This is a genomic window from Gordonia sp. CNJ-863, assembly GCF_001942325.1.
GTDB classification, from domain to species: domain Bacteria; phylum Actinomycetota; class Actinomycetes; order Mycobacteriales; family Mycobacteriaceae; genus Gordonia; species Gordonia alkanivorans.
The window spans coordinates 1-57,671 of sequence record NZ_MKKG01000009.1; the positions used below are offsets into that span (position 1 = coordinate 1).

Below are 57,671 nucleotides of genomic sequence, written 5' to 3' on the forward strand. Positions count from 1 at the left end.
GACTGCAGCCTGCACGGCGTCGTCACAGAACATGTGCCGTGGGCACGGCCGGCAGCAAAGATGACGCGCCGATTCGACGACACGGTCGCCTGGCTCGCCGCGCACAGTCCATCATCCGCGGTGTGTGAGTACATGAGGGTGTCGTGGCGAACAGTGCAACGCATCATCGCTCGAGTCGTTGCCGATCACACCGGACAGGCCGACCGAATGGATGGGTTGCGCAGGATTGGTATCGATGAAATCGCCTACCGAAAAGGTCGGCGATATCTGACGGTGATCGTCGACCACGACACCGGCAGGTTGGTGTGGGCGCGTGAGGGTGCAACCAAGAAGACGCTCCGCCAGTTCTTCGACGAGCTCGGCGCCACGCGCAGTGCACAGCTGACCCATGTGAGCGCCGACGCGGGTCAGTACATCGAAACGGTTGTTGCAGAACGTGCTCCGGATGCCATTCGATGCATGGATCCGTTTCATGTCGTCCAGTGGGCCACCCGTGCCGTGGACCGTTGTCGTAGCCGGGTCCTCAACCGGATCCACGGTCTCTCCAACGACGATCGTAGGAATCTGAGGTGGGCACTGTTGAAGAACCCCGAGAACCTCACCCCCGGTCAACAGCGGACCCGTGAGCTGATCGTCAAACGCGCCAATAGTGAACTCGCTCGCGCGTATCAACTGAAAGAGGAACTCCGCCACATCGTTACCGGGGAACATTCCGGCACGTGGCGACGGCTCGAGCACTGGTTACATCGAGCTGATCGTAGTCGAATCATCGAACTCGTCGGTCTCTCCAGATCGGTACGACAGCAACAGATCCAGATCTACAACTCCGTTGTCGTGGGCCTATCGACGCCCGGGTGGAGGCCACCAACACGCATCTGAGGGCACTGACCAAGCGGGCCTACGGATTCCACTCACCAGAAGCACTCATCGCGATGTCGACACTCACGCGAGGAGGGGCGTGTCCTGTTCTGCCACACCAGTAGTGACCCACGAAACCGTCAGGAGGACCATTTATGTTCGACTGTACTCGCAATCCCATTGCCGCGCAACGCGTATCGAACATCGATCGATCGCGGGGATTGTCGGTGGCGTCTGGTAATGGGCGGCGTGGTGCTGCCGTCCCTTCGATACGCTCGCAAGCTCGCTACTCACGGAACAGAACGACGCTCGCAAGCTCGCTACTCACGGAGCAGAACCGGTCAGCGCCCCATGATCAGCAACGCGACCGACGATGTGATCCCGGCGAGGAAGCCGATGAGCAGGCCCCACACGATCCAGCGCCACACCTGGCGGTAGCGGAACTCCCAGAGGGTCCAGCCGAGGCCGCCGGCGACGATCAGCACCGCCGCGATGCCGAGGAACTCGAGGATGCCGCCGATGAGTTCGTAGATCCCGACGAGCACGAAGGCACCGAAGAGCGCACACACCGCGGACACGATGATCCCGAGCGCCCAGGGCGTGGGCTCCGCGGCCCGATCGAACGGTTCGGGGGTGTTCACTCCCCCATCGTGCCCGACCGGACGCGTTCGTAGAACGCAACGGCCGCGGCTGTCGCGACGTTGAGCGAATCGGTTCCGCGACTCATCGGGATGCGGGCCTTCACGTCCGTCGCCGCCATCGCCGACGCGGTGAGCCCTGGCCCCTCGGCGCCCACGAGGAAACCGACCTTCTCGGCATCGACCGCCTCGGCGAGCGTGACGGCGTCGGGATCGGGGGTCATCGAGACGAGACGGAAGTCGCGCGAACGCAGTTCGTCGAGTCCGCGCGGCCACTCGTCGAACTTCGCGAAGGGCACCAGCAGCGCGTGACCCATCGAGACGCGCACGCAGCGCCGGTACAGCGGGTCGGCGCAGCCCTGACCGAACAGGACGGCATCCACACCGAGGCCGGCGGCGTTGCGGAAGATCGAGCCGATGTTCTCGTGGTCGTTGACGCCTTCGAGGATCGCGACGGTGCGCGCGGTCTCCAGGATGTCGGACACCGACAACACCTCGGGGCGTCGCGCGACGGCGAGCACGCCGCGGTTGAGGTGGAAACCGACGATCTCGGCCATCACCTCGGCCGACGCCCGGAAGAACGGGACTCCCGACAGCGACGGGTCGCGCAGATCGTCGTCGAGTTCCTCGAGGCGTTTGTCGACGCCGAGGAAGGCGTGGGCGGAGAACCGCGAGGCGATCATGCGCTGCGCGACGAGCACGCCCTCCGCGATCACCAGGCCGCGTCCCGGCCGGCCGCCGGGCAGAACCGGAAGGTCGGGTCGGCGGTCCACCGAGTTGAGGTCCCGAAAGTCCTCGACCCGGGGATCCTGCGGGTCGTCGATGTCGATCACTTCCACTGCGAGCCCGGGCACCGCAACAGTGTGCCACCCGCCACCGCCGTGACCTGCGACACCCGGTACAGAACCCAATGAGTGCCCGAGTCGCAGTGATGTGAAAACGTTGAAGTCGTGACCAACAGCGGCTCGACACCTCAGTCACGTCTGTCCCTCAAGCGCGCCACCGACGCCGACTGGGACGACATCATCACCACGGATGCCCGCGCATTCGCGATGCGCAATCCGCTGCCCGACGACGAACGCGCCGACCTTCGCGGCAAGGTCGCCGACGACGACATCGTCCTGGTACGCGACACCGGCCTGCCGTCGAAGCCCCTTGTCGGGGTGTCGATGTTCTACCGGATGTCGATGTCGCTGCCGGGCGCGGGTGTCGCCGACACCGTCGGCCTGTCGTGGGTCTCCGTGGCATCGACGCATCGCCGTCGTGGAATTCTGCGCACGATGCTGACCGAACTCTTCGAGCAATGGGAGGCCGAGAACTACACGTTCGCGACCCTGACCGCGAGCGAGGGCACCATCTACGAGCGCTTCGGGTTCGGTCCGGCCTGCTTCTCCAACACCGTGTCGATCACGCCCGGACAGGCTCCGCTCCGCGGCGACCAGCCGAAGGACGCGACCGTGCGGTTCGCGGACGCCGCCGAGGTCGCCGCGGCCGTCCCCGATCTCCACGCACGCTGGACGCTCACCACTCCCGGTGCGCTCACCCGCACCCCCGCCTGGTGGGCGCCGATCCTCGCCGACCGTCCGTCGGAGCGTCCGCTGCCCGCGAGCGGACTGCACTACCTGCTCCACGACGACGGCTACGCCAGCTACCGCATCTACAAGAACGAGAACGGCGGCGTTCGCGGCGAGGTCAACGAGGTCTTCGCCGTCACCGACGAGGCCCACACCGACCTGTGGCGGGTGCTCACCAGCCTCGACCTGATCCCGTCGCTCACCGCGACCATCCCGGTCGACGATCCGTTGCGGCACAAACTCATCGACGCCCGCGCGGTGTCGATCACCGGTCTGCGTGACGAGATGTGGCTGCGTATCCTCGACATCCCGGCCGCGCTGGGGTCGCGGAAGTACGCCGCCGACCTCGATGTGGTCATCGAGGTCACCGACGAGTTCCGTGGTCGCGGAGGGGTATTCACGGTGTCCGCGCGCGGGGGCGACGCGATCGTCGCCCCCGCACCCGACACCGCAACGCCCACGGTGAGGATGGACACCTCGGTGCTGTCGAGCATCTACCTCGGCGGCATCCGCCCGTCGGCGTTTGCGGCGGCCGGCCGGCTCCGCGTTGACTCCCCGACAACGCTTCGAGCTCTGGACCAGGCCTTCACCACCGATCGAGCACCGTTCTCCGGCACCTTCTTCTAGTGTTAGATCGCCCGGGAGCGAGGTATCTCGGTGTCGGGCTGGTTGAGGATCTTGTTGAAGATCTGCACGCCCTCCCGGAGGGTGTCCCGTTCGCTGGGCGTGAGTTCGCGTAGACGGTCACTCAGCCAGGCCTCGCGTGCCGCCAACTCCTCCTTGATGACCTCGACCCCCGAGGCCGAGAGCGTCACGATCGCCTGGCGGCCATCCGTCGGGTGCGGTTCACGCTTGATCATCCCGAGGTCCGACAGCGACGCGATCACTCTCGTCATGGAGGGCGGGCGAACCCGCTCGGCCGCGGCGAGGGCGCCGGGTGTCATCGGGCCTTCGTGATGCAACGTGTAGAGGGCCGAGAGCTGCGTCAGCGAGACCAACTTGTTCTCGCGCCGCCCTCTCAGACGGCGCGCGAGTCGTACGACGGCGAGGGACAAGTCGCCAGAGAGACTTCCGTCACCATACGGTGAATGCATTGCCCCAGCGTAGGGCATGTAAATCACCGTCGAACCCTAAGCATTGCAAATTGACCCGGCTGGATGACAAAACCGGTCGCAAATTTTGACTACACGCGTTAGCCGATGAGGTCGGAGATCGGTCCCCGCGCGAAATAGGCGACGAAGACCGCGGCCACCAGCCACAGCAGCGGATGGACCGTGCGCGCCTTGCCCGCGGCGGTGGCCATCACCACCCAGCTGATGAAGCCGATGCCGATGCCGTTGGCGATCGAGTAGGTGAACGGCATCGTCACGACGGTCAGGAAGGCAGGTATCGCGAAGTCGAGGCGACGGAAGTCGACGGCCGTCAACTGCCCGATCATCATCGCACCCACCACCACGAGAGCCGGCGCGATCGCCTCGAGCGGGATCACCTCGTAGATCGGGGTGAGGAACATGGCGACCAGGAACAACACGCCGGTGACGACGTTCGCCAGACCGGTTCGTGCACCTTCGGCGATACCCGAGGCCGATTCGACGAACACAGTGTTCGACGACGCCGACGCGGCACCGCCGGCGATGGCACCGGTCCCCTCGACCACCAGCGCACGCCCGATACCGGGGAGGTTGCCCTTGTCATCGGCCAGACCGGCCTCCTTGCCGAGGCCCGTCATCGTGCCCATCGCGTCGAAGAAGTTCGACAGGACGAGCGCGAACACGAAGACCGACGCCGCCAGCACACCGATCCGGGTGAAGGCGCCGAACAAGTCGACATCTCCGACGAGGCTCAGATCGGGTAGTCCACCCAGCGCGGTGGGGATGTCGGGCACGGTGAGGCCCCAGCCCGAGGGGTTGTCCATGCTGGAGCCGTAGTCGAAGATGCGCTCCAGCACGAGCGACAGGACGGTGGTGATCGCGATACCGATCAGCAGACCGCCGGGAACCTTCCGCACCACCAGGACACCCATGATGAGAACACCGAGAGCGAAGATGAGCGTCGGAACGGTGGCGATCGAGTTGTCACTGCCCAGCTGGACCGGGACCGTGGTTCCGGCGGCGTCCGGGATGCGTTTGACGAAGCCGGCGTCGACGAAGCCGATGAAGGCGATGAACGCGCCGATACCGGCGGCGATGGCCGCCTTGAGTTCGCTCGGGACCGCGTTGAACACCGCCGTGCGGAAGCCTGTCACCGCCAGCAGCACGATGATGATGCCGTCGACCACGACGAGGCCCATCGCCTCCGGCCATGTCACCTCGGGTGCGATCGACACCGCGAGAAGACTGTTGATGCCGAGACCCGCGGCGATCGCGAACGGGTAGTTGGCGACGAGGCCGAACAGGATCGACATCACGCCCGCGACGAGTGCGGTGACCGCGGCGACCTGCGCCAGCGGCAGCACGTTGCCGAGCACGTCGGCGTTCTTCTCGCCGCCGGGGATGCCGCCGATGATGATCGGGTTGAGCACCACGATGTAGGCCATCGTGAAGAACGTGACCAGGCCTCCGCGGAACTCGCGGTTGAGCGTCGAGCCGCGCTCGGAGATCTTGAAGAAACGATCGATCGCGCCGTTCGGCGTCGCCGTCCTCGCTCCCCTGGTGGTCGAGGGGCCGGTGTCCTCGGGTGGCGCTTCGGCAGCACCCGTGTCGGCCGCGTCGGTCGTCGTCTCGGACGAGATGTCGGCGGGGTCGTCGGCGGGGGTCAGATCGCGGGACTCACTCGGGACGTCTTTTGGCACCTGTCGAAAGCTACTCTTTGTCTCATGCCGGATACAGTCGACGTCCCCGAACTGCCCCGCGCGCTGCGTGCGCCCGAGCCGGTGATCGTGGTCGGGATGGTCGCCTGGCTGGTCGCGACGGTGGTCGTCGCGGTCGCCGACCTCGGCGGCGGCAACGCGCTGACGATCTGCCTGGTCGGGCTGGGCGTGGGACTTCTCGGCACCACGATCGTGCTGGTCCAGCGGGCGGGAGTCCGACGCGGGGCCCGCGGCGCACAGGAGGGTCTGGACTAGAACGGGCCGTCGAACGCGTCAGTCCGCCGAGAAGAGAATCCACCCGACGTGTTCGCGTCCCCACGCGCCCACCTCGTCGCGGTTCGCGAACGGACGTGTCTCGAGCGTGGTCAGCAGGAGCGAATGTGTGATGCGGACCATGACCTCGGCGACCCGCCGCGCCTCGTCGTCGCCGATCGGGGCGTCCCCGGTCATCAGACCCGCCACCCGGGCGGCCAGATAGTCCACGGCACGGTCGAAGACCGGCGCCGACGACACCGTGAGCACCCGCAGTGTCGTCGCCGGGTCCGCCGCGTACTCGCGGGCCAGTAGTGGGTGGTCGTAGAACGACCAGAAGATCGCCGCGAACCCCTCGATGAGCCGCTCCCGCGGATCCCCTGTTCCCGCCAGTTCCCGGTCGACGCGGGCGAACAACTCGTCGGCCTCACGCGAGAGCAGGTCGGAGAAGAGATCCTCCTTGTGCGGCCAGCGACGGTAGACGGTCATGTGGGACACGCCGGCCAGCGCGGCGATCGCCTCGATCGACGTCCGTTTGAGCCCCTTCGCGAGCAACGATGACATCGCCGCATCGAGGATCTTCTGCCCCGTCCGCTCGGCCCGGGACGCGCTCGGCGTCTTCACACCGCCATCATTGCAATGTTAGTGTTCGGCCGAACTACTAACATTGGAGTTTCATGACCGCCACCGAGAACCCGGACGCGTCCGTCGCCGACACTTCGGCGCCGCCCGCAGTCGACCTCGCCGACCTGCCACCGGCCGTCGAGCAGTTCCGGTGGCATCTGGGCAGTGTCCTGTTCGGATTCTTCGGCGCCTCCTTCTTCGACCAGGTGGCGCTCGTCCCGGTGGCCGCGGCCGTCGACCGTACCGGCCGCTTCGCCGAGAACTTCGTCGATCGCGGACTCCGCAGCTTCAGTGCCGAACAACTCGTGCTGTGGGGCGACGAGAGGACGCGCCACGCGTTCGCCGACCGGTTGAGGTTCCTGCATCGTGAGGTCCGGGGCACCGGACGCGACGACTTCGACGAGATCCGGTACAGCGCACTCGATCCCACGCTGTGGAACTGGATCGCGATGAGCGCGATCATGGGCTACCTCAACACGTTCACGGCGTGCACGGGCATCGAACTGTCGCCGGAGGAGGAAGAACTCGCCTACGCGGTCGCACTCGAACGCCTGGGCATCCTCTCGCTGCCGGGGAAGTCTGCCCAGCTCCCACCAACGCTCGCCGATGCGCGCCGCTGGTACGACGGCGTCGTCGACGAACACCTGCAAGCCAATCCGTTCCTCGACGCCGTCACCGACCAGCTGACCCGCCTCCCCCTTCCGACGATCGGCATGCCGCCAGTCCTGCGCATCGCGCTCACGCCGCCGTGGTTCGTCATCCGCCCATTGGCCGGCCACGTCGTCAAGGTCTGCTCGTTCAGCGTCATGCACCCCGGCGTCCGAGAGCTGACGTCGGTTCGCCTCGACCGCCGCGAACAGTGGGAGTTCCGGATCTACAAGCGACTGCTGCAAACCGCGTGGCGCCGGCTCCCTCGTCGGATCGTGCTCACGCCCATGGCGTATCACGAGTACCGCCGCGACCAGCTGGCACGTACGTACCATTCGATCCAGCTTGAATCGTTCGCACCGACGTGCCCGGTCTAGTTCTCAGCCGGCGACGATCTCGTTCAGCCGCTTACCGATGATCCCCACCGCGAAACCCAGCCGTTCGAAGTCCTTGTTGGTGGTCTGCCCGTGGTAGAAGCGGTAGTAGATCTGCTGGGCGATGACCACGGCCCGGAAGAGGCCGAAGGCCTCGTACCACCGCCACCTCTCGGGTGACATCTCGAAACCCATACGCTCGCAGTACCGTTCGACGAACTCGGCGCGGGTGATCATCCCCGGCATGTTCGTCGGGACGCGGCGCATGAGTTGCAGCTCGTCGGTGTCGTCGGCCTGAATCCAGTAGGCCATCGAGCCGGCGAGGTCCATCAGCGGATCGCCGAGGGTCGCCATCTCCCAGTCGAGGATGCCGATGACCCTGGTCGGGTCGTCCTTGTCCAGCACCACGTTGTCGAGCTTGAAGTCGTTGTGGATGATGCAATTCGCCACGTCCTCGGGCTGGTTCTCGGCCAGCCAGGACATCGCCTCCTCGAAGTCGGGGACGTCGTCGGTGTGTGCGTTGCGGAATCGGGTGGTCCAGCCGTCGACCTGCCGTCGGACGTAACCGAGCCCCTTACCGAGGTCGCCGAGCCCGGTCTTCGACGGGTCGACCGAATGTACTTCGACGAGCGTGTCGATGAAGTTGAAGCAGAGCTGCCGCGCCTGATCGGCGTCCAGCGGAACGTCGGCCGGCCACTCCTTGCGCGGGATGACACCGTCGATGCGACCCATGACGTAGAAGTCGGCGCCGAGGACCGAGTCGTCGTCGCAGAAGGCGATCATCGGTGCGATGTAGCGGATCACCCCGGCGAGCTCGGATTGGATGCGGTACTCGCGGCGCATGTCGTGCGCCCCGCGGGCCTTGGTGCCGCGCGGTGCCCGACGCAGGATCAGGTCCCGCGTCGGATACCGCAGCAGGAAGGTGAGATTGGAAGCGCCACCGGCGAATTGCCGTACCTCGGGCACCGCGTCGAGTCCCTCGACGTCCGGGGCCGCGGTGCGCAACCACGCGGCCACCGCCTCGACGTCGAACGCGTCCTCTTCCCGGACCTCGCGCGCCTCGGTCACCTGGTCAGCCATTGTGGGAGTTCACCCTTCTCGTTCGTGGATGTGTGGATACCACCGCGGTCAGCGGTACTTACCGAGTTCGAGACGCGCAACGACGTTGCGGTGGACCTCATCCGGGCCGTCGGCCAGGCGGAGCGAGCGTGCTCCGACCCAGGCCTGGGCGAGCGGGAAGTCGTCGGTCATACCGGCACCGCCGTGCAGCTGGATGGCCATGTCGATGACCGACAGGGCCATGTTGGGCACCTCGACCTTGATCTCGCTGACCGCCGACAACGCCTCGGCCGACATGCCCTGGTCGAGCAGCCAGGCGGCGTGGTGGACGAGCAGTCGTGAGCGGTTGATCGCGATGCGGGCGTCGGCGATGCGTTCGCTGTTGCCGCCGAGCCGGGCCAGCTGCTTGCCGAAGGCCTCACGTGAGAGTGCCCGCTTCACACCGAGTTCCAGCGCCCGCTCCGCCAGGCCGATGGCCCGCATGCAGTGGTGGACGCGTCCCGGCCCGAGGCGGCCCTGGGCGATCTCGAAGGCGCGGCCGGGTCCGAGGAGGATGTTCGACGCCGGAACACGCACGTCGGTGAAGGACACCTCGCCGTGGCCGAACGGTTCGTCGAAATAGCCCATGGTGGTGAGCATCCGGTCGACCTTGACGCCGGGGGTGTCGATCGGGATGAGCACCATGGTGTGCTGCGACTTGCGGTCGGCTTCGGCGTCGGTGACGCCCATGAAGATCAGGACCTTGCAGTCGGGATGCCCGACGCCGGTGGAGAACCACTTGGTGCCGTTGATGACGACGTCGTCGCCGTCGAGGACAGCGGTCGCGGCCATGTTGGTGGCGTCCGACGACGCGACGGCCGGTTCGGTCATGCAGAAGGCGCTGCGGATGTCGGCGCGCAGCAACGGTTCCAGCCAGCGCTCGCGCTGCTCCTCGGAGCCGTAGCGCAGCAGGACCTCCATGTTGCCGGTGTCCGGAGCGTTGCAGTTGAAGATGACCGGCGACAGCGCCGACGATCCCATCGCCTCGGCGATCGGGGCGTAGTCGACGTTGGACAGGCCCTCTCCCCCGTCGGTGCCGAAATCCGCGGCGTAGCGACCGGCGTGCGCGGCCGGCAGGAAGAGGTTCCACAGACCCTCGGACCGGGCTTTCGCCTGCAGTTCGGCGATGATCGGCGACGGCGTCCAGGGATTTCCGTCCCCGTCGCGTCGTTCCTTGATGTCCCGGTGGATCTCGGGTTCGGCGGGTTCGATCTCGTTGGTGACGAACGCCCGCACGCGCTCGGTGAGTTCGGCGGACCGCGGTGACGGAGAGAAATCCATTCCCCGACCGTATCGCGGAGCCCTCTGTCCGGGGGCTAGTTCCGGTACAGCGTCGAGCCCTCCGGGCCGGCCGTGGTGCTCACCAGTTTGGCGAAGCAGTGGTCAGGGTCGAATCCCTGCGTTCGGCACCAGCTGTTCGCCTCGACCGGGCCCGGGAATGTCGCCGCCGCGACCGTCACCCACCAGCCCCTATACGAGAACACCGGCCACTCGTCACTCCACAGCAGGCGAACATCGTTGAACCGCAGACGAAGTGCCAGGAACTCGTCGAGGATGGCCTGGTCGGTCCACGTACGACCGTCGGCGACGAGACCGGCGTGCTTGGAACTGAGCTGCGCGACCCACCGGTTGTTCAGGTTCGCCAGGATGAACGCGCGGTCGGCGTCGGCCTGCAGGCGCAGGGCGTTGACACTGGTGGCGGTGACGTCGGCGCCGGCCGGGAACACCGTGTCGGTGGCCTCCGACGACGCCGACGACCTGCCCGACGCCGGTGCGGTCACGGCCGGGGCCCGCTCCGGCGTCGAACCCCGGTCGCACTCGACGAGGTATTGTCCGCCAGCCGAATTCGCGTCGTTCAAGGTGTCGGGCAGGCGGAAGAAGCTACCCGGCGGGTAGGTCAGTTCCAGGTTGAGGGCCGCTCCGCCGTCGGGTGCCGGGACGGCGAGCGGGGATCGTCGGAAGTCGAAGCTGCCCGAGGCGACGAGACCACCGCCGTCGGAGATGGTGATACGGGTCTGCGGACCGAACAGGACGTCCCCGTCGGGGCACTTCGCGGTGACGTTCATCGTGACGACGAGGCCACCGGCAGCGGTGCGGAACGACTGGGGTGTGAACACGGGCGGCGAACCGCACGGTGTCACGTACTGCGTTCCCCCGCCGCCGGATCCGCTGTTGCCCGCCCGGGTGGTGCCCGGCACGATCGCCCGCGGACCCGTCGGGGCGAACCCGGTGATGGTGGTCGAGGTCAGGGTCACCAGACGGTCGCCGAGGGCGAAGGTCAGCGCCGGACCGGGTTCGTCGCCGACGCGGACATTGCCGATCACATTCGGCGGCAGCGACCAGGCCGGTGATCCGCTGTACAGGTCGAGTGCGGCGATCCCGCCGTCGGGTGTCGGGGTGATCAGCCGTTCGCCGTCGGTGACGGCATGGCCGCTGACCGCGGCGTTCCGGCCCGCGGACGCACGCCACAGCAGGCGCCCGGTCTCGGTGTCGAGGGCGAGGTACTCGCTGCCGGATCGGTCGAAGACGATCACCTCGCGGTCGTCGGCGAGCACCACCCGCGACCCGAAGACGTCGACCTCCGGTATCGCCGCGGTCCACGGCGAGGTCCCGTTCCGGACGTCGGTGTACCGGCCGTCGACGAGCATCCGACTTCGCTGGCCGGTCGTCGCCGACGCCGGGACGATCGCGTTGTCCCCGGAGAGCTCCGCTGTCGTACCGTCGGGCCGCAGCACCACGAGCCTGCGGTTCGCGACCGCCATCCCGTCGGAGTCGCCCGTCTCGAGGACCAGGGTCCCGTCGTCGAACCGGCCGATCTCGCTGGTGCCCGCCTTCGCGACCAGGCGATCGCCGTCGTCGGCCGAGACGCCGACGACCCGCAGAGCGGAGGTGACGACAGTGGTGTCGGTCGCAGTGAACGCCGAGGCGTCACCGCTGCCGGGTGCCGCCGTGGGCAGGTTGTCGACCGGCCGCGACCAGAGAGGACCGTCCCGGGTGATCTTGTGGAACACGACCGAATCGGTCGCCGGCACGTACTCGACGACGAAGGCCGCGTCCCCGTTGTAGGCGACGCCGCCGGTGTTGGGCGGCGCCGGCACGGTCGCGAGTGCGGCGCCGGACCGGACGTCGATGAAGTGCAGTGTGTCGGCGTCGCGGCAGACGAGGGAGTCGTCGACGATCGTGTCCGCGCAGGTGGACACGGGTTCGCCGAAGCGCCAGCGTTCGCCGGTGCGCGCGTTGACGCCCACGGCCCAGTGCGAACCGCCAACACTCGTGTACGGATCGCCGACGATCGTCACGAGCGTCTCACCGTCGGCGATCGCGCCCACCGTGCCGTAGCGCCCCTCGGACGGGATGACCGAGTTGAACTTCTGCCCGCCCATCGACGCCGCGGTGATCGACCATTCCGCGCCGGGCGCCACCGGATACGACGCCGCCAGCTGACCGTCGACGAGGTCGGGGTCGTCGGCCTGCGACAACCTCCACCAGACGACGCCGCCGACGACCAGTGCGACCACGCACAGCAGTGCGACGCCGATGATGAGATAGGCCGTGGTGTTCGACCGTCGCGGCGGCGGACCGGCCATCGGATACCCCGGTGGACCCACTCCTGGAGGGCCCATTCCCGGCGGTCCGGTCGGTGGGGTCGGGTACATGCCCGGGTACGGGTACTGCCACGACGGCGGGGAGGATCCGGGGAATGCCCCGGGCACCACCGTCGGATGCGCGGGTTGGCTCGTCCTCGGCGGCTCGTCGGGCCGGGGCGCGCCGGAACCACCTTCGAACGGCGGCGCCGGATGCGACATCACCCCAGTCAAGCTCAGTTCACGATCGCGGGACTATCCTTCGCGCAGACGAATCCCGTGAGTCAGCCCGCGTGTGCGGCGGGAACGTCTGCACGCCTCCGCGTTTCGTACCGCACCAGCACCCACGTGCAGAGCGCGACCCACAGCACACCGACGATCCAGCCGGACACCACATCCGTCGTCCAGTGCACCGCGAGCTGAATGCGGGTGAGCCCCACCAGGATCGACATCAGTGGCGCGAGCAGCAGAATCCACCGGTGGTCGCGCACCCACGCGAAGCAGCGGTAGGCGACGACCGCGAAGAGGCCGAACACGACCATCGTCATCATCGCGTGGCCCGACGGGTAAGAGAACGAGTCGATGTTCAGCAGCCGGTCCTCGATGGGCGGGCGGTTGCGCGCGAACCCGAACTTGAGGCTCTGCATCAGCACGTAGCCCAGGATCGTGCCGAGGGCGACGTACACGGCGTCGACGCGGCGTCCGGCGTACGCCAGTGCGACCACGGCCAGAACGGTGAGGGCGGTGACCACCAGGGTGTTGCCGAGGGTGGTGATCACCTGGGCGATCGTGATCCAGGGCTCGGAGCGGTTCTGGACGACCCAGTCCCACGCGTTCTCGTCGATCGTCGTCGGCGAAATGAACATCCGCTGCCGGCCTTTCTCCACCGCGGTCGCGCTGTCCGTCGCAACCGATCCCACACGTCAGCCACTTTATCCGGGGCTTCGCAACCGTTCGTCGCCACCGCCACCGGACCGGCTGTGACCTGCCGGAATCCGATGCTCAAGCCGTCCTCAAGTGCACTGCAAGAGGCCAGACCGACAGTGGTCTCCGTCAGCCCGAACCCCGACCCCTGAGATGAGGACCCACCCGATGACGACCCATCCCGCTGCCACCGCGTTCCCGATCCAGCTCCGCCTCCCCGGTCAGGCCGCCGCGCCCGAGGGTCCGATCGACCCGTTCATGATGTACGTCCTCCACCACGCGTTCCGCCGCGATCTCGCCGACTTCGCCGCGGCCGTCCCGCGCACCAAGCTCGACGACCCCGGCACCTGGCGAGCCCTCGCCGACCGGTGGACGATGTTCGCCACGGCGCTGCATCACCACCACAACGGTGAGGACCTGGAGCTGTGGCCGCTGCTCGAGGAACGCTGCGACGAGACCGAGAAGCGGGTCCTCGAGGCGATGGACGCCGAACACGATCAGATCGACCCGATCCTCGAGGAGTGCGCTGCCGGTTTCACCATGATGGCCGCGCACCCGAACGAACAGACCCGTGCCGAGCTGGTCGACGCACTCGTCCGCGCCCAGCCGATTCTCGGCGATCACCTCGCGCACGAGGAGGCCGACGCCCTCGCCATCGTGCAGCGTCGGATGACCATGCACGACTGGGAGGAGTTCGAGGCCAAGATGAGCAAGCAGTCGGGCCTCGGCGAGATGCTGAAGATGAGCCCGATGATGGTCAAGGGGCTGTCCGACGCCGACCGCGAGGTGGTGTTCGCCCGCCTCCCCGGCATCCTCAAGCTGCTCGTCAGGCTCGGCGGCCCGCGGTTCCGTCGCCTCGACAGCCGCGCGTTCTACTACCTGAACCGATGAGCGCGTGCTGGTCGGGCGGTCCCGGCCGCCCGCGGGATCGCTACCTCACCCCGGAGGCGCAGGCTGCGAACAGCGCTTCCGAGCGGAGGGCGCGATCCTGCAGCGGGTCCGGGCCACGCCGAGACGTCACTTCGCGAGCGCGCGCCCGATCACGAGACGCTGGATCTGGTTGGTCCCCTCGAAGATCTGCGTGATCTTGGCCTCGCGCATGTAGCGCTCGACCGGGAAGTCGCGGGTGTAACCGTAGCCGCCGAAGACCTGCACCGCATCGGTGGTGACCTTCATGGCGGCGTCGGTCGCGACGAGCTTCGCAGTCGCCGCGGCCCGCGAGTACTCCATGCCCGCATCACGACGACGCGCCGCGTCGAGGTAGGTGGCACGTGCGGAGTCGACGGCGGCGGCCATGTCGGCCAGCACGAACGACAGACCCTGGTGATCGATGATCTTGCGGCCGAACGCGGCTCGCTCCTGCGCGTACTCGACCGCCGCGTCGAGCGCTGCCTGCGCCAGACCGGTCGCCACCGCGGCGATGCCGAGTCGCCCGGAATCCAAGGCGGAGAACGCGATCTGCAGGCCTTGTCCTTCGGCGCCGAGACGGCGGCCCTCGTCGATGAAGGCGTTGTCGTACGACGCGCCGGTGGTGGGGACCGCGTGTAGGCCCATCTTGTCCTCGGGCTTGCCGAAGGTCAGGCCCTCGGTGTCCCGGGCGACGAAAAGACAGGAGATGCCCTTCGAGCCCTCGCCGGTACGCGCGAAGACGTTGTAGACGTCGGCGATGCCGCCATGGGTGATCCACGCCTTGGAGCCGGTCATCGTGTAACCGCCCTCGGTCGGCGTCGCGCGGCACGCCAATGCCGCCGCGTCGGAACCGGCCTGCGGTTCACTCAGGCTGTAGGCACCGATCAGCTTGCCGTTCAACAGGTCCGGGAGCCAGCGCTGCTTCTGCTCCTCGGTTCCGAAGTTGAACAACGGGTGACACGCGAGTCCGTGGACGCTGACCGCGACCGCGACCGACGCCCAGCGTGCGCCGAGCTCTTCGAGCACCTGCAGGTACACCTCGTACGGCTGTCCGCCGCCGTCCCACTCGGTCGGGTACGGCAGGCCGAGGAGACCGGCCTCACCGAGCTCGGCGAACAGGCCTTCCGGGTACTTCCGCTCCTTCTCGTACTCACTCGCGATCGGCGCCATCCGCTTGTCGGCGATGTCGCGGACCAGCGCGATCAGGTCGCGAGCGTCGTCGTTGGGGAGCAGACGGTCGACCGGCATCGGTACCTCCAGGTGAAAGAGCTCAGGTAACTGAACTAGTACTCAAGTCCTCTGCACAGTACTATTTTGGCAGCGGTCAGTACAGCTGACGACATCGGTGAGGAGTCCCATGCCACGCGAGGGGTTCGCGACGCGGCGTCGCGCCGCCCTGTTCGACGCCCTGCTCGAACTCATCCTGCGCGACGGCTTCGCCCAGCTGTCGATCGCCGACATCGCCGCCGAACTGAGATGCTCCAAGTCGACGCTCTACACCCTCGCGGCCAGTAAGGAACAACTGGTCACGGCCACCGTGACCCACTTCTTCCGCACCGCGACCGAACAGGTCGAAGCAAGGGTCGAGTCGTCGAAGACTCCCCGGGAGCGGGTCATCGCCTACCTGGTGGCCGTCGGCGAAGCGCTGTCACCGGCGTCGGAGGCGTTCATGCGGGACCTCGACGCCTTCCCGCCGACCCGCTCGCTCTACGAACTCAACACCGCCGCGGCCGCGACCCGCGTTCAGAAGCTGATCGCCGACGGTGTCGCCGCGGGCGACTTCCGAAACGTCGACGCCGCCTTCGCCGCCGACCTCGCCGCCTCGATGATGAGCCGCATCCAGCGCCGCGAGGTCTGGGCCGCCACCGGCCTCGACGACGCCGCCGCGTACCGACAGCTCGCGAGCATTCTCACGGCCGGGATCGACGCGGGATAGTCGCCACTACCGGCTCAAATCCGGGACGCGCACGTGCCGCGTCGCTGGGGCCGGCAATCACGCCCATCAACAGTAGGTATCCCCCGGCGATACCTACTGCCGAACCACGCCATCACCCCCGAGGCCCTCGACGCACCGGTTGACAATTCGCTTAATAAATCACAGTATCTACGTGATTCTGGTCACGCGTCGCATCCCGGGCGACGCGCAATACAACGGAGGTCCTGTGAAGCGCAGATTCGTCAATACGGTGGCCGCGGTCGCCGCGGTCTCTCTGTTCGCGGCCGGTTGCGCCGACAACGGCAGCGGCGGAGGGGATTCGGTCGGCGAGGGGGACACCATCAAGGTCGGCCTCATGTACGACGTGACCGGTCCCGCGGCCGCCGGCAGCGTCGGCACCGACACCGGAGCCAAGGCCCGCATCGACACGATCAACGCCGCCGGCGGAATCAACGGCCGCAAGCTCGAGCTGGTCATCGGCGACTCCGCCTCGACCCCTGCCGGCGCCCAGTCGGCCGCCAAGACGCTCGTCGAGCAGCACGGCGTGTTCGCCGTCATGACCTGGACCTACACCGCGAACGCTGCGGCCCCCTACCTGGAGCAGCAGAAGGTGCCGGTGATCGGCGGTAGCTGGGATTCGGCGCCGCAGTGGGCCCACGGCGAGAACTTCTTCGGTACGCAACCGGCGAACACCGAGGCATCGGTGGTCACCACCTATGGAAACTGGTTCAAGCAGGCCGGCGTCACCAAGGCCGCGTCGATCGGATTGAACACGGCCTCGGGCAAGACGGCCGCGGAGAAGGTCGCCGAGTCGATCAGATCGGCCGGGATCGACGTCCCGCTGGTCAATACGTCCATCGACCAGACCACCGCCGACTTCGGACCCACTGCCATCGCGGTCAAGAACTCCGGTGTGGACGGGCTCTACGTCGCACTCGCGCCGAACGGAATCTACGCTCTTGCAGCCGCATTGAAACAGCAGAACGTCAACGTGAAACTGGCCATGGCCGGCACCGGCTACGGTCAGGACCTGCTGGACAACCCGTCGGCACGGCAGGGCGCCGACGGCATGCAGTTCGTCATGCACTACCAGCCGAAGGAGCTGAACACCGACGCCACAAAGGCGATGGTGACGGCACTCGAAGGCCAGGGTTTCACCGGCTCGCCCGGGTTCGCCGTCGCCGGTGGTTACACCGACGTCGATCTGTTCGCCCACGGCCTGCGGCTCGCCGGTGACGACGTCACCCGCGAGAACTTCATCAGCAAACTGCGGGACGACACCAGCTGGAACGGCGAGGGATTGATGGCGGGCACCGCGTCGTTCCCCGAGTTCGTTCCCGCCGGTCCCGGCCTGAACTACGGCAACTGCATGTACGTGTCCGAACTCCGCGGCGAGAGCTTCGTCCCGGTCGTGGACACCCCCTACTGCGGCGACAACATCGGCTGATCAAAACCGACGAACGACGGATTGGGTTGACCCATGCTTGAATTCACGGTGGCCGGACTCGCTCTGGGCTCGATCTACGCGATCGTCGCCTCAGGGCTGGTCATCACCTATGTATCTGCCGGCGTACTGAACTTCGCATTCGGTCCGATGGCGTTCTTCCTGGCACGCTTCTACTATTTCCTGCACAGCGAACAGGGCATGGGCATCCTCCCGTCGTTCGTCATAGCGGTGGTCATCGGCGGTCCGGCGCTGGGCGTCGTGCTCTATTACGCCTTGTTCCAACACATCCGACGGTCGTCGACGCTCATCAAGATCGTCGCGACGATCGGGCTCTCGGTAGCCCTCCCCGCTGCCAGCCGGCTCATCTTCGGCGACCTCGCGGTGACCGTTGTCCCTGGCCTCGCTCCCGAGCCGGTCGCGGTGTACCGGATCGGCGGCGTCGCCATCAACCTCAACCAGGTGCTGATGATGGGCGCCCTGGTGCTGCTGGTGGTCGCCGGCGGACTGGTGCTGAAGTTCACCCAGGTCGGCCTGGTGGTGCGGGCGATGGTCGACACCGAGGCGATGTCGCAGCTCGTCGGGGTCAACACGCGGCTGGTGTCGGTGGGGGTCTGGGCATTCAGCTCATTCCTCGCCGGTGTCGCCGGGGTCCTCGTGGCGCCGACCGTCGGATTGTCGTCGGATCAGTTCGTCCTCCTGGTGAGCGCTGCATTCGCGGCGGTGGTCATCGCACGATTCGTCAAGATCGGCATCGCCATCGCGGCCGGTCTGCTCATCGGATGGCTGACGACCGTCATCCAGAGCCAGCTGCCCTCCGACAGCAGCTGGACCACCGCCGTAGTTGCCAGCACGCCGTTCGCGCTGATGCTCGCGGTGCTGCTCTACTATCGCGTCACCGGCAAGGGCGCCGACGAGGACACCGGTGTCGGCGGCGCACTGGACCGTGCGATCGCGGTGGTGGACACCGGAACCGCGAAGGTCGCCGAGGGAGCTTCGCGGCGCCTCTCGCACGGTTCCCGTGGACCCCTCTTCGCCCCCGGCGTGCTGATCGCGATCGTGTGCGTGGCCCTGCTGCCCCAGGTCCTTCCGAACTACTGGGTAGGCCTTGTCGCCCAGGGCATCTGCATGGCCGTCGTCTTCCTCTCCTTCACCCTGCTGACCGGCCAGGGCGGCATGGTGTGGCTGTGTCAGGCGGCGCTCGCCGGGATCGGCGCGGTCACCACGGCACAACTGGTGACCGAGTTCGAGTGGCCCGTCATCGGGGCACTGCTCGCGGCGGGTGTGGTCACCTCCCTGTTCGGCCTCGTGATCGGTCTCGTCACGATCCGCCTGGGCAATCTGTACATCGCGCTGGTGACGCTGAGTTTCGCCCTGTTGATCCAGACGATGATGTTCACCCGAGAGTGGATCGAGAACAGTGGTGCAGGAATTGCCCTGCTGCGACCGGACTGGCTCGACGGCGACGCGGACTTCCTGTACTTCGGGTTGATCATCTTCTCTCTCGCCTCCCTCGTGGTCCTCAACTTCCGTCGGTCCACGGCCGGCCTGGCCCTGGCCGCGGTCCGATCCAGCGAAGCCGGCGCGCGGTCGATCGCGATCAACGTGGTGCAGGCCAAGCTGATGGTCGCGGTACTCGCCTCGGCAACAGCAGGTGTCGGCGGCGGGATGATGGCGCTGTACGCAGGGGCGGCCACCCCGCTGACCTACTCGGCCATCCTCGGCATGGTCTGGCTCGCGGTCCTCGTCACCATGGGTGTGCGTTCGAACGTCGCGGCACTCTTCGCCGGCATGGCACTCACGGTGTTCCCCGGGATCTTCACAACCTACTTCCCGCACGAGATCGGCGACCTGCCGACCGTCCTGTTCGGTGTCGGCGCGATCCTCGTCGCGCGTGACCCCGACGGGGTCGTCGCGACCCAGGCACGTCAGATCGCCGGTCTCGCAAGTCGGTTGCGGGCACGGGTCGGCGGACCACCCTCCGCCACGCCTCCGCCCGGTGACGACATGATCACGCCCGCACCACAACCCGCCCGGGAAGGGGTAGCACGGTGAAACACACCGAGAGCCGAACGACCGGTGACCTCGTGTTGTCCACCGCCGACATCACGAAGAAGTTCGGTGGCCTGGTGGCCCTCGCCGACGTCAGCGTGCGCGTGGCGCCCGCCTCGATCGTCGGCCTGGTCGGGCCCAACGGCGCCGGCAAGAGCACCCTGTTCAACGTCATGTCCGGGTACCTCCGGCCGACGTCGGGCTCGGTCTTCATCGACGGCGTCGAGCAGACACGCCGCAGCGGACCCCAACATCGCGCGACAATGGGCGTCGCCCGCACCTTCCAGCATCCAGAGTTGTTCTCGGACCTGACGATCCGCGAACACCTGGTGCTGGCCAAGCGGGTCCGGTCGGCCCCGCGACGGCTTTGGACCGACCTGCTCAAAGTGTCGGGTCTGCGGATGTCGACGGCCACCCGGGACGACACGGTCGACGCACTGCTCGAGGATCTGTCGCTGACCGACGACGCCGAACGACTCGCCGTCGGCCTGCCCCTCGGCGTCGCGCGCCGGGTGGAGGTCGGCAGAGCGCTCATCACCGATCCACGAGTGGTGCTGCTCGACGACCCGTCATCCGGTCTCGACGAATCCGAGACACGCGACCTCGCACAGGTCCTGCGGGACGCGAGGATCCGCCATTCGGTGGCCCTGGTCCTCGTCGAACACGACGTCGACCTGGTGCTCGGGCTGTCCGATGAGGTGTACGTGCTCGACTTCGGCAAGCTCATCGCGCACGGCACACCGGAGGAGATCCGTCGTGACCCGGCCGTCCGCGCCGCCTACCTCGGCGACGACCCCGGCACAGCAGCACCCGACTCGCCCGCACCCGAACCGGCAGGACTCCCCCGATGACAACCGACCACGTCCTCGAAGTACGCAACCTCTCCGTGCGGTACGGCCCGGCACTCGCACTGCACGACGTGTCGTTCGACGTCCGGGCCGGTTCCGTCACGGCCGTTCTGGGTACCAACGGCGCGGGAAAGACGACCCTGGCCCGAGCACTCTGCGGACTCGTCCGTCCCAGCGCGGGATCCATCCTGTTCGACGGGACCGACCTCGTCGGCAGGCGAGCCGACCAGATCGCTCGAGCGGGACTGATGTACCTGCCCGAGGGCCGCGGCATCTTCCCCGGGCTCAGCGTGGGCGACAACCTCCGCATGGCCACGGTGAGCCACCCTCGCGAGCAGCGGTCTGAGAACATCGATCGGGCCGTCGAGTACTTCCCCGTGCTCGTCGAGCGACTGGGACAGCGTGCCGGCACGCTGTCCGGTGGTGAGCAGCAGATGCTCTCGCTGGCAAGGGCATTGGCGTTGCGCCCGCCGCTCGTCATCGCCGACGAGATGTCGCTGGGCCTGGCCCCGAAAATGGTGGACATGGTGTTCGAGGGGCTCGCGGCCGCTGCTGCGGCCGGCACCTCGATCCTCATGATCGAGCAGTTCGTCCACCGGAGTCTGGCGATGGCCGACTCCGCACTGGTCATCCGACGCGGGGGCCTCGCTTGGCAGGGTCCCGCCGACGGAGCAGCGGAGGCGGTCGAGGAACACTACGTCCCCTCCGGACGCACGTCGTCCGCGTAGTCCTCCTCGTCCGACCGAAGACGGCGAACCCCACCACTTCTCGAGGAGCGGTGGGGTTCTTCGTCTCCTGGTTCTTCGCTCACCGGGCGCGTCGTGCTCGGCGTCAATCCGACGGCCGCCGGGTGACCGGCGCGGATGAGGGGTTGTTCGGTGGACCGCCGACGCGGTCGACGTGGAAGAAGCGTTGCGGCACAGACGGAGGCGACGATCGCCACGGCCGCCAGCACCGCGAAGCCGACCGCGAATCCGGTTCGTGTACCCACCGAGGCGGCCATGGTCAGGATTCCGGTCACCGCTACCGTGCCGACCGCACCGCCGATCGTGCGCAGATTGGCGTTGACGCCGCTCGCCTGAGCAGTGTCTCCGGGGTCGACCGACATCACCACGACCGTGGATATCGCCGGGAAACAGCAGCCGAAGCCGAGCCCCATGACGAGTGTGAGGGCCCAGCGCACCGACGAGCCGTGCTCGGCGAGCGCCAGTGTCAGCAGCACCGAGGCGACCACCGCCGAGCCGAGCGCGACCATGGCCCGTGACCGGAGGCGCCGGATCAATCTGCCCGCCACGAAACCCACGACGAACATACCGAGGCTCAAAGCCACCATGTACAGCCCCACGGACGCACTCGACAGTCCGAAGCCGCCGCCCGAATCCTGTAGGTAGGCAGGCAGAAGAGCGAAGACACCGAACAGTACGAACCCGATCAGCAACGAGATCGTGTGCGAGGCAGCGACTGCACGAGTGGACACCATCAGGCGCACGTCGATGAGCGCATGCCTCGACCTCAGTTCGGACACAATCCAGGCCGCGAACGCCACGACGCTCAGCACCGCAGCAGGATCGTCGTCCGCGATGTCCATCCCCACGAGCTTCCCTGGCCGAGGACGATGAGCGCAGTCGACAGCCACCCGGCCAGGAGGACGGCCGCGGCGACATTGATCTTCGTGTCGCTCTTTGCACGAATGGACGGCACCACGATGGCCACCACGATTCCCGAGATGACGCAGAGCAGAGCGGGTATCAGGAACAGCCAGGCATAGCCGAGGTACTGCAGGATCGGCCCGGCGAGCACGGTTCCGGTCGCGTTGCCCATACCCGCGACTCCCCCGACCACACCGATCATGGCCGGAAGCCGGTGGGACGGCAGGATCGCTCGCAGGATGCCGTATGCCAGCGGGATGATACCGCCGCCCACCCCCTGCAGAATTCGACCGGCGACCGACACGGCGAGGGTCGGCGCACACGCGGCGATCAACGCACCGGCGGCCAGGCACGCCAGCGCGAACAGGTACATCCGCTTGAGCCCGCGGATGTCTCCGAGCCGCCCGACCACCGGTGTGCTGACGGCAGACGACAGCAGGAAGCCCGTCAGTATCCAGGCCACATCCGATGTGGTGACCCCGAATTTCTCCCGTAGCGAGGGGAGGACGGGTACGAGCATCGCCTGCAGCAGCGAGTATGCGACCACGCCGCCGATCGCGGCGCCCACAGCAAGGTACTCGGCGAGCGGCCGGTTGCCCTGTTCGGTGGCCACCGATCGGCGACGGCCGGTCAGGCCAACGCTCTTGCGAGAGCGGTGGTCTGGACGGCCGCGAAGTGCGCGCTACGGGATCCCGGCAGCGATGTGAACCCATGGCACACATCGGGCGCCACATGGAGCTCGGTCGGCACCCCGGCGTCGATCATCCGTTGCGCGTATGCGATTCCCTCATCCCTGAGCGGATCGAGTCCCGCCACGAGTACGAAGCTCGGTGGAAGCCCGGACAGGTCGTCGACGCGTGCCGGCGCACCGTAGCTGCCGAGGTGCCGGCGATCGTTGCCCGCGTACAGGTTCCACGACTGCACCACCTTGGCGCGGTTCCACACCGGGGTGTCGGTGAAGCGCATCGCCGACTCCGTCGTCGCTCGATCGTCGGTCACGGGGCAACCGAGCATCTGGAACGCCAGCGACGGCCCGCCCCGATCACGGGCCATCAGCGCGACCCCGGCCGCGATACACGCTCCCGCACTGCTGCCTGCCACGGCGAGCCGGTCGACGTCGAAGCCGTTCGCGCGGTCGTCCGCCCACCGCAGCGTCGCATAACAGTCCTCGAGCGCTCCGGGACACGGACGTTCGGGAGCGAGGCCGTAGTCGGGGTTCACCACCGCGATCCCGAGCTCGCGGGTCCAGGAGACGCACTGGGCCTCAATGGATTCCCGGTCTCCCATCACGAACCCACCGCCGTGGATGTTGATCACGGCGGCGGGCTTGTCCACCCCCACCGGTCGGTAGACGGTCACCGCGACCGGCCCGTCGGGAGCCGCGACCTCGATCTCCTCGCAGACGATGCCGGACAGGTCCAGCGGCGGCGCACCGGCACTCGCCTGTTCGACGAGTGCCCGCCCGGCGGCACGCGCGGCGACGGGGTCGTCGAGTGCCAGATCCGGGAGATGCGGCGCGATCGCCGCGAGTTCCGGGTGGAGTCCGGTGGTGTCGATCATCCGGGGATGCCTCTCGAGTCGTGGTGCAGGGAAACGGAAACGGCGCGAACGGTCACGCGAGCGCAGGCGTGGTCGGTCGGTAGAACGCGAGGAGCAGGCCGATCCCGGCGAGGAGCCCGCCGCCGAGTCCGATGACCAGTCCCCACCAACTGTCGAACAGCGGCGCGGACCCGAGGAGATGATCGACGGACAGCCCGCCGGGGCCGGTGATCGCGACGCCGACGGCCATCGCGGCGAGGATCATGTTGTACTCCCAGCCGTTGCCGTTGACGAAGAACCCGCCGTCGCGGTGCACTGTGCAGGCGGCGACGAGCATCACCGCGACGACACCGGCCGCGGCGAAGGAGGTCAGCAGCCCGGCCGCCAGCAGCAGCCCAGCGATCACCTCCGTCGACGCGGCGAGCAGAGCCTGCATCCGGCCGGGGCGCATCCCGATCGAATCGAACCACCGCCCGGTGCCGGGTATGCGGCCGCCGCCGAAGAACTTGTTGAATCCGTGTGCCGCGAAGGTCAGCCCCACCGCGATGCGTATCATCGCGAGGCCGATGTCGATGGCGTCGATCGTCGTACTCCTCTCTGGCGCAGGCCGAATCAGCCTGCGTGGTATTTGATGGTCTTGATCTCGGAGTAGTCGGCGATGCCCGCGTCCCCGAGTTCGCGGCCGAGGCCCGACCGCTTGTAACCGCCGAACGGATCCCAGCCCGGGGAGGCACCGGAGCCGCCGTTGATGTGAACCTGGCCGGTGCGGATGCGGCGCGCCATCTCGAAGGCGCGTCCGGCGTCGGCGGAGAAGATCGCTCCGCCCAGCCCGTAGTTCGAGTCGTTGGCCAGCGCGACCGCCTCGTCGTCGTCGCGGAAGGACATCACCGCCGCGACCGGTCCGAAGACCTCCTCCTGCGCCAGGCGGGACGAGTTGTCGACGTCGGCGAACACCGTGGGCTCGACGAAGAACCCCTTGTCCAGATCCGCGGGCCGACCACCGCCCGCCACGAGCCTCGAGCCAGCAGCCGTGGCGTCGCCGATGAACCCTTCGACCTTCTCCCGCTGCACGGCGCTGATGAGAGGACCCATCGCGGTCGACGGATCGGTCGGGTCGCCCACCTGGATCGCGCGCACGCGGTCGGCGAGGCCTGCGACGTAGTCGTCATAGATGTCGGCGTGCACCAGATGCCTTGTCGTCAGAGCGCATCCCTGTCCTGACTGGGTCACCACGCTGCCCAGGCCCATCGCCAGTGCGGCGTCGAGGTCGGCGTCGGCACGCACGATCATCGCCGACTTCCCACCCAGTTCGAGGAGCACACGCTTGATGGTCGGGGCCGCCTGCGCGGACACAGCGGCCCCGACAGCCTCTGAGCCGGTGAACGAGACGAGGTCGACGCGGGGGTCCGTGCACATCAACGCACCGACATCTGCGCCCCCGTTGACCACGTTGACGACGCCCGGCGGGAAGCCCGCCGCCTCGGCAGCCTCGGCCATCAGCGCGGCGGTGAGCGGGGTGTTCGGCGACGGTTTGAGCACCACGGTGTTGCCGCACGCGAGAGCCGGGCCGAGCTTGGCGATGTTGAGATGGAACGGGAAATTGTACGCGGTGATGGCCGAGACGACCCCCACTGGCTCACGGACCAGGACCGACCCACCCAGCCACGATGATCCGTCCGGTCGCGGATTGACTTGCAGCGGAAGCGATGTGGTGTCCGGCTGACGCGCCTGCTCGACGTAGTGGTCCAGGTGGCCCAGCGGTGCGAGCAGGTGGACGGCACGCACCGAGGCCGACGGCGCACCGGTCTCGGCGGTGACGGCCTCGGCGAGTGCGTCGACACGCGCACGCAGTTCCACGGCGAACCGGCCCAGCATCTCCGAACGTTCCGGCCTGCTCATCGCCGGCCACGGCCCGGAGCCGAAGGCGCGCCGCGCCGCGGCGATCGCGCGGTCACAGTCGGCGGCCGAACCCACCGCGGCGGTCGCGAACTCCTCTTCGGTGGCCGGGTTGACCACCACCATCCGACGGCCCTCGGCCCCGTCGGTCCACTGCCCGTCGATGTACAGCTGCGCCTTGTCGATCACGGTTGTCTCCTCTTGTCGAAAGATTCCTGGCAGGGGGTCGGCGACCCCGGGGCCGTCGGTCGCCGGAACGCGGCGCTCGTCGGACTCACTTCAGCACCAACGGGTTGAGGGGAGATCCCACTCCCCCGACCACCGGCAGCGGCGCCGCGACGAACATGCCGGTGTAGACGCCGTCCTCGGCACAGTCCCGCGCCCAGTCGTCGAGGTCGAAGAGCTCGCCGAGCAGCAGGCCAAGGTCTCGCAGTGCCGCGATGTGGAGTGGCAGGACGGCGTCGCCCTCCGGGTTGGGCAGCGCCTCGACGGTGCGGGTGTCGGTGGCGACCAGCGCCACGTCGGCGTCGGCCAGCCACTGCGCGGTGGACGGGGCCAGCCCGGCCGACCGGGTACGCGGCGACTTCTCCGCCGACAGGAACGCACCCAGCCATCCCGTTCTGATGAGCAGGATGTCACCGGGCTCCACCGTCACCCCGGCTGCCGCGAGCGTCGATTCCAGTCCGTCGACGTCGACCACGCCGGTGTAGGGATCGAGCTGGAGGTGACGTCCGGCGTCGACGAGCACGGCACGCCCGACCAGGCCGTTCGCCAGGTGATGAATACCCAGACGACGCGCCCCGGAGCGCGCCGTGGTGAGTCCCGCCCAGTAGCCGTTGTACATGGTGTCGTCCGCGGCGACGTGGGCGAGACCGTCGAGTTGGGTCGCACCCTGCAGCGGCATCACGACGACGTCGTCGGAGGTCTGGAACCCGAGCGCCGATGAATCGCCGACGATGTCGTCGACGGTGGAGCTGGTGAAGGTGTGGATCGTCGCCACCCGGCTGCCCACCAACGGGGATCGTTTGCCGATCGGGAGTGCCAGCGAGAAGGACTTGCCGGTACGGATCTCCCGGCCGGCCTCGACGACGCGATCGGCGGTGAGGAGGTTGGCGGTGCCACGCTGGTCGTGGTCGCCCCATCGACCCCAGTTGTTGGGTGTGCCGGCGCGCGCGCCGTCGACCTTGCCGTCGGCCGACACGGTGTAGGTGGGTGGACGCCATGCGTCGAGCTGTTCATCTCCTGGAAGCCGCATAGTAGCCATATTAATTATCTAATTAGACTAATAACAATGGATCCGGCATGATCGATCCAACCCGCCGGTCAGGCGCCTCGTGTGCCGCCGGCTCCGGCCGAGTGAGGAGGTCACGTGGACCTGCATTTCGATCCCGAGGACATCGAGTTCCGGGAGTCAGCCCGCGTCTGGCTGCGGGACAACGTCCCCGCCGAGCGACGGCCCGAGGACGGCCAGGCGATGCGGGACTTCGACAACGCCTGGCAACGCACACAATTCGACGGCGGGTGGGCCGGGGTGTCCTGGCCGCGCGAGTACGGCGGCCTCGGACTCTCGGTGGTCAAGCAACTCATCTGGTACGAGGAGTACGCGCGGGCGAAGGCCCCGTACACCGGCACCTCGTTCCCGGCGGTCTTCTACGGCGGCCCGACGCTGGCGCTGCGCGGCACGGATGAGCAGCGCGCCGAACACCTCCCCAGGATCCTGCGCGGCGAGGAGATCTGGTCGCAAGGATTCTCCGAGCCCTCCGGCGGCTCCGACCTCGCCTCGGTGCGGACCCGCGCCGTCGTCGACGGCGACGAGCTCGTGGTGAACGGCCAGAAGGTGTGGTCGAGCTACGCCGACGTCGCCGACTACCACTTCTGCCTGTTCCGCACCGATCCCGATGCCCCCAAACGCCAGGGACTCTCGTGGGTGCTCGTGCCGCTGGACTCCCCCGGCATCGAGATCCGGCGCATCAAGACACTCGCCCGCAACCATCACTTCTGCGAGGTCTTCTACGACGACGTTCGCGTTCCGCTCGCCAATGTGGTCGGCGGACTGGGCAACGGATGGACGGTCGCGATGAACACGCTCGGTTTCGAGCGCGGGTCGGCCTTCCTCACCGAACAGCTCGAACTGTCCCACGCCGTCGACGAACTCATCGAGCTGTGCACACGCTACGACGCGCCGTCGGGTAACCGCCGGGCCATCGACGACGAGACCGTCGCAGCCGAACTCGCCGACCTGCGTGCGAGCGTCGCCGCGCTGCGCGCGATGAGCTACCGCAGCGTGTCGAAGTCGGTCCGCGGCGGTGTACCCGGACCCGAGGGGTCCATCATCCGGCTGTACTTCGCCGAACTGCGGCAGCAGGTCGCGAGCCTGGCGATGAAGGTGCTCGCCGCCGACGGTCTGGAGTTCACTCCGTACTGGGAGGACGGCTGGTCAGGCCTGTGGCTCTGGGACTTCGCGCGCACCGTCGGTGCCGGAACCTCCGAGATCCAGCGCAACATCATCGGCGACCGCGTACTCGGACTGCCCAGATGACCCGACGCCACGCCAACCACACCCGAACCTGATTGGAAGATCATGGACCTACTACTCGACGACGAACGCGCGATCGCCGACCTCGCGCGGGACTATTTCGCCGCGAACGCCGGTGCGGCACCGGCCCATTCCATCGCCGACGGCGCCGAGGTCGGCTCGCCGGTCGCCAGCAGCGCCGAACTCGGCTGGTTCGGGCTGACCGTCGCCGAATCGGCCGGCGGCCTGGGCCTGTCGACGAAGGAACTGGCCATCGCCCACCGCGAAGCGGGTCGCGCCCTCGCACCGCTGCGATTGCTGGCCACCACGGTCGCGGCGACGGCGGCCGCCGTCGCCGGCGACGAGGCCCTGCTCAAGCGACTGCTCGCCGGCGATGCGGTGGCGGCCATCGCACTGTCGACGAGCACCGGGTACCTTCTGCTCGACGCCGATACCGAAACCTCCCTTGCGGTCTCGGTACTCGCCGATTCGACGACGGTCACCGCCGTAACGGCCGGCGATGCCCGGCCCGCCGACCTCATCGACCCCGCGACACCTGCACTGAAGGTCGCCACGCTCGGGGAGGTGCTGGTGAGCGCCGACGCGTCGGTCAGCTCGCAGGCAACCCTCGCCATCGCCGCGGCGCAGATCGGCATCGCCTCGGCAAGTCTGGACATGGCCGTCGACTATGCGCGAGACCGTGAGGCTTTCGGCAAACCGATCGGCTCCTTCCAGGCGATCAAGCATCGTCTCGCCGACGTCGGCGTGGCGCTCGAGGCCGCCGATGCCCAGCTGTTCTTCGCGGCGACGGCCGCCGCCGAGAACCGGGAGGGTGCGGGCTGGGAGATCGCCGCAGCTCGTCTGCTCGCGACCCGCGCCGCGACCGCCGCCACCTCGGCGGCCATCCAGACCCACGGCGCCATGGGCATCACCTGGGACCACGACGCTCATCTGTATCTCGAACGCGCGACCCTGCTCGACCGGATCGGCCCACGCGGCGCGGTTCTGGCGCGAGAGCTGATCGCCGGCGAGGGCGTGACCCCGTGAGCGCCGGCCGCGTCGTGATCGCGGGCGGCGGACTGGCCGGTATGCGGACCGCCGAAACGTTGCGTACCAAGGGCTTCGACGGTGACGTGGTCATCGTGTCTCAGGAGGAGCTCCCGGCCTACAACCGTCCTCCCCTGTCCAAGTCCGCACTCCACCGCGACATCACCGCCGCCGATGTCGGACTGCGGATGCGCAAAGGCGTCGAATTCGAGTGGCGCCTGGGCACGAGCGTCGTCGAAGCCGACCTCGCCGCCGCCCGGGTCCGATTGAGCGACGACACCACGGTGGAGTACGACCACCTCGTCGCGGCGACCGGCGTGCGTCCGCGCCGTCTTGATCTACCCGGGCCAGACCTGTCCGGTCCGACGGGCGGGCGCCACGTCTTGCGAACTGTCGCGGATGCGCAGGCGCTGGCTCGCACTCTGGACGGCCCGCGCGTCGTCGCGATCCTCGGTGCGGGATTCCTCGGCACCGAACTCGCCTGGACCCTGGCGGGACAGGGCCACACCGTCACCGTCGTCGCACCTGAGGCCGAACCGCTCGTCGGGGCTCTCGGGGCAGCCGCCGCGACGTCGCTGCGTCGCCGATCCGAGGCCGCGGGGGTGACCTTCCGGACGGGACGCACCGCGTCGCATCTGCTCGGCGACAACGCTCTTCGTTCCGTGGTGCTCGACGACGGGTCCGAGGTCGTCGCCTCGATCGTGATCGAGGCGGTCGGCTCCGTCCCCAATGTCGAATGGCTGGCGACGACGCCACTGGACGTGAACTTCGGGGTTCCGGTCGACGACACGTTACGCGTGGTCGACGCACTGAACGTCTGGGCCGTCGGCGACGTCGCGTGGGCACCGCAGTCGCTCCTCGGCGGGCTACGCCGGCGGCTCGAGCACTGGACACACGCGGGCGAGTCGGCTCGGCACGTCGCCTCGTCGATCATCGGCACGTCGTCCACCTTCGGTTCCGTACCGGGGTTCTGGACCGAACAGGGTGGCATCCGACTCGACGGCTACGGATTCCCCGGCGCCGCAGACGATCACATCCTCACCGCCGGTGACTGGGACGGACAGTTCCTGGCCCGCTGCGAGAAGGACGGCGAACTCGTCGGTGTCCTGTCGGTCGGCTTCGTGAAGGAATCGGCACCTCTGGTCCGGGAGCTGACCGAACAGGTCGCCGCCGCACCGGCCTGAACGTCAGCTTCCACGACAACGACGTCGGCCTGGCCCCCGATAGGGAGCCAGGCCGCTGCCGTGTGGATCCGGTCGCCCGTGTCAGGTGAGCGGGTGCGGAGTGGTCGCGGGCGCATCCGCCGCCGCGGCGAGGTCGGAACGGACCGAACGCATCGCCTCGATCCGGCGCTGCCGCAACATGATCGCCGACTCGCGCTGCTCGTCGGTCAGCCCCGGATCGTCGGTCACCGCCGCCACCCGCTTCTCCTCCGCCTCGATCTCGCCGTCGAGCAGCTCTCCGGCGAGATCCCGGGTGAGCAGATCCATGTCGGTCCAGTCCGCGGCCTTGATCTGTTCGACCTGTTCGATCTGCTCGCGGTTGTTGTTCGCCGATGCCTGTGCGCTCATGGCCTCACGCGTCCAGACGCGGGAAGTCGAAGAGCTTGCGCGCGTTGGTCTCCACCATCTTCTCGACGTCCTCGTCGGGCACGTCGAGCATGGCCTCGGTGACGACCTTGCGGCTGTTGGGCCAGTTGGAGTCCGAATGGGGGTAGTCGCATTCCCACGTGATGTTGTCGATGCCGACCAGGTGACGGTTCGCGATGCCGTGGTCGTCCTCGATGAAGCAGCCGTACATGTGCTTGCGGAACAGGTCCGACGGCCGCACCGTCTGATTGACGTTCTGATAGAAGCGGTGCTTCTCCCAGGTGGCGTCGATGCGCTCGAGCATGTAGGGCACCCAGCCGATACCCCCTTCGGAGAGCGCGAACTTCAGCTTCGGGTGGCGGTGGAAGACCGGCGAGAACAACAGGTCCGCGGTCGCGTACATCGAGTTGCAGCCGAACAGTGCGATCATGACCGCCATCGGCGCTTCCTCCGCGGTGATCGGGGGCTTGCCGGACGTACCGAAGTGCACGCACAGTGGCAGGCCGGTCTCCTCACATGCCGAGAAGACACCGTCCCAGTGATCGGTGTGGAACGAGGGAAGTCCCAGCGGCACCGGATTTTCGGGGAAGGAGATGGCCTTCGCACCCTTGGCCGCGACCCGATGGATCTCTTGCACGCACAGATCGGCATCCCACAGCGGGAGGATCGACAAGGGGATGAACCGGTCCGGAGCAGTGGGGCACCACTCGTCGAGCACGTAGTCGTTCCACGCCTGCACGCACAGCAGTGCCAACTCACGATCCTGCGCCTGCAGGAAGATGGTGCCGGCGAACTTCGGGAAGGACGGGAACGACAGCGCCGCCTGTACACCGTCGATGTCCATGTCGATGACGCGCGCCTTCGGGTCGTAGCAGCCCGGCAGCATGTCGTCGAAGCGAACCGGTTCGGCACCGAACTCCTCGGGCTTCTTCCCCGCCACCGCATTCAGTCCGATGTACGGGTAGATCTTGCCCTCCATCGTCCAGACGTGTGCCGGACGGTTGGGGTCGTTCATGACCTTCTCGATGATCCGGGGTCCGGGCTCGATGAATCTGCGCGGGAGGCGATCGGTCCACAGATTCGCCGGCTCGATCAGATGGTCGTCAGTCGAGATGAGTTGCATGTGGTCTTGCAATGGCATGGGACGTCCTCACTGACTCGGCCCCCGTTGGCTGCGGAATCCGGTGCGGAATTCCTGCCAATCCTCTGGCCTGAATAGCTATCTATTTGAGTGTCACAAACTGACACTATTGGAGTGTGCCAGATCACTCATCATTCGCCAAGCCGGGGCCACCCCCGCATCGTCAGGCGTCAGGCCGCCCCCGCATCGTCAGGCGTCAGGCCGGTCGCTCAGAATCGGCGCCAATGCCCGGATCGCCTCGGCGAGCACATCCGCGAGTTCCCGACGCCCGGAGGAGCGAACCCACACCTCGTGAGCGGTCACGATGGAGTTCAGGAGCGCCGCGGCGCGCAACTGCCAGATCGCGTCGATCGCCTCCTCCTCCGGCCGCCCGTCGGCGCGACACATGAGCCGCGCCAGTGCGTCGTGCTGACGATGCGCAGCCCAGAGCCACTGCGCCCAGAGTTCCCCCTCGTCCGACGCCGCCGCGACCAGACCCTCGGTGTGCTCGGACGCGTCGAGGAAGCCGCTGCGCGCCGCGTTCTCGAGGCTCGCGGTGAGGCCCATTCCGCCGTCGAGCAGATCAGACACCCGTGCAAGGTAATCCGAGATCCGGACCGCGAATCCGGCTGCGAGCAACGCACCCTTGCTCCCGAAATGCCGGTACACCGTGCGCGCCGACACCGAGGCGCGTTCGGCCACCGCGTCGACCGTCGTCTCGACGAAGCCGAGTTCGGCGAACACCTGGGCGGCGGCCTCCGCGATCTGACGGCGGGCGAGGGATCGACGCGGAGACGGCGACTCGGCACGGCGTGCGTCGATGCGCACGCCGGCGATGTGGTCGGGATCAGGCATGCCCGTACCGTGCCACCCCCCGCGACCCGACCGCAACGACGTGCGGTTCCCCGCAGGACTGGACCTTTGTGAGCGCTGTCACTAGTATTAGCTATATGATCTAGCGCATTATCGTCGTCCATGAGACGCGAAGCGCCCGACTTCGCAGTTTCTCAGCCCCCGTCGCGACATCTGTCCCGACCTCGTTTCACCGATCTGCAATACACCCCGAGAAAGGCATGTCCATGAGTGAGAACGCGACCGCAGCAACCACAGCTGCGGGCACTGTCCCTCCCGAGCGCGTGGAAGTGCCGCCGCACGTCCCGGAGGAGCTGGTCCACTGGGTGGATCACCACAACGACGAGATCGTCCACATCGACCCGATCGGGCTCATGGACGAACTCCGGGAGAAGTACCGCGTCTTCTACAGCCCCGCGTACGAGGGCTTCTGGGCGGTCACGCGATGGGAAGACCAACGCGAGGTGTTCCAGCGTCCGGAGGACTTCTCCAGCTCCCCGGTCGGACTCCCGGGCGGACCCGGCTACGGCGGAGTGAAGATGCTCCCGATCGAACTCGACCCGCCGGAGCACAAGAAGTACCGCGCGCTGATCAACCCGGTCTTCGGACCCAAGCGGATCGGCGCCATGGAGGACCACATCCGCTCGACCGCCAATGCGCTGATCGACGATATCCTCGAAAACAACGGCGACAAAATCGAATTCATGGAGGCCTACGCCGAGCAGCTGCCCGTGCGGATCTTCACCGAGATGCTCGGTCTGCCGTTCGAGGAGCACAAGAAGTTCATCGGCTGGGTGAGCGCGATCCTACACAGCTCGCAGATCGGCGACGGATTGGTGCGCAAGCGCGAAGCCGGCGGCGAGGTCACCAAGTACCTGACGCAGCTGATCGGCGAGCGTGCCGCCGACATCGACTCGGGCGTCGAGAACGATGACCTGATCACGATCCTGCTCAACAGCGAGGTCGATGGCGAGAAGCTCACGCACGACGAAGTGCTGCGGATGTCCTTCCTGCTGTTCATCGCCGGACTCGACACCGTAACGGCCGCCCACGGACTGATGTTCAGGTTCCTCGCGGATAACCCCGAGCACCGCGCCCAGATCGTCTCGGACCCTGAGTTCATCCCGAACGCGATCGAGGAGTTGTTGCGCTACAACAGCTTCGTCAACGACGCCCGCACGGTGACCCACGATCTCGAGTTCGCCGGCGTCGCGATGAAGAAGGGCGACCGCGTGTGGCTGCACAGCGGCTCGGCCTGCCGCGACCCACGGGAGTTCGACGATCCGCTGATCGTCGACTTCCTCCGCCGGCCCAACCGTCACCTCGCGTTCGCCGCAGGTGCGCACCGCTGCGCGGGTTCGAACCTGGCACGTCTCGAGCTGCGGATCAGCTTCGAGGAGTGGCACCGTCGGATTCCCGACTACCAGGTGACCCCCGGTACCGAGCTACGCATGCACTGCGGTGGTGTCGCGGGCCTGGAGAGCCTGCCGCTGACACTGGGCTGATCGCCGTGACCTGATGCGCCACTACGACGGTGCCCCGGTGAGGATTTCCTCACCGGGGCACCGTCATCTGGACAGCGCCGCCTGGAATCCCGTCGAGACGAGTCTCCCTCCGCGGGATCACCTTTCGCGCAACGACGTCAGGGCCAGGGACGTCGGTCCCTGGCCCTGAGATATGCCGGTTGTAGCCGATAGTCGACTAGTCGTCGAAGATGATCACGCCACGGATGTTCTCACCGTCGAGCAGGTCGTCGAATCCGGTGTTGACCTCGTCGAGAGAGTAACGCCTGGTGACCAGATCCTCGAGGTTCAGCTTGCTGTTTCGCGCCATCGCGAGGAGTCGCGGGACATCGGAGTGCGGGTTGCAGTGTCCGAACAGTGTTCCCACGATCGTCTTCTGGAAGAAGGTGAGCAACGACCCGGGGAGCACGATGGTGTTCTCGGTCATGTCGTCGGCGGTCGAGACGAGCACGATCTTGCCGCCCTTGCGGGTCAGCTCGAACGCCTGCCCGGTCACCTCTGCCGAAGCGACGCCGGTGGTGACGACCGCGATGTCGACACCGACACCCCCGGTCCGCTCCCACACCTCTGCCTGTGCCTGCGCCGCGTCGGCGAAGACCAGATCGGCCCCTTGCCGTTTGGCGAAGTCGCGCTTCCACTCGACGGGTTCGATCACCACGAGCAGATCGGGACTCAGCGATGCTGCGGCACGCACCGCGTTGGTGCCGATGCCGCCGCAGCCGTAGATCGCGATGGTGTCGCCCGGACGGGCGCCGCCGGCGTTGACGACGGCTCCCCAACCGGTGGTCACACCACAACTGACCAGCGAAGCGTGCTCGAGCGGGGTGTCCTCGGCGATCTTCACCACCGAGCGCTCGTTGACGACGGTGTACTCGGAGAAGGTGCCGACGGCGCCCTCGCCACCGAGATCCTCGCCCTCGTAATGGAAACGGAAGCCGCCGGCAGCGAGCTCACCGGTCAACATGTTGGCACCGAGGTCGCACAGGTTGGACTGGCCGTCGTTGCACCAGCGGCACCGGCCACACGCCGGAATCCAGGAGATGGCGACGGGGTCGCCCGTCTTCACCGACTCCACGCCCTCGCCGACGGCGTCGACGACGCCGGCACCCTCGTGGCCGGCGACGATCGGGAACCGCGCCCCGCCACCGACTTTCACGTGCTTGTCGGAATGGCACAGGCCGGCGACCTTCATCTTGACACGGACCTCACCGGGACCCGGGTCGTCGAGGTCGAGTTCGAGGATCTCCCAGGGTTTCCCCTGCTCGCGGAGCACTGCCGCACGTGTCTTCATCGGTGTCCGTTCATCATCGTCCGTTCTCATGGAAAAGGTTGTGGTGTGACCGCACTCAGCGAATCGCGATCGCGTTCGGCGGAGATCCGATGCCGCCGTCGACCCATAGCGGAGCCGAGGTGAGCAGGAAGTCGTAGCGGCCGTCCGCGGCACACGCTTCGGCGAGGGCGTCGAGGTCGAAGAACTCTCCGAGATGCACTCCGAGAGCGGTCAGAAGGTGCGTGTGTACCAGGTTCTCGGTGTCCGGGCCGGGCTGGGGTTCGAGGACCATGGGCGGCGGGAACGGTTCGACACCGGGGTTGTCGACGGCCACGGCGACGGTGCCCGTTTCCCAGACGAGTCGCGCGATTCCCTCGGCGGGTCCGAGACCCGCGGTCTCGAAGGCGAGGCGGTGACTGGCCTCGGCGAGGTCGCGGCGTGCCGCGGCGTCGAGTCCCTTGTAGTATCCGACCCATCCGGTCCGGACACAGAGGATGTCGCCCGCCCGCAGTTCGACTCCTTGCGCCGCGGCGATCTCGGCCAGGAGATCGGCACTGATCTCGAAGCGCTTCTCGGGTCCGTATGCCTGGCCGGTCTTCTCGAGATGACGCGGCACATCGAGCAGTACACCGCGTGTCACGATGCCGCGGGACGCGGGACCGTCGATCCCGAGCTCGCCCTTCTCGAGCACGTCGGCCTCGGTGCGGCCGTTGTAGTATCCGCGTTCGGCCGGGTATCCATGGTGGCCCAACGCATCCCACTGACTTCCGGACTGGGGGTAGAAGTTGTCCAGCCGGTCGTCGGTGACGTCGGGGTAGGTGGTGAACGACTCGTGCTTGAGCGGTTCCCGGCCGAAGAACGGCGGGTCCGGAAGCGACAGCGGCATCGACAGGACGAACCGCTCGCCGCTGTGGACGAGATCTGCGGCGGCGCGGACCACGTCCGGGGTGATGAGGTTGAGGGCGCCGAGGGCGTCGGTGGCGCCGTAGTGGCCCCACGCCGACCGTATCTTCATCCCGTCGAGGAAGGGCAGGTCGTCGTATGCGGGACGATCAGGAGCGGACATTGGTGATGCTCACTTTCTGTTCAGGGCAAGCTGTTGCGGGACAGTGCTGTTCGGGTGGGGACCGGTGGGGAGTGCTGAGCTGCGAGCTCACTCCGGCACCCGGATCTGCTTGACCTCGAAAAAGTGGTCGAGTCCCTCCGGACCACCTTCGCGCCCGATGCCCGACTGCTTGTATCCACCGAAGGGCTGGGCCATGGCGGTGCCGGTGTGTTGACCGCCACCACACCGGCGTCGAGACGGTCGGCGAGGCCGAGGGCGCGATCGACGTCGGTGCCGAAGACCGCGGCAGCCAAGCCGAAGTCGGTCCCGTTCGCGATCCGCACCGCGTCGTCGACGTCGGTGTAGGTGATCAGGCTGATGACCGGGCCGAACACCTCGTTCTGGGCGACGGTCGAGTCGGGCCGCACGCCGTCGAGCAGGGTCGGGGCGAAGAAGTAGCCGTTCTCCATGCCCGGCAACGAGAGTCGCTCTCCGCCGGTGAGGACGGTGGCCCCTTCCTCGACGGCCTCGGCGACGAACCGCTCGCAGCGCGTGACCGCGTCGGCGTTGACCAGCGGCCCGATCACCGTGTCGGGTGAGGCGGGGTCGCCGACCGGGAGCGACGCGAACGCGCCGGCCAGCAGTTCGGCCCACATGTCGTGGTTCTCCTCGGAGACGAGGAGACGCGTGAGAGCGGTGCACACCTGGCTCGATTGTCCCAATGCCAGCGGGACCAGCATCGGCAGGACCGCAGCGGGATCGGCGTCGTCGAGGATCACCGCAGCGCTCTTGCCGCCGAGTTCCAGGGTCATCCGGGCCATGTGGTCGGCCGCGGACTTCATCACCGCGCGCCCCGAGACGGTGCTTCCGGTGAAGCTGACGAAGTCGACGCCGGGATGTGCGACGAGGTGTGCGCCCACCTCCCGGCCCGCCGGCAGCACGGAGATGACGCCGGGCGGCAACCCGACCTCGTCGAAGACCTCGGCGAGGATGTAGGACGCCAACGGTGTGTACGGATCCGCCTTGACCACAACGGAACACCCGGCCAGGAGGGCGGGGGCGATCTTGGCCGCGGCCAGTGCCGTCGGCGCGTTGAACGGCACGATGGCGGCGACCACGCCAACCGGCTCACGACGGATGAGGGTCTTGTAGCCCGCTCCGGTGCGAACCTCCTCGGTGCGCAGCTCGGTCGCGAGATCCGCGACGTCGCGCCAGATCTGCGCGGCCGTCTGGTTGACGAACTCGGCGAAGGAACGCGGCAACCCGAGGTCGGCGATCAGCACCGACACCAGCGAGTCCGTGCGGGCGTCGAGCGCGTCGGCGATGGCGACGAGCGTCGCGGCACGCTCGGTGGCGTCCCGATCGGCCCAGACTCCGGAGTCCAGGGCCTCCCGGGCTGCGACGACCGCGCGGTCCGCCTCGTCGATACCCGCGGCGGCGAGTTTCGCGACCGGCGACCCGGTTGCCGGGTTGACCACGGTGATCTGCTCACCCGCGACCGGTTCCTGCCATCGGCCGGCCAGGTAGATCGCGGCCTTGTCCGCCACGGGCCCGGCGGATGTCGGCTCGAGGGTGCTTGTCATCGGCTCTCCTTGTGTGGTCGCCCCGGCGTGGCGAATCGACTAAACATTTAAGTTCTTTAGTGTGATTAAAGCCATAACCCGGGGTGGCGTCAAGGAGTTGAGGTGATTCGCCCCAGAACCATCCCCACAGCGGCGCGTTCCACGTCGACCAGGATGCACGACCCCGCGCTGAAGGTTCGAATATCGTTGCAGCACTGAACCTCCTGTCGGTGCCGTGCGCACAACCGGAGGGTGACGCGACATCAGCGGTCACGCCATACGAGCGACGTCAGGCCGGCGCGGAGACCAGCAGGCACCCCGCCAGCGGACCTCCGCCGGCGGACGCCACGGCGAGCTCGGCGCCGGACACCTGGCGCCGATCGGCGTCGCCCCGCACCTGGAGACACGCTTCGTGCAGCATCCCGAAGCCGTGCAGGCGACCGCCCGAGAGGTGGCCGCCCTGGGTGTTCAGCGGCAGCTCACCGCCCAGCGAGATGCGTTCGCCGCCTTCGACGAACGCCGCTCCTTCACCGCGCCCGCAGAAACCGAGGGCCTCGAGCCAGGCGATGGCGAGATAGCTGAAGCCGTCGTAGAGCAGCGCGACGTCGACATCCGAAGGCCGCAGGTCGGTGCGTTCCCACAGGCGACGGGCCGCCCCGGTTGCGGCCATCTCGATCATGTCGGGCGACTGATCCCAGTAGGCGCTGACCCGCATACCCGCTCCGGCCGCCTCGACGTTCACGGCGTTCTCGGGACGCGGGCACGCGCCCTTGCGCGACAAGATGATCACGGTACTGCCGTCGATGGGCGCATCGCAGTCGTAGAGGCCGACCGGGTCGGAGATCATGCGCGCGCCGAGATAGTCGTCGAGAGTCATCTCCGCCCGGTAGATCGCCTTCGGGTTCAGCGCCGCATGCCTGCGCTCGGTCATCGCGAGGCCCGCGAACTGCTCTCTGGTGGCACCGAATTCGTGCATGTACCGCTGCATGTACAGCGCCACCCACGACGACGCACTCGCCAGGCCGTAGGGCATGAAGTACTCGATCGTCTGATTCAACGACGCCCGCGGGCGGCCGGTGACCGACGATCGGCTCGCGGCGCCCTGAGCCGTCGACTCGGTCATCGTGCGGTAACAAAGCACGTGGTCGGCGAGACCAGACGAGATCGCCATCGCACCCTCGAGGATCGGACCGAACTGGCCCATCGAGTGCGGCATCCCGACGATCCAGTCCAGCTCCAGACGCATGGCCTCTTTGAGCTCGTACACGCTGACGGGCCCGAATCCCGGATCGTCGTGCATCGACGGATATGCCGAGAGCCCGTTGACGTCGGCCCGCGTCAGCCCGGCGTCGGCCAGTGCAACACGAGCCGCTTCGACGGTGAGGTCCAGACCCGAGCGCCCCAACCGCCGCCCCACGGCCGACTGGCCGATACCGCTGATCACCACATCGGATTCGAAGAGATGCACCGTCGACCTTCCGTCGGACGCCGTCGCGAACCACCCAGGACTCGCATAATCATATAGCGATTTATAGGCTAGCAGTCACCGCCGCTCCGGCGACACGAACGACCCCAGGAGATCCTGTGAAGCACACCGACGAGAAGCCCACCCGTGACAGCAACCCGCGCCTGCTGAGCGCGGATCCGATCGCCGAGACCCACATCCTCCCGCCGGTCACGGAGGCCAACGCGGCGTTCTGGACGTCCGGCGCGTCGGGAACATGGCAGCTCCCCCGCTGCGGCGACTGCCGGACCTTCATCCACCCCGGGCAACCGCTCTGCCCGCTCTGCCTCACCGACACCCTGCGCCCCGAGCCGGTCACCGGCAACGGCACGGTCTTCACCTACACGATCAACCGCTACCCGTGGCTGCCCGGCTGGAAGGTCCCGTTCGTCGCCGCCGTGGTCGAACTCGACGATCAACCGCGCCTGCGGGTGACCGCCAATCTGGTCGACGTCGAGCCCGAGGATGTCACCATCGGGATGCGGGTCACCGTGGCCTTCATCCACACCGACGACCGGTGGGTCCCGGTGTTCCGCCCGGCATGACCCACCCGGCCGCCGGAAACCGGCTCCCGGCGCCGTCGGTCAGAACACCTCGAGGACGACCGCGCCGGCCTGTCCGCCGCCGGCGCACATGGCGGCCACACCCACACCGCCGCCGCTTCGTCGGAGCTGGTGGGTGAGGGTGGTGAGCATCCGGGCGCCCGACGCCGCGACCGGGTGTCCGAGGCTGCATCCGCTGCCGAGCATGTTGACCTTGTCCTCATCGATCCCGAGACGACGGCACGCGGCGATGGGCACCGAGGCGAAGGCCTCGTTGATCTCCCACACGGCCACGTCGTCGAGTTCCACCCCGGCCTTGCGCAGGGCCAACGGCACCACGTCGACGACACCGAGACCCATGAGTGCCGGTTCGATGCCGACGGCGGCCCAGGACCGGATCCGGGCGAGGACCGGCCAGCCCTCGGCTTCCGCGAGCTCGGCGTTGGCCAGCGTCAGAGCCGCCGCCGCGTCGTTGACCCCACTGGCGTTGCCTGCAGTGATCGAGAAGCCGTCGATCTCGGGATGCAGCGGCGCCAGCGAGGCGAGCTTCTCGTACGTAGAACTCCGACGCGGATGCTCGTCGACGCCGAAGTCGCGGTAGGAGCCGTCGAGCTGCAACGCCTTGACCGCTACGATCTCGTCGTCGAACAGACCGGCGTCGATGGCTGCGACGGCCCGCTGATGCGAGCGCAGCGCCCACCGATCCATGGCCTCCCGATCGATGTCGGCGGCGCGCGCGGTGTTCCATCCGACGGTGATCGACATGTCACGGTTGGGCGCCTCGGTGGAGTCCGGATGCGTCGGGCTCAACCAGTTGTCGACGTACTCGTCGGCGGTGCCGGGAACCCGCCAGCGCATGGTCGGTGCCGTCGATGTCGACTGGACGCCACCGGCGATCACCACGTCGTTCATGTCCGCGCGGATGGCCGCGGCGGCGTTGCCCACCGAGGCGAGACTGCCGGCGCAGTGGCGGTTGATCGCCTGGCCGGGCACCCGCGGCATCCCGTTGGTCACCGCCGCGTGGCGTGCGATGTCGCCTCCGCCCCAGCCCGACTCGGCGAAGATGATGTCTTCGACCCGCCCGGGGTCCACAGTAGAGCGACGCAGGGTCTCGCCGACGACCTCGTGTGCCAGTTCCAGCGCGGTGGTGTTGGCCAGTGCCCCCTTGCGGGCGGTGCCGATCGGTGTACGGACTGCACTGACGATGACTGCCTCGGTCACATTCCCTCGTTTCGCTTCGCGGCGACGTCTGCCGGCGGTGGCTGTTTCGGTGAGCCTTGTGCCCGGCCGAGATTAGGTATAAAAAGCTAACCATATTTTCGTTCACAATCGGTAGGAGACCTCGACGTGATTCTTGATGGCGGTTCGGCGATCGTGACCGGTGGCGCCGGCGGATTCGGCGCGGCGACGGTACGCCGTCTCGTCGCCGCCGGGATGAAGGTCGTCGTCGCCGACCTGGCCGCGGACCGGGGCCGCGAGCTCGCCGACGACCTCGGCGACGCGGCGGTGTTCCGCAGCACCGACGTCACGAGTGAGGAGTCGGTTCGCGACGCCATCGCCGCTGCGACGGAGCTCGGCCCCCTCCGGGTCGCCGTCATCGTCCACGGCGGGTCCGCCGCCCGCGCCCGCATCGTCGACCGCGAGGGAAAGACTTACGGCCTCGAGCGTTTCCGCAAGACCGTCGACATCTTCCTGTCGGGGACGTTCAACGTGATGAGTCAGGCCGCGGCCGCCATGGTCGGCAACGAGCCGCTCGGGTCGGGTCAGCGCGGCGTCGTCATCTCCACCGCCAGCATCGCCGGCTACGAGGGTGCACCCGGACAAACCGACTACTCGGCGGCCAAGGGTGGCGTGATCGGCCTGAACCTGACCGCTGCGCGCGATCTCGCTCCCGTCGGAGTGCGGGTCATGTCGATCGCGCCCGGCACCTTCTTCACCCCGGCCTACGGGATGAGCGAGGAGGACGCGCAGGCGAAATTCGGTCCGGGCGTGCCGAACCCGAAGCGGATGGGCGACGTGGAAGAGTACGCCTCACTGGCCTTGCACATCGCCGAGAACGACTACCTGAACGGCGAGGTGATCCGCATCGACGGCGCCCAGCGGTTCAACGCGCGCTGACACGAAAGCCGGCGACCGGCCTCCGTGCCGACCGGTGATGGTGTGGCACGCGATGGATGGAGAGAACATGACTGAACCCGACCTCGACTCGTCCTTCGAGCCACTGACCCCGGTCAGCTACCTCGAACGGGCGGCCGTCGTGCACGGCCACCGCATCGCTGTCGTCGACGGCCCGGTGCGACGCACCTACGCCGACCTGCTGCAGCGGTGCCGCAGACAGGCAGGACTGCTCACCGAACTCGGCGTCGAACCCGGCGATCGGGTGGCCGTACTCGCACCGAACAGCGCGATGCTCCTCGAAGCCCACTACGGCGTGGCCATGGCCGGCGGCGTGCTCGTCGCGCTCAACACCCGGCTGGCCCCGGCGGAGCTGCGCTACATCGTCGAGCACTCCGGTGCCCGTGTGCTGCTCTACGACGACAGTCTGGCGGCTGCGGCCGAGCAGACCGCCGCCGCGACGATGCTGGATTCGACCGCCTACGAACACCGGCTCGCCGGTGCCCCGGAGGTGCACCGGCGCCTGACCGATGAACGGACGCCGATCGCCCTCAACTACACCAGCGGCACCACCGGTAAGCCGAAAGGCGTTGTCTACCACCATCGCGGCGCCTACCTGCAGGCCTTGTCGATGGCCTTCCACGCGCGGCTGGGACCCGAGACGGTCCACCTGTGGGTGCTGCCGATGTTCCACTGCAACGGGTGGTCGTTCCCTTGGGCCCTCACCGCGGCCGGAGCGACACACGTCTGCCTGCGCAAGGTCGATGCGGGCGAGATCTGGACCAGGATCCTGGACGAGGGTGCCACGAGCATGAACGCCGCTCCGACGGTGCTCATCGACCTCGCAGCGCACCCGCGCGCCACCCGGCTCGACCATCCGATGTCCGTCGGCACCGGCGGCGCCCCTCCGTCGCCGTCGCTGCTCGCGGCCCTCGCCGACCTCGACATCTCCGTCACCCACCTGTACGGACTCACCGAGACCTTCGGACCGTCGGTGCTGCGGGACTGGCAACCGGAGTGGGACGACCTGCCCATCGGCGAGCAGGCCGCACTGAAAGCCCGGCAGGGCAATGCGAGCGTCGTCGCGCAGTTGCTGCGGGTGGTCGGTGACGGCGATCCGGCGAAGCCCGACGTCCCCGCCGACGGCGAGACCGTGGGCGAGGTCCTCATCCGCGGCAACACCGTCGCCGGCGGTTACCACGACGACCCCGAGGGCACACGAGAAGCGTTCGGCGGCGGATGGTTTCGTACCGGCGACCTGGCTGTGGTGCATCCCGCAGGCGAGATCGAGCTCCGTGACCGACGCAAGGACGTCATCATCTCGGGCGGCGAGAACATCGCCTCCATCGAGGTCGAGCAAGCCATGTCACGCCATCCCGCGGTCTCCGAGGTCGCCGTTGTCGGCGCGCCACACGAGCGATGGGGCGAGGTGCCCGTCGCGTTCGTCACCCCCCGGGCCGGTGCCGAGGTGAGCCCCGAGGAACTCATCGAGTTCTCGCGCTCTCATCTCGCCGGCTACAAGGTGCCACGACGCATCGTCTTCACCGACCTCCCGAAGACCGGCACCGGCAAGATCCAGAAGTTCGCGCTGCGCCACCGCATCCGGGACGACTCCGATGCGTCCGGTCCCGGCATCTGAGATCATCCTCGACCGACACGAAAGGGGTTGGCACTGTGAATGACTCGGTGCTACTCGACCGCGAGGGTCACACCCTCGTGATCACGATCAACCGTCCTGAGGTCCGCAATGCGGTGGACATGGGCGTGTGCCTGGCGATCGGCGACGCCCTCTCCGACGCCGAGGCCGATCCCGACATCCGTGCGGTGATCCTCACCGGCGCCGGCGAGCAAGCGTTCTGTTCCGGCGCCGACCTGAAGGCGATCGGCCGCGGCGAACCCATCATCCCGCCCGGACGCGAGGCGTGGGGTCTGGCCGGCTACGTCAACCACCCGATCAGCAAACCGACGATCGCCGCGGTCAACGGCCTCGCCCTCGGCGGTGGTACCGAGCTGGCGCTCGCCAGCGACCTCATCGTCGCGTCGGAGAACGCGGTCTTCGGCCTGCCCGAGGTGAAGCGCGGACGAGTCGCGGGCGCCGGTGGCGCATTCCGGTGGACACGGCAACTCCCCGAACGCCTCGCCCTCGAGCTGCTGTTCACCGGCGAATCCCTGACCGCCGCAAAGGCGCTCGAGCACCACCTCGTCAACCGCGTCGTCCCTGCCGCCCTGGTACGCGCCGAGGCCCTCCGACTCGCCGCGAAGATCGGCGAGAACGGACCGGTGGCCGTGCAGGCGACCAAGCGGATCGCCAAGGGCATCCGTGACGGAGCCGTACCGGCCGAGACCGACTTCTGGACGCACACCGCACGGGAAGCCGTGACGGTGAACGCCTCCGACGATGCCCGCGAGGGTCTGGCGGCCTTCGCGGAGAAGCGGCCGCCGAGGTGGACCGGCCGCTGATCGTCTGGATTCCAGCGAAAGCCGGACGCCACAACGACACTCGCCCCACCCGATGGGGCACGAGAACGAACAGAGGAGAACGCAATGACAGGTAGGGTCGCGGGCAAGGTCGCCCTCATCACCGGTGCCGCACGAGGCCAGGGGCGCAGTCATGCGCTCGCCCTGGCTCGCGAGGGCGCCGACATCATCGCCGTCGACATCTGCGCGCAGCCGGAGTGGATGAATTATCCGCTCGCGACGCCCGATGATCTCGCCGAAACGGTCGACATGGTCAAAGGTCTCGACGGCCGGATCAGTCCCCACATCGTGGACGTCCGGGACAAGACCGCCCTCGCCGACGCCGTCGACGCCGGAGTCGCCGAACTCGGTCGTCTCGACATCGTCATCGCCAACGCCGGCGTCTGCCCCCTCGGGGAGAACGAGCCCGAATCGGTGTGGCTGGAAACGGTCTCGACCAACCTCACCGGCGTGATGAACGCGATCGACGTGGCACTCCCCCATCTCGGCGCCGGCGCGTCGATCATCGCCACGGGTTCCTTCGCGGGTCTCACCCCGCAGGGAGTCAAGAACGGCCCCGGCGGAACCGGCTACTCCTACGCCAAGCGAGGGGTCGCGTCCCTGGTCAACTCCCTCGCGATCCAGCTGGGACCGAGAAACATCCGCGTCAACGCCGTGCACCCGGGCAACTGCAACACCCCCATGCTGCACAGTGCGCCCATGTACAAGGTCTTCCGGCCCGACCTCGACGACCCCAAGCGCGAGGACGTGCTCGACGCCTTCGCCTCGACGCAGATCATGCCGGTGCCGTACGTGGAGCCGGAGGACATCAGCAACGCGGTGCTCTTCCTGTCTTCCGACGAATCGCGCTATGTCACCGGACTGCAGCTCAAGGTCGACGCGGGTGCGCTCCTCAAAGCCGGAGTGACCGGTCTGTGAGCACTGGATCACATGGTGGCGGAGTCGGTTTCATCGGGGCGGGCAGCATGGGCGCCCCGATGATCGACCGTCTCCTCGGCGCCGACGTGCCGGTGACCGTGTCGGTACGACGCCCCGAGGTCGCCGAGCGGCTGCGGGACGCGGGGGCTCAGGTGGTGGACACGCCGGCAGCCGCGACCCGCGGCCACGCGGTGGTCGTCGTGTGTCTCTTCGACGAGAAGCAGCTCGACGAGGTGATCCTCGGCGAGGGCGGCATCGCCTCGCACCTCGACAACGACGCGATCCTCGTCATCCACACCACCGCCGGGCCACAGATGATCCGTGCGATCGCCGACGCGGCAGCCCGACGTGCTGCGCGGGTTCTCGACGCCCCGATCAGCGGCAGTGCCACCGACATTCGCGACGGTCGGCTGACCGTTCTGGCCGGTGGCGATCCCGACGTGGTCGCCGCTGCCGAGCAGACGGTGTCGACGTACGCCGGTCGTTACCTCCCGACCGGCGCGCTCGGCACCGCGAGCACGATCAAGCTCATCAACAACCTGCTGTTCACCGCCAACGTGCAGCTCGTGGCCGAGGCCGCACGCATCGGGGACGCTCTCGGAGTCGACGAGTCCGCGCTCCTGGCGACGATCGGCCAGTGCAGCGGCGCATCCGATGCCATGCGTCGGATGGCACTCGAGTCCAGCGTGGCCGCCTTCGGCGACCGCGTCGGCAAGTACCTCTCCAAGGACTCCGATTCGGCTCTCGCACTGGCATCCTCACTCGGAGTTCCCTCGCCGCTGCTCCGGCATGTCGCCGTCGAAGGTCCCCTCCCCCTCGGGGTGACGACGCCGGCATAGGCGCGTCCGCCACGCCGGCCCGCGCGGGTTCTACGGTTCCAGCACCAGCGCACTCTGGGTCAGCGTGGCGACGCGCACACCGCTGGTCGTGTACACCCCGGCGACGACGTAGACCGTACCGTCGAATGCCGAGACGAGTTCGCGGTCGAACAGCAACCAGTCTCCGACGAGACCCGGCCGATGGACGACCATCGAGTGCGTGAGGGTCGCGGGGACCGCGGATTCCTGCCAGATCAGGGATGCGTGGTACGCGAGCGGGTCCAGCATGGACAGGTCACTCGCGTAACCGAGTGCAGCTGTGGCCAAACGTGGTTCGATGCCTCGCAGGTCGCAGTACCCACGGCTCCGCTCCGGGGTGCGGCCGGTGCCGGCGGCAACTCGCGGCGGGTCGTCGACGAACCGCATCCCGGTCCTGACGTACCGCGGGATCGCCTGCGCCGGAACCTCGACCCCTCGAACCCGATGCTGTTCGACCGCCGACAGGGGCGGGATCGGCGGGACGGCCGACATGGGTTCCTCGACCGGGAGCGTCACCGCCCCGGTGGGCTCGGCGTTCCCGAAGAGCACTGTCGCGGTGAACAGGAGCTTCCTGTCCTGAAATCCGTCCACGCGACGGCTCGCCAGACGCCGGCCGGTGAGCAACCGCGCGACGCGGTACTCGACCTCGTGCTCTTCGAGACCGGGGCGAAGGAAGTCGATCCGCACGGAGCGCAGGGGTTCACCCGAGACCGTCTCGGTTGCGGCGACGATGCTCTGGGCGATCGCATGGCCGCCGTAGAGCCGCCTGCTGCCGTCGGCGACCGCCGGCCCGGCGAACTCGTCGTCACCGGTCAGGCGCAGATCGAGGATGTCCGTCAACGGACGGTGGGCGGTGAGCCGGTCCTGTGACATGCCACTCCAATTGATCCAGATATAGTTGTATTATCTATATGATAATACGCTGGATAATCCCTTGTGGCAGACCCCGAAAGTACCTCCATGACAGATCTTCACGAACGAATCGATTTACTGCGCACAACCATCGGGGTCCGGGTACCGGTCGTGGGCTGGAACAGGTGGGTCACCACCGAGTCGGTGCGACACTTCGCCGCTGGCATCGGTGATGATTCACCGCGCTGGACCCGGGATGGACAGGTACCCCCGACGTATCTCTACAGCTGCAGCAGCGTCGGACGAGCCGATGCGGCGTCGACGCCGGCACCGGCTTCGTGTCTGGCCGGATATGCAACGCTGTGGAAGGGCGACCACTGGACGTTCCACTCGGCGGTGGAGGTCGATCGCCGGGTCACGACGACGGTCGAACTGTCCGCCGTGGAAGTTCGGTCGTCGCGTCGTCGAGGCGAGGTCGTCGAACTGGAAGAGCTGTTCCGCTATCACGACGACACGGGCACACTCCTCGCGGAGTGCCGGAAGCGCACCATGCGCTTCCCGCGCAGGGACCGCACCGACACAGCAGATTCGGCGCCGCCCACATTCGGGGAGCCACCGACGTACACGCCCGAGGACATCGATGCGTTGATGCGGGAATCGTTGTGCGAGAACACTCCGGACGCCAGGGCGACCCTGGGCCCGGATGTATGTGCGGGCGACGGGCTGGGCACGCTCGTCAAGGGGCCGCTGACGGTCACCTCCATCATCGCCTGGCTGCTCGGCTGGGGGTCACCGCTGGTCCTCACCGACCGGTACGCGCATCGGATGTGGTCCGCCGACCCGGCCACACGCCTCTTCGGTGAACACGGTTACCCCGACACCGCGGAGGCCGGCCACTGGGACACCACGATCGCACGCCAGAACGGACTCGCACGCGGCTACGACTTCGGCGCCCAACGGATCTCGTGGCTCGCGCAGCTCGTCACCGACTGGTGCGCCGACGCCGGGCGGATCGTCGTACTCGACGCAGACCTGTTGGCCCCGAATCTGATCGGCGACGTCACCCGAATCGGCGGCGAGGTATGCGCGGTCCACGACGACGGACTGGTGGAGTGCGAGGTCATCGCACGCAACCAGCGCGACGAGACCACCGCGAGCGCCCGGGTCGTCGTGCGACCACACGAGCACTGAACAGTGGGGAGTCGTCCCGGGGGGCAGCACCCGGGCGGGGCTCAGCTCAGCAGGTCGATGACCGTGCCCGGCACGACGTCGGCCATCGTCTCCGACACACCTTCGAGATGCCGACGCCACAGTGCATCTGCGCCTTCGACGTCACCGGCCGCGATCAGCCGGTAGAGCTTCTTGTGCGCGCGGAGAGCCGTGGCGCTCGACTTGGTCCCCCGCGACGGCGCCTGCGACGTCACATAGTTCTTGCTGGCGAGGTCGATGATCACGCCGAGCATCGAGTCGAACAGGGTCAGCGTCTTGTTGCCGCTCATCTCCACCACGATCGAGTGGAACCCGCGCGACAGGACCGGCAGCCGACTCTGATCCGCGTCGGGATCGGCCAGGATGCGTTCGGCCTCGGCGATGTTCTCCTCGAGCCGCCGGAGATCCTCCGGATCGGGGTTCTGCGCGGCGAGCGCCCCCGCCGGCGCCTCCATGACCGAGCGGGCGAAGTACACATCACTCAGTTCGGTGCGTTCGAACTGCAGCATCAACCCCGCATGCTGTGCGGCGACGTCGGCATCCGGCAGCCGGACCCGGGCACCGCCCTTGGCACCACGACGCACCTCGATGAGGCGCTCCGACTCGAGGATGCGGTAGGCCTCCCGCAGCGTCGGCCGCGATACCTGATACTTCTCGGTGAGCAGGTGCTCCGGGGGCAGGCTGTCGCCCTCGACGAGCTCGCCGCGGATGATCTGGCGTCGTAGATTGGCCGCGACGAGCTCGGCGGTCTTCGGCACACGAAACCCGCCGTGCGGTACGGAGGTCTCCACCGGCTGCATCGTCATGGGGTTGATCGTAACCGACATGGGAGCGAACTCGCTTAATCTATAACCTCAATGGCATTTTCCGGGCATGCGTCGGCACCAGACGCGGCAGCATCCTCCTGGTCGGCGGGAACGAGCAGGTCGGTGATGGCGCAGTACCCTTCGTCATCGAGTTCGTAGACCTCGGGCGCGTACACCGCGCATCGCCCATGGCCCTGGCACGTGTCGCGGTCGACGACGATCTTCATCTGTTTCTCCTCCACGGAAGGGGTTGTCACCGGCGGACCTCGAGATCGGACTGCTCGCGGTCCCAGGTCGAGGACGTCACGCCCTCGTCCCGCAGTTCGTACTTCAGGATCTTGCCGAGTGCGTTCTTGGGCAGTTCGTCGCGGATCTCGACATATCGCGGCACCGCGAAGTAGGGCAGGCGGTCGAGCGACCACTCGCATAGGTCGTAGGGGGTCACCGTGGCACCCTCACGCAGTGTGACGGTCACCTTCACCTCGTCCTCGGTGAGGTCGCTCGGTACGGCGTGCACGGCGCATTCGCGGACCGCGGGGTGCTGATGGAACGTCGACTCGAGCTCGTACGACGAGATGTTCTCCCCTCGCCGCCGGAGATAGTCCTTCTTGCGGTCGGCGAAGTACAGCCAGTCGTCGTCATCGAAGTAGCCGAGGTCGCCGGTGTGGAACCACAGGTTGCGCATGACCTCCGCGGTCGCGTCGGGACGTCGCCAGTACCCGGCGAACATGATGTTGGGGCGCCGCGGCCGGACGACGATCTCGCCGACCTCGCCGGTGGGCACCTCGCAGTCCTGGGCGTCGACGATCCGCACGTCGAAGTCCGGTCCGCGTCGACCCGCGCTCCCCGGCGGCGGGGTCGCCGCGGCGTCGGCCATGGTGACGAGCGATGCCTCGGTCAGCCCGAAGGCGTTCGAGCCGAAGATCTCTCCCCCGAACCGCTGTTTCCAGTGCTCCTGCAGCGACGCCGGGAACGGGGCGCCGCGCACGACGCGCAACTGGCCGAAGCACCGCTTCTCGGCCTCGGTCTCCGGTGCGTTGGCGACCATCGTCAGCATGGCGCCGAGCAGGGTGGCGATGCGTGCACCGCTCTCCTCGATCTCCCGCCAGAATCCCGACACGCTGAACCGGGTGGCGAGATAGACCTTGCTGCCGATCATCAGTGTCGAGAGCACGGCGGTCGATGCCGCGTTCATGTGGAACAGCGGGAGCGCGGTCCAGGCCACCTCCTCGGGCGTACGTGCGGTACCGGCCAGATACTGGCGAGCCAGATTGCAGACGTAGTTGTGGCTGATCATGCAGCCCTTCGACGGCCCGGTGGTGCCCGAGGTGTAGATGAACATCGCCAGGTCACCCGGGGCCACGGTGACCATCGGCACGTGCGGCCGGTCGGCGGTCAACAGTACGGCGAGTGTTTCTGCGCGCCAGGGCATATCGTGGCCGACAGGTTCGCGGGTGACGACCGTGGTGACCTCGGGGATGCCGTCGGCGATCGGCACGAGGCGTTCGACGAACCTGGATTCGGTGATCACCACGGCCGCACCCGCATTGTGGATCTGGTGACGCAGGAACTCGCCCTTGTTCGCGGTGTTCAACGGCACCCAGATGGCACCGAGCCAGTTCACCGCGAACCACACCTGCGCACATTCGACGCTGTTGTCGAGCAACATCACCACGCGATCGCCGCGCTGCACACCGAGAGCGGCGAGACCGGCGGCGAGGGATGCCGCCGACTCGGCGATCTCGGAGTAGGTGTGAACCACACCGTTGTTCTCGAGGTAGGGACGATCCGGCCACTGACCTGCCGCCCGGGCGAGCAACTCATTGACGGTCTCCTGGACACCGGCAGACCATTCCGGCTGCGGTGCAACGCGCACCTCGTCCGCCGGTGCGTGCTGCACCCGGTCCGCGTCGTGGACGGCTGTGTCAATCATCGGGAGTTCTCCTCTTGTGTGCTGTGCGGCCACCGTCATCGGGGTAGGCCCAGCACTCTCTGGGCGATGACGTTCTTCATGATCTCGGTGGTACCACCGGCGATGGACGCCGAGCGGGACCGCAGGTACGCCACCTCGGTGGCCGCGTCGGGTTCGAGTGCGCCGGCACCGGCCGCGGCGAGCCGCAACTCCCCCAGCGACTGGGTGACCTGGCTCCAGGCCAGTTTGACGACGGACTGTTCGGGTCCCGGTGGCGTGCCGGCCTCGATGGCGGACAGAATCCTGGTTCCGTGGAGGTCCAGTAATCGGGCGCGGGCCGCGGTGTCGGCCAGTGCACGTGCCACGTCGTCGTCGAGACGTGTGCCGTCGACGATGCCGTCGGTGTCGTTGACGTCGACGATGCCGTCGAGGACGTCCTGCACCGACTGCTGCAGACGCGCCGCGAGCGCGACGACGCCGGTCCGTTCGTAGGCCAGCGTGGTGCGACTGACCGCCCAACCCTCGCCTTCGACACCCAGCAGCGCCGACGCCGGGACCGCGACGTCGTCGAAGAAGACCTCGGCGTACCCGACCGAGCCATCGAGCTGGACGATCGGGCGACGGGTGATTCCCGGGGTGTCGAGCGGCACCAGCAGCACGGTGATACCGGCATGCCGTGTGGACTCGGGATCGGTACGCACCATCAGTTCGATGTGGGTGGCGTCCATGCCGTCGGTCGTCCAGATCTTCTGTCCGTTGATCACATACTCGTCACCGACACGGGTGGCACGGCAGCGCAGGCCGGCGAGGTCGCTGCCGGCGCCCGGTTCGCTGAACCCCTGGCACCACACCTCGTCGGTGGACAGGATCGCCGGGAGGTGCCGCTGCTGCTCGGGCGTACCGTGCGCGATCAGGGTGGGCCCCACGTTGTTGATGCCGAGGACGCCTGCGAGGGAGGGCGCACCCGCGGCGGCCAGCTCGCGTTCGCAGTCGACCTGCTGTCGGACCGTGAGTCCGCGTCCGCCATGGCTTTCCGGCCATCCCAGGCCGATCCATCCGCCGTCGTGCAGCCGTCGCTGCCAGGCCCGCCGGGCGCCGAAGGTCTCGTCGACGCCCCATTCTCGTCGATGCTGAGCCACCGCGGTCGACAAGAACTCACGGAACGCCGCGACCACCGGGTCCGTCGGCGGCGCACCCGTCGCGTCGTTCCGACGTCGGACGGCCGGCGCGGTGGCCGGACCCAGGAGCCGGGCATGCGCGCCCGCCCTACGGAAGGCGTGGTGCGCCGTCGCCTCCCAGGTGAAGCCGAGACCGCCGAGGACCTGGATGACCGACGCCGACGCCATCCGCAGCGCCTTGACGGCCTGGTGATGTGCCAGCTGTGCGGGTTCGGTGACGTCGTGACCGCCCGTATCGAGGACGACCGCCAGGTGACGCACCGCGCTCGTGGCCAACTCCGTCTCGACGAAGACGTCGGCGAGTCGATGGGAGACACCTTGGAAGCTGCCGATCGGCGCCCCGAACTGTGTGCGGTCCCTCGCATGCGCGACCGCGTGGCGCAGTACGCGCCGACACAGGCCGACGTGTTCGGCGGCGAGCGCCAGGGTCGCGACCGCGTGCGCGGTGCGCAGCGCACCCGAGGCCTCCGACGCCTGCAACACGATGGTCGCCTCAGCGGATTCCAAGGCCACCGCGGCGAGCGGGGTCAGCACATCCAGACCCGTGCGCGCGGTGAGGACCGCTCGCTCGGCCGGGACCATCGCCACGACCACGTCGTCACCGAGCACAGCGGGCACCAGCAACAACTCGGCCGCGGGCCGGAGGAAACAGTCGACGTGGCCGGACAAGGTCACTGTGCCGGCACCCGAGGCCTGCGCCTCCACCTTCAGGGCGTCGGTATCCGCCCAGTCCGCGGTGGTCCAGTCGGCGGCGACGCCCGCCCGCAGCGAGCCGTCGGCGACACGTCCGGCGAGGCCGGTGTCGGCGACATCGCTGTGGGACAGCAGCACCGTGGCCGCATACGACGTGGCCAGCGGGTTGGGCACCAGGGTTTCTCCGATGCGTTCGATCGCGGACACGACGTCGAGCCATCGTCCGCCGAACCCTCCGCGGTGTTCGGGGACCGGCACGCCCGGCATACCGACTCCGGCCAGCGCCGCCCATGCGACCTCGGCGTCGGCGTCCCGACCGTCGCGACCGATGCCCCGCAATGTCTCGTCGTCCCACACCGAAGCGACCGCCGCGGCGACGGCAGCTGCGAATGAGCGGTGCTCATCGGTCTCGATGGTCGACTCCAGCTGATCGGGCGCGGCCGCGCTCGACGTCGCGGACTCGGCCGCCACCTGCGTGGGGGTCACTGCGCCTCCTCGGGTTTGTCAGTGTTCAAGAATTAGCATAAATAGGTAGATAAAACATAGACTTATTGGGCCTCGGCGATCCATACTCGACCGAGAGTTCCGAGCGGGCCGCGCTACGGCCGGGAAGAGGAGTTGAGCAACGTGGGTGTGATCTTGGATGTTGAATCCGACGCAGCGGTGGTGACTTTCGACTGTGACCGCTCAGGTCCTGGGCAAATAAGTCGCCCGGCACGAACGAAGGACATCATGGATCTGGATTTCTCCGAAGAACAGGAGCAGTTCCGCGCCGAACTCCGGGCGCTGCTGGAATCGCGCCTGCCCGACGACTGGGTCGGGATCTTCCACGGACCGGACGAGTATCTCGACCTCAGCTTCTCGATCACGCGCGAGATGGCCGAACGCGGATGGCTCACCCAGACATGGCCCGAGGAGTACGGCGGTCGGGGCGCATCGAACTGGCGGCAGGTGGTGCTCCAAGAGGAGACGTGGGCCTACTTCGAACCTCGCGGCGGCCAGTACATGGGAGTCAACTGGATCGGACCGGCGATCATCAGGTTCGGCACCGACGAACAAAAGATGCGATTCCTCCCGCGTATTGCCGCCGGCGACGTGCAGTGGGCGCAGCTCTTCTCCGAGCCGGGGGCCGGATCCGACCTCGCCGCGCTGCGGACCAAGGCCACGCCCACCGGTGACGCGTTCATCGTCAACGGCGAGAAGATCTGGACCAGCTACGGCGACTACGCCGAGTACGGCGTCCTCCTCGCTCGATGGGAAGCAGGCTCGGAACGTCACGCGGGACTCGTCGTGCTCCTCATCGACATGTCGACGCCCGGCATCGAGGTCAAGCCCATCGCGACCCCATTGGGCAAACACAAGCTCAACTCCGTCGTCTTCACCGACGCGGTGATCCCCGCCGACGCCGTTCTCGGCGCGCCAGGCGACGGATGGCGAGTCGCCATGGCGTCGTTGGCCTTCGAACGGGTCGGTGTGGCGCGATATGCGCGCTCCACGCGCATCCTCGGTGAGCTCGAGCGTCTTCCGGAGGCGGACCGGCCCGAGATCCAGCGCGACATCGCGACCGCACTCGCCGGTGCGCGCGTCGCCGAACTGATGAGCTACCTCGTCGTCGACATGAAGGAGCGGGGCGAGGTGCCGACGTGGCAGGGCAGTGCAGCCCGCGTGCACAACGTCACTCTCGAACAACGGGTCTCGGCCATCGCGGATCGGGTACTGGGACCGATGGCGATCGTCGACTCCCACGACACCGCCGCGGTCGAGGGCGGCGAGATCGAGGACTTCACCCGCCTGGCACCCACCGGCACCGTCACCGCCGGTGCCTACGAGATCCAGATGGGGATCATCGCCCAGCGCGGACTGGGCCTGGAAAGGATTCGCTGACCATGGATTTCGTCCTCCCCGACCACACCGTCGGCCTCGTCGACGAACTGCGTCGATGGGCCAGGGACCGGCCCATCTTCGAGGTGTCCGATGCCGACGACGCCACCGGCTGGAAGCAGCTGGTCGAGTTCGGCATCTTCGACCTCGAGGCGCATGGCGGCGACATGCTCGACCTGGTGTGTGCCATCAGCGCGGTCTCCCGCGCTCCCCTACCCGGGCCGCTCGTCGAAGCCGAACTAGCCGCCCGCGCCAATCCCACTGTGGCGCCCGACGTCCTGGGGCGTGGCGGTGTCATCAGCAGCATTGGCCCCGGCGGTCCGGCCCGCCGCGTCGTCGGCTGGGGCGCCCGCGCCGAGGCGGTCGTGTCCACGGTCGACGGCGCGGTACTGACCGATCGGCCGTGCGAACCGGTCCACAACGCCTACCATCTGCCGCACGGCTGGCTCGAGCACGATGGGCAGGGCGCCGACGAGATGGCATCCCGCCGTTGGCTACTCGCCTCCGCGGCCACTCTCGGACTGGCGTCCGGGGCATATGAGATGACCATGCGGCATACCAAGGACCGTGAGGTCTTCGGCCGGCCGCTCGCATCCCGGCAAGCCGTGCAGGTCCGGCTCGCGGAGTGCTCGATGCTCCTGCAAGGCGCCGAGGTCGCCGTCCTCGATGCCGCTTGGCGGTGGTCGGGAGACGACGTCCGATCGCCCACCGCGGCCGCACTCACCTGGCTCTACACGCGGGAGGCGACCGAGAAGGTTCTGGCACACGCACACCAACTGTTCGGCGCGCTGGGATTCTGCGACGAGACCGGACTCGTGCGCCTGAGTTCCCAAGCGCGATGGTTACGCCTGTCGGTGCCGGAGGGCCCCGCCGTCGACCACGTGGTCTCCACACGCGCCCGTGCCGCCGGTACGCCGCCGTCGTTGGTGTTGCGAGGTTTTCGCTGACACCGCCCGGAAATCGAGGCCACGCAGGCCGGTGGTTCCGCACTCCCCGGTGAGGGCGCGCCATCAGGTGCTCGGCGAATCAGCGAACTCGGCGAGCACGCTCGAGGTGTGTGGCCCCGCCCTCGACCCACCAGCGCACGCGCACATCCTTATGAGAGTCCCCGTCGCGCAGCGAGATCCACAACTCGTCGTGGAGGCGCACCTGGCCGCGGGGGACCTCGACCCCGCGTTCGGCACCGAACCGCACCGCCTCGGGGTGAGCCCAGGTCGCCGCGTCGCCCGGGTCGCGGACGGTCGCGGCGTACTCCTCGGAGGCCGGTGGCAGGTCGAGCAGCGTAGCGAGCATCTCGGCATCGGCCGCGGTCACCGTCGGTCCGGCGAGGACCGCTTCGTCGTCGGGTAGCGCTTGGAGGAACCACGGTCGGTCGACCACCACCGCGCGGTCGGTGACGGTGCCGGCGATCGTCCGGACCTGTTCGGGCACTTCGACATCGGCCGCATCGAGATCGCCCCGGCGGCATGCCGCGACCACGGCGGCGTGCACCATCACCGCGGCACCGGCGGAGATGTCCCGGTCGGGGTCGCCGAGGCGGGTGAGAAGCAGCGCGGCATCGTCGGCGGTGTCGGGTTCGAGGCGTGCGAGCGCGCCTACCAGCGCGTCGGCGTGCGGATGATCGAGCGGGTCGATGATCCCGGCGAGGATCTCATCCGAGGGTGCGCGGTACTCCCCCAGCAACAATCCGTCGACCTCGGCATGCCGCCGCAACCACCAGGCGGTGTACCCGTCGCGGTCGGCGAGCAGCGGTGCAATGTCCGCGTCGGTCGCCATCATGGTCAGCGCCTCGGACCAGGACCGGTCGTCGATCAGGTCGAGATCCCGGACCGCCGTGAGCCTTTCGGGTGCGTCGGGCAGCGTGTCCCACCAGTCCTCCTCGTCGGGGAGGTCGTGGTCGGGACCGACCGGCAGGTCGTCGACGACGGTGAGGAATCCCCACCCGACGCCCAGGCGCCGCAATTCTTCTGCGCCACACTCGGACACGACCTCGTCGTCGACGACACCGAACGGATGGTCGTCGACGAGGACCGACAGCAGCGGACTGTCGGGCAGCAGCAGTTCATCGGCGGGGCGGAGCTCGCCGTCGCTGTCGAGCAGCGGCAGGGTGGCCAGCCACGGCGGTACGGACGCATCCGGATCGGCCCGTAGGACCGCACAGATCTCGGCGGCCAGCCCGTCGTCGCCGGCACCGTCGAGGTCGATGTCCTCGACCAGCACCCGAAGTGCCGGGTCGGCCAGTGCGTCGGCGACGGAGAGTTCCCGCACGCCCAGGCGTTCGAGGAGCGAATGCCGGGCGTCTGGGTGGACGGTGGGCATCCATCGCATCGGCGTGGCGATGCGATCGCTCACGAACAGTCCGCGGACCCCGACCGACATCCGTCCGTCGGATCGCGGGATCGGCAGCGCGCCCAGTTCCTCGACCTCGCGTCCCGTCGACACGAGCGGCGCGAGCGCGTCGTACAGGTCGTGCCACCAGGACGGCTCGTGGTGCAGGCCGCCGAGCCGCTCGGCCAGCGCCGCCAGCCCGAGTTCCTCGACGCCCAG

The 57,671-nt window shown here is 67.9% G+C and carries 52 protein-coding genes and 1 pseudogene (1 of these 53 running past the window's edge); 23 read left to right on the forward strand and 30 right to left on the reverse strand.

Annotated elements, in window-relative coordinates; translation table 11 throughout:
* The coding region (locus BJF87_RS04825; RefSeq protein WP_262338868.1) for an ISL3 family transposase at positions 1–879 on the forward strand (879 nt) is incomplete at its 5' end.
* A 320-nt stretch (positions 880–1,199) separates the two neighbouring features.
* On the opposite strand, the gene BJF87_RS04830 is transcribed toward BJF87_RS04825, so the two are convergent.
* Together BJF87_RS04830 and BJF87_RS04835 are read right to left on the reverse strand one after the other, a co-directional pair.
* Entirely contained in the window at positions 1,200–1,499 is a 300-nt protein-coding gene (locus BJF87_RS04830) for a DUF2537 domain-containing protein (RefSeq protein ID WP_006360677.1), read from the reverse strand.
* Positions 1,496–2,350, reverse strand: a complete 855-nt coding sequence (locus BJF87_RS04835; protein WP_035753036.1) for an RNA methyltransferase — start codon at positions 2,348–2,350, stop codon at positions 1,496–1,498. Before BJF87_RS04835 ends, BJF87_RS04830 begins: the two co-directional genes overlap by 4 nt.
* 96 nt (positions 2,351–2,446) lie before the next feature.
* Between BJF87_RS04835 and BJF87_RS04840 the strand changes: the two genes are divergently transcribed.
* Positions 2,447–3,697, forward strand: coding sequence for a GNAT family N-acetyltransferase (locus tag BJF87_RS04840; protein WP_035753038.1), 1,251 nt, complete (start codon positions 2,447–2,449; stop codon positions 3,695–3,697).
* Between the two features lie 2 nt (positions 3,698–3,699).
* On the opposite strand, the gene BJF87_RS04845 is transcribed toward BJF87_RS04840, so the two are convergent.
* Positions 3,700–4,164 (reverse strand): MarR family winged helix-turn-helix transcriptional regulator, encoded by a 465-nt coding sequence (locus BJF87_RS04845; RefSeq protein WP_035753039.1) that lies wholly within the window; start codon positions 4,162–4,164, stop codon positions 3,700–3,702.
* 98 nt (positions 4,165–4,262) lie between these two features.
* On the reverse strand, positions 4,263–5,861 hold the full coding sequence (locus BJF87_RS04850) for an NCS2 family permease (RefSeq protein WP_075862743.1): 1,599 nt from the start codon (positions 5,859–5,861) through the stop codon (positions 4,263–4,265).
* A gap of 24 nt (positions 5,862–5,885) precedes the next feature.
* Here BJF87_RS04850 and BJF87_RS04855 point away from each other — a divergent pair, with 24 nt between their 5' ends.
* Positions 5,886–6,134, forward strand: a complete 249-nt coding sequence (locus BJF87_RS04855; RefSeq protein WP_035753043.1) for a DUF2530 domain-containing protein — start codon at positions 5,886–5,888, stop codon at positions 6,132–6,134.
* Positions 6,135–6,152: 18 nt separating this feature from the next.
* Here the strand turns inward: BJF87_RS04855 and BJF87_RS04860 are convergent, their stop codons facing one another.
* Positions 6,153–6,755 carry a TetR/AcrR family transcriptional regulator gene (locus BJF87_RS04860; protein WP_075862744.1) on the reverse strand — a complete coding sequence of 201 codons (603 nt, stop codon included), beginning with the start codon at positions 6,753–6,755 and terminating at the stop codon, positions 6,153–6,155.
* A 53-nt stretch (positions 6,756–6,808) separates the two neighbouring features.
* Between BJF87_RS04860 and BJF87_RS04865 the strand changes: the two genes are divergently transcribed.
* On the forward strand, positions 6,809–7,780 hold the full coding sequence (locus tag BJF87_RS04865; protein ID WP_075862745.1) for an oxygenase MpaB family protein: 972 nt from the start codon (positions 6,809–6,811) through the stop codon (positions 7,778–7,780).
* A gap of 3 nt (positions 7,781–7,783) precedes the next feature.
* Here BJF87_RS04865 and BJF87_RS04870 read toward each other — a convergent pair whose 3' ends face one another.
* From BJF87_RS04870 to BJF87_RS04885, 4 genes are all read right to left on the reverse strand, one after another.
* On the reverse strand, positions 7,784–8,857 hold the full coding sequence (locus BJF87_RS04870) for a phosphotransferase family protein (RefSeq protein ID WP_035753048.1): 1,074 nt from the start codon (positions 8,855–8,857) through the stop codon (positions 7,784–7,786).
* 48 nt (positions 8,858–8,905) lie between these two features.
* Positions 8,906–10,156 carry an acyl-CoA dehydrogenase family protein gene (locus BJF87_RS04875; RefSeq protein ID WP_042378062.1) on the reverse strand — a complete coding sequence of 417 codons (1,251 nt, stop codon included), beginning with the start codon at positions 10,154–10,156 and terminating at the stop codon, positions 8,906–8,908.
* Between the two features lie 35 nt (positions 10,157–10,191).
* Positions 10,192–12,681 carry a PQQ-binding-like beta-propeller repeat protein gene (locus tag BJF87_RS04880; protein WP_075862746.1) on the reverse strand — a complete coding sequence of 830 codons (2,490 nt, stop codon included), beginning with the start codon at positions 12,679–12,681 and terminating at the stop codon, positions 10,192–10,194.
* 62 nt (positions 12,682–12,743) lie between these two features.
* Complete coding sequence (locus tag BJF87_RS04885; protein ID WP_006360655.1) at positions 12,744–13,325, reverse strand: phosphatase PAP2 family protein; 582 nt, start codon at positions 13,323–13,325, stop codon at positions 12,744–12,746.
* Between the two features lie 226 nt (positions 13,326–13,551).
* On the opposite strand from BJF87_RS04885, the gene BJF87_RS04890 reads away from it, so the two are divergent.
* A complete protein-coding gene (locus BJF87_RS04890; protein ID WP_075862747.1) occupies positions 13,552–14,274 on the forward strand; it encodes a hemerythrin domain-containing protein in 723 nt (240 codons plus the stop codon).
* Positions 14,275–14,400: 126 nt separating this feature from the next.
* Here BJF87_RS04890 and BJF87_RS04895 read toward each other — a convergent pair whose 3' ends face one another.
* Positions 14,401–15,540, reverse strand: coding sequence for an acyl-CoA dehydrogenase family protein (locus tag BJF87_RS04895; protein WP_035753056.1), 1,140 nt, complete (start codon positions 15,538–15,540; stop codon positions 14,401–14,403).
* A 109-nt stretch (positions 15,541–15,649) separates the two neighbouring features.
* Here BJF87_RS04895 and BJF87_RS04900 point away from each other — a divergent pair, with 109 nt between their 5' ends.
* From BJF87_RS04900 to BJF87_RS04920, 5 genes are all read left to right on the forward strand, one after another.
* Positions 15,650–16,228, forward strand: coding sequence for a TetR/AcrR family transcriptional regulator (locus tag BJF87_RS04900; RefSeq protein ID WP_035753059.1), 579 nt, complete (start codon positions 15,650–15,652; stop codon positions 16,226–16,228).
* Between the two features lie 226 nt (positions 16,229–16,454).
* Positions 16,455–17,675 carry an ABC transporter substrate-binding protein gene (locus tag BJF87_RS04905; protein WP_139319419.1) on the forward strand — a complete coding sequence of 407 codons (1,221 nt, stop codon included), beginning with the start codon at positions 16,455–16,457 and terminating at the stop codon, positions 17,673–17,675.
* 33 nt (positions 17,676–17,708) lie between these two features.
* Positions 17,709–19,727, forward strand: a complete 2,019-nt coding sequence (locus tag BJF87_RS04910) for an ABC transporter permease (RefSeq protein ID WP_042378066.1) — start codon at positions 17,709–17,711, stop codon at positions 19,725–19,727.
* Positions 19,724–20,575, forward strand: a complete 852-nt coding sequence (locus BJF87_RS04915; protein ID WP_042378067.1) for an ABC transporter ATP-binding protein — start codon at positions 19,724–19,726, stop codon at positions 20,573–20,575. Before BJF87_RS04910 ends, BJF87_RS04915 begins: the two co-directional genes overlap by 4 nt.
* Positions 20,572–21,300 (forward strand): ABC transporter ATP-binding protein, encoded by a 729-nt coding sequence (locus tag BJF87_RS04920; RefSeq protein WP_075862749.1) that lies wholly within the window; start codon positions 20,572–20,574, stop codon positions 21,298–21,300. The genes BJF87_RS04915 and BJF87_RS04920 overlap by 4 nt, the downstream gene beginning before the upstream one ends.
* Here the strand turns inward: BJF87_RS04920 and BJF87_RS04925 are convergent.
* The 6 genes from BJF87_RS04925 to BJF87_RS04950 all read right to left on the reverse strand — a co-directional run bounded on the left by BJF87_RS04925 (position 21,267) and on the right by BJF87_RS04950 (position 26,911).
* Positions 21,267–22,160: an MFS transporter gene (locus BJF87_RS04925; RefSeq protein ID WP_075862750.1), complete on the reverse strand. Its 894-nt coding sequence runs from the start codon at positions 22,158–22,160 to the stop codon at positions 21,267–21,269. The two genes, BJF87_RS04920 and BJF87_RS04925, sit on opposite strands and share 34 nt — an antisense overlap.
* Entirely contained in the window at positions 22,124–22,834 is a 711-nt protein-coding gene (locus tag BJF87_RS04930; protein ID WP_075862751.1) for an MFS transporter, read from the reverse strand. Before BJF87_RS04930 ends, BJF87_RS04925 begins: the two co-directional genes overlap by 37 nt.
* Before the next feature lie 17 nt (positions 22,835–22,851).
* Positions 22,852–23,781 carry an alpha/beta hydrolase gene (locus BJF87_RS04935; protein WP_042378068.1) on the reverse strand — a complete coding sequence of 310 codons (930 nt, stop codon included), beginning with the start codon at positions 23,779–23,781 and terminating at the stop codon, positions 22,852–22,854.
* A 52-nt stretch (positions 23,782–23,833) separates the two neighbouring features.
* Positions 23,834–24,316, reverse strand: a complete 483-nt coding sequence (locus BJF87_RS04940; RefSeq protein WP_042378070.1) for a DoxX family protein — start codon at positions 24,314–24,316, stop codon at positions 23,834–23,836.
* A 56-nt stretch (positions 24,317–24,372) separates the two neighbouring features.
* Positions 24,373–25,845 (reverse strand): aldehyde dehydrogenase family protein, encoded by a 1,473-nt coding sequence (locus BJF87_RS04945; RefSeq protein WP_042378071.1) that lies wholly within the window; start codon positions 25,843–25,845, stop codon positions 24,373–24,375.
* An 85-nt stretch (positions 25,846–25,930) separates the two neighbouring features.
* Positions 25,931–26,911, reverse strand: a complete 981-nt coding sequence (locus BJF87_RS04950) for a cyclase family protein (RefSeq protein WP_035753079.1) — start codon at positions 26,909–26,911, stop codon at positions 25,931–25,933.
* Positions 26,912–27,025: 114 nt separating this feature from the next.
* Here BJF87_RS04950 and BJF87_RS04955 point away from each other — a divergent pair, with 114 nt between their 5' ends.
* Genes BJF87_RS04955 through BJF87_RS04965 form a run of 3 tightly spaced genes read left to right on the forward strand, consistent with a single transcriptional unit; the run spans position 27,026 to position 30,402 of the window.
* A complete protein-coding gene (locus BJF87_RS04955) occupies positions 27,026–28,195 on the forward strand; it encodes an acyl-CoA dehydrogenase family protein (protein WP_042378075.1) in 1,170 nt (389 codons plus the stop codon).
* A gap of 42 nt (positions 28,196–28,237) precedes the next feature.
* On the forward strand, positions 28,238–29,218 hold the full coding sequence (locus BJF87_RS04960) for an acyl-CoA dehydrogenase family protein (protein WP_075862752.1): 981 nt from the start codon (positions 28,238–28,240) through the stop codon (positions 29,216–29,218).
* Positions 29,215–30,402, forward strand: a complete 1,188-nt coding sequence (locus BJF87_RS04965) for an NAD(P)/FAD-dependent oxidoreductase (RefSeq protein WP_052362810.1) — start codon at positions 29,215–29,217, stop codon at positions 30,400–30,402. Before BJF87_RS04960 ends, BJF87_RS04965 begins: the two co-directional genes overlap by 4 nt.
* Before the next feature lie 81 nt (positions 30,403–30,483).
* Here BJF87_RS04965 and BJF87_RS04970 read toward each other — a convergent pair whose 3' ends face one another.
* The 3 genes from BJF87_RS04970 to BJF87_RS04980 form a co-directional block, all read right to left on the reverse strand.
* Positions 30,484–30,789 (reverse strand): hypothetical protein, encoded by a 306-nt coding sequence (locus BJF87_RS04970; RefSeq protein ID WP_042378078.1) that lies wholly within the window; start codon positions 30,787–30,789, stop codon positions 30,484–30,486.
* Positions 30,790–30,793: 4 nt separating this feature from the next.
* Complete coding sequence (locus BJF87_RS04975; RefSeq protein WP_042378079.1) at positions 30,794–31,948, reverse strand: amidohydrolase family protein; 1,155 nt, start codon at positions 31,946–31,948, stop codon at positions 30,794–30,796.
* A gap of 189 nt (positions 31,949–32,137) precedes the next feature.
* Positions 32,138–32,782 carry a TetR/AcrR family transcriptional regulator gene (locus BJF87_RS04980; RefSeq protein ID WP_052362811.1) on the reverse strand — a complete coding sequence of 215 codons (645 nt, stop codon included), beginning with the start codon at positions 32,780–32,782 and terminating at the stop codon, positions 32,138–32,140.
* 224 nt (positions 32,783–33,006) lie between these two features.
* Between BJF87_RS04980 and BJF87_RS04985 the strand changes: the two genes are divergently transcribed.
* Complete coding sequence (locus BJF87_RS04985; protein ID WP_158037458.1) at positions 33,007–34,284, forward strand: cytochrome P450; 1,278 nt, start codon at positions 33,007–33,009, stop codon at positions 34,282–34,284.
* Between the two features lie 196 nt (positions 34,285–34,480).
* On the opposite strand, the gene BJF87_RS04990 is transcribed toward BJF87_RS04985, so the two are convergent.
* From BJF87_RS04990 to BJF87_RS05005, 4 genes and pseudogenes are all read right to left on the reverse strand, one after another.
* Complete coding sequence (locus BJF87_RS04990) at positions 34,481–35,593, reverse strand: Zn-dependent alcohol dehydrogenase (RefSeq protein WP_035753097.1); 1,113 nt, start codon at positions 35,591–35,593, stop codon at positions 34,481–34,483.
* A gap of 55 nt (positions 35,594–35,648) precedes the next feature.
* Positions 35,649–36,638: a cyclase family protein gene (locus tag BJF87_RS04995; protein ID WP_035753099.1), complete on the reverse strand. Its 990-nt coding sequence runs from the start codon at positions 36,636–36,638 to the stop codon at positions 35,649–35,651.
* 87 nt (positions 36,639–36,725) lie between these two features.
* A pseudogene (locus BJF87_RS05000) lies at positions 36,726–38,200 on the reverse strand (aldehyde dehydrogenase family protein).
* Positions 38,201–38,468: 268 nt separating this feature from the next.
* Entirely contained in the window at positions 38,469–39,647 is a 1,179-nt protein-coding gene (locus BJF87_RS05005) for a thiolase C-terminal domain-containing protein (RefSeq protein WP_035753103.1), read from the reverse strand.
* Positions 39,648–39,763: 116 nt separating this feature from the next.
* Between BJF87_RS05005 and BJF87_RS05010 the strand changes: the two genes are divergently transcribed.
* Positions 39,764–40,228 carry a Zn-ribbon domain-containing OB-fold protein gene (locus BJF87_RS05010; protein ID WP_230461905.1) on the forward strand — a complete coding sequence of 155 codons (465 nt, stop codon included), beginning with the start codon at positions 39,764–39,766 and terminating at the stop codon, positions 40,226–40,228.
* A 39-nt stretch (positions 40,229–40,267) separates the two neighbouring features.
* Here BJF87_RS05010 and BJF87_RS05015 read toward each other — a convergent pair whose 3' ends face one another.
* A complete protein-coding gene (locus tag BJF87_RS05015) occupies positions 40,268–41,446 on the reverse strand; it encodes a thiolase family protein (protein ID WP_042378080.1) in 1,179 nt (392 codons plus the stop codon).
* Positions 41,447–41,572: 126 nt separating this feature from the next.
* Between BJF87_RS05015 and BJF87_RS05020 the strand changes: the two genes are divergently transcribed.
* The 5 genes from BJF87_RS05020 to BJF87_RS05040 all read left to right on the forward strand — a co-directional run bounded on the left by BJF87_RS05020 (position 41,573) and on the right by BJF87_RS05040 (position 46,575).
* Entirely contained in the window at positions 41,573–42,343 is a 771-nt protein-coding gene (locus tag BJF87_RS05020) for an SDR family NAD(P)-dependent oxidoreductase (RefSeq protein ID WP_042378081.1), read from the forward strand.
* 67 nt (positions 42,344–42,410) lie between these two features.
* Complete coding sequence (locus tag BJF87_RS05025; protein ID WP_042378098.1) at positions 42,411–43,979, forward strand: AMP-binding protein; 1,569 nt, start codon at positions 42,411–42,413, stop codon at positions 43,977–43,979.
* A gap of 35 nt (positions 43,980–44,014) precedes the next feature.
* Complete coding sequence (locus BJF87_RS05030) at positions 44,015–44,800, forward strand: enoyl-CoA hydratase-related protein (RefSeq protein ID WP_035753111.1); 786 nt, start codon at positions 44,015–44,017, stop codon at positions 44,798–44,800.
* Positions 44,801–44,884: 84 nt separating this feature from the next.
* Positions 44,885–45,736, forward strand: a complete 852-nt coding sequence (locus tag BJF87_RS05035) for a mycofactocin-coupled SDR family oxidoreductase (RefSeq protein WP_042378082.1) — start codon at positions 44,885–44,887, stop codon at positions 45,734–45,736.
* A complete protein-coding gene (locus tag BJF87_RS05040) occupies positions 45,733–46,575 on the forward strand; it encodes an NAD(P)-dependent oxidoreductase (RefSeq protein WP_035753114.1) in 843 nt (280 codons plus the stop codon). Before BJF87_RS05035 ends, BJF87_RS05040 begins: the two co-directional genes overlap by 4 nt.
* A 30-nt stretch (positions 46,576–46,605) precedes the next feature.
* Here BJF87_RS05040 and BJF87_RS05045 read toward each other — a convergent pair whose 3' ends face one another.
* Positions 46,606–47,466 carry an acyl-CoA thioesterase II gene (locus tag BJF87_RS05045; protein WP_075862754.1) on the reverse strand — a complete coding sequence of 287 codons (861 nt, stop codon included), beginning with the start codon at positions 47,464–47,466 and terminating at the stop codon, positions 46,606–46,608.
* An 87-nt stretch (positions 47,467–47,553) separates the two neighbouring features.
* Between BJF87_RS05045 and BJF87_RS05050 the strand changes: the two genes are divergently transcribed.
* Positions 47,554–48,636, forward strand: a complete 1,083-nt coding sequence (locus tag BJF87_RS05050; RefSeq protein WP_035753118.1) for a hypothetical protein — start codon at positions 47,554–47,556, stop codon at positions 48,634–48,636.
* A 41-nt stretch (positions 48,637–48,677) separates the two neighbouring features.
* On the opposite strand, the gene BJF87_RS05055 is transcribed toward BJF87_RS05050, so the two are convergent.
* From BJF87_RS05055 to BJF87_RS25670, 4 genes are read right to left on the reverse strand one after another with little or no spacing between them, the layout of a single operon-like run.
* Positions 48,678–49,460, reverse strand: a complete 783-nt coding sequence (locus BJF87_RS05055) for a FadR/GntR family transcriptional regulator (RefSeq protein WP_052362814.1) — start codon at positions 49,458–49,460, stop codon at positions 48,678–48,680.
* Between the two features lie 35 nt (positions 49,461–49,495).
* On the reverse strand, positions 49,496–49,687 hold the full coding sequence (locus BJF87_RS05060) for a ferredoxin (protein WP_042378514.1): 192 nt from the start codon (positions 49,685–49,687) through the stop codon (positions 49,496–49,498).
* 26 nt (positions 49,688–49,713) lie between these two features.
* Positions 49,714–51,393, reverse strand: coding sequence for an AMP-binding protein (locus BJF87_RS05065; RefSeq protein WP_052362813.1), 1,680 nt, complete (start codon positions 51,391–51,393; stop codon positions 49,714–49,716).
* Positions 51,394–51,428: 35 nt separating this feature from the next.
* On the reverse strand, positions 51,429–53,729 hold the full coding sequence (locus tag BJF87_RS25670) for an acyl-CoA dehydrogenase (RefSeq protein ID WP_139319420.1): 2,301 nt from the start codon (positions 53,727–53,729) through the stop codon (positions 51,429–51,431).
* A gap of 246 nt (positions 53,730–53,975) precedes the next feature.
* On the opposite strand from BJF87_RS25670, the gene BJF87_RS05075 reads away from it, so the two are divergent.
* On the forward strand, positions 53,976–55,127 hold the full coding sequence (locus BJF87_RS05075) for an acyl-CoA dehydrogenase family protein (RefSeq protein WP_075862755.1): 1,152 nt from the start codon (positions 53,976–53,978) through the stop codon (positions 55,125–55,127).
* Positions 55,128–55,129: 2 nt separating this feature from the next.
* Positions 55,130–56,071, forward strand: a complete 942-nt coding sequence (locus BJF87_RS05080; protein WP_051405924.1) for an acyl-CoA dehydrogenase family protein — start codon at positions 55,130–55,132, stop codon at positions 56,069–56,071.
* 79 nt (positions 56,072–56,150) lie between these two features.
* Here BJF87_RS05080 and BJF87_RS05085 read toward each other — a convergent pair whose 3' ends face one another.
* Positions 56,151–57,671, reverse strand: the 3' portion of a protein-coding gene (locus BJF87_RS05085; RefSeq protein WP_075862756.1) for a sacsin N-terminal ATP-binding-like domain-containing protein. 1,266 nt of this gene lie beyond the right edge of the window; the window shows 1,521 of its 2,787 coding nt (coding positions 1,267–2,787); the start codon falls outside the window, past its right edge — the gene reads right to left on this strand; its stop codon occupies positions 56,151–56,153.

Coding starts and splice junctions, on each gene's coding strand:
- BJF87_RS04845 (WP_035753039.1), bottom strand. CDS start 4,164: ATGCATTCACCGTATGGTGACGGAAGTCTCTCTGGCGACTTGTCCCTC.
- BJF87_RS04855 (WP_035753043.1), top strand. CDS start 5,886: ATGCCGGATACAGTCGACGTCCCCGAACTGCCCCGCGCGCTGCGTGCG.
- BJF87_RS04865 (WP_075862745.1), top strand. CDS start 6,809: ATGACCGCCACCGAGAACCCGGACGCGTCCGTCGCCGACACTTCGGCG.
- BJF87_RS04870 (WP_035753048.1), bottom strand. CDS start 8,857: ATGGCTGACCAGGTGACCGAGGCGCGCGAGGTCCGGGAAGAGGACGCG.
- BJF87_RS04875 (WP_042378062.1), bottom strand. CDS start 10,156: ATGGATTTCTCTCCGTCACCGCGGTCCGCCGAACTCACCGAGCGCGTG.
- BJF87_RS04880 (WP_075862746.1), bottom strand. CDS start 12,681: ATGTCGCATCCGGCGCCGCCGTTCGAAGGTGGTTCCGGCGCGCCCCGG.
- BJF87_RS04885 (WP_006360655.1), bottom strand. CDS start 13,325: ATGTTCATTTCGCCGACGACGATCGACGAGAACGCGTGGGACTGGGTC.
- BJF87_RS04890 (WP_075862747.1), top strand. CDS start 13,552: ATGACGACCCATCCCGCTGCCACCGCGTTCCCGATCCAGCTCCGCCTC.
- BJF87_RS04895 (WP_035753056.1), bottom strand. CDS start 15,540: ATGCCGGTCGACCGTCTGCTCCCCAACGACGACGCTCGCGACCTGATC.
- BJF87_RS04900 (WP_035753059.1), top strand. CDS start 15,650: ATGCCACGCGAGGGGTTCGCGACGCGGCGTCGCGCCGCCCTGTTCGAC.
- BJF87_RS04910 (WP_042378066.1), top strand. CDS start 17,709: ATGCTTGAATTCACGGTGGCCGGACTCGCTCTGGGCTCGATCTACGCG.
- BJF87_RS04920 (WP_075862749.1), top strand. CDS start 20,572: ATGACAACCGACCACGTCCTCGAAGTACGCAACCTCTCCGTGCGGTAC.
- BJF87_RS04925 (WP_075862750.1), bottom strand. CDS start 22,160: ATGGACATCGCGGACGACGATCCTGCTGCGGTGCTGAGCGTCGTGGCG.
- BJF87_RS04935 (WP_042378068.1), bottom strand. CDS start 23,781: ATGATCGACACCACCGGACTCCACCCGGAACTCGCGGCGATCGCGCCG.
- BJF87_RS04940 (WP_042378070.1), bottom strand. CDS start 24,316: ATGATACGCATCGCGGTGGGGCTGACCTTCGCGGCACACGGATTCAAC.
- BJF87_RS04950 (WP_035753079.1), bottom strand. CDS start 26,911: ATGCGGCTTCCAGGAGATGAACAGCTCGACGCATGGCGTCCACCCACC.
- BJF87_RS04960 (WP_075862752.1), top strand. CDS start 28,238: ATGGACCTACTACTCGACGACGAACGCGCGATCGCCGACCTCGCGCGG.
- BJF87_RS04970 (WP_042378078.1), bottom strand. CDS start 30,789: ATGAGCGCACAGGCATCGGCGAACAACAACCGCGAGCAGATCGAACAG.
- BJF87_RS04975 (WP_042378079.1), bottom strand. CDS start 31,948: ATGCCATTGCAAGACCACATGCAACTCATCTCGACTGACGACCATCTG.
- BJF87_RS04980 (WP_052362811.1), bottom strand. CDS start 32,782: ATGCCTGATCCCGACCACATCGCCGGCGTGCGCATCGACGCACGCCGT.
- BJF87_RS04985 (WP_158037458.1), top strand. CDS start 33,007: ATGAGTGAGAACGCGACCGCAGCAACCACAGCTGCGGGCACTGTCCCT.
- BJF87_RS04990 (WP_035753097.1), bottom strand. CDS start 35,593: ATGAAGACACGTGCGGCAGTGCTCCGCGAGCAGGGGAAACCCTGGGAG.
- BJF87_RS04995 (WP_035753099.1), bottom strand. CDS start 36,638: ATGTCCGCTCCTGATCGTCCCGCATACGACGACCTGCCCTTCCTCGAC.
- BJF87_RS05025 (WP_042378098.1), top strand. CDS start 42,411: ATGACTGAACCCGACCTCGACTCGTCCTTCGAGCCACTGACCCCGGTC.
- BJF87_RS05035 (WP_042378082.1), top strand. CDS start 44,885: ATGACAGGTAGGGTCGCGGGCAAGGTCGCCCTCATCACCGGTGCCGCA.
- BJF87_RS05045 (WP_075862754.1), bottom strand. CDS start 47,466: ATGTCACAGGACCGGCTCACCGCCCACCGTCCGTTGACGGACATCCTC.
- BJF87_RS05050 (WP_035753118.1), top strand. CDS start 47,554: ATGACAGATCTTCACGAACGAATCGATTTACTGCGCACAACCATCGGG.
- BJF87_RS05055 (WP_052362814.1), bottom strand. CDS start 49,460: ATGACGATGCAGCCGGTGGAGACCTCCGTACCGCACGGCGGGTTTCGT.
- BJF87_RS05060 (WP_042378514.1), bottom strand. CDS start 49,687: ATGAAGATCGTCGTCGACCGCGACACGTGCCAGGGCCATGGGCGATGC.
- BJF87_RS05065 (WP_052362813.1), bottom strand. CDS start 51,393: ATGATTGACACAGCCGTCCACGACGCGGACCGGGTGCAGCACGCACCG.
- BJF87_RS05075 (WP_075862755.1), top strand. CDS start 53,976: ATGGATCTGGATTTCTCCGAAGAACAGGAGCAGTTCCGCGCCGAACTC.
- BJF87_RS05080 (WP_051405924.1), top strand. CDS start 55,130: ATGGATTTCGTCCTCCCCGACCACACCGTCGGCCTCGTCGACGAACTG.